We start from the raw sequence: 56,172 nt of genomic DNA on the forward strand, positions 1-56,172 counted from the left end.
GCTCGGGACCGAGCCGTAATCTTCGCCTTCCGGCGAAGCGGGGGCGCGGCAGCCGCGCGCCCCACCCCTGCCTGGCCAGCTTCACTCCGCACCGCTCCACGACAATTGACGACGGGGCTCGACGAAGAGGTCGGCCCCGTGGACGCCCGCACAGGTGCCGGATCGGCGCCGGTGATCGGCTTGACAGCCGATGCGCGAGGGAGGGACGCTTCCGGGGATGTTGAGCAGGATCCGGACGAGCGCTGGGTGGACGACCGGAGTGTTCGCAGCGATCGGGTTGTGCGGAGGTTGCGCGCAGATCCTCGGTGCGGACTGGGACGAGTATGCGCAGGGCGGAGCGGGCGGGGGCGGACCGAGCAGCGGGTTGACGGGCGGAGGGGGGCCGGGCAGCGGTGGCTCGGGCGGAGACGGCGGCGCCGGGCCGGGCAGCGGTGGCTCGGGCGGAGACGGCGGCGCCGGGCCGGGCAGCGGTGGCTCGGGCGGAGACGGCGGCGCCGGGCCGGGCAGCGGTGGCTCGGGCGGAGACGGCGGCGCCGGGCCGGGCGGCGGCGCAACGAGCTCCGCCGCCACGAGCTCCGGGACAGCCGGAGGAGGCGGCTCGGGCCCGGGTTCGTTGCCGCCGAGCTGCGGGGGCACAAGTGGATCCGGGACGGGGCCCCTGTGCGGGCTCGAGGATCCCACGAGCTGCTGCGATAGCCGGAAAGTGGACGGTGGCACGTTCGCTCGCACCTATGATGACGAGAGCGGCGGACCCGACGATGCGACGGTCAGCGACTTTTACCTGGACAGGTATGAAGTCACCGTGGAGCGGTTTCGAGCGTTCGTGAACGCGGGGCGAGGGACACAGGCGACCGCACCACCGGAAGGCGCGGGAGCACGTCCAGGCATCACGGGGAGCGGGTGGCGGACGGCGTGGAGCACGTTTCTTCCGGCCAGCACCGAAGCGCTGAGAGCAGCGCTCAAATGCAAGACTCCGGATGACGACCAATGGACATGGACGGACACCCCCGAGACGAACGAGAAACGGCCGATCAGCTGCCTGACATGGTACGAGGCCTTCGCGTTCTGCGTCTGGGATGGGGGGCGCCTGCCGACAGAGGCGGAGTGGGCCTACGCAGCAGCCGGGGGAGCCGAGCAGCGGCAGTACCCGTGGGGCTCGGGGATCGGCGATGCTCGCGCGTTGTACAGCTGCCGCGGAGACGGGGACCTCGGCGCTGCGTGCACGAGGAACGATTTGCTGGAGGTTGGATCGAAATCTACGGATGGAGACGGGCTATGGGGTCAATCGGATCTGGCGGGGAGCTTGCGGGAATGGGTGCTGGACTCGTACGATCCTGCTGATTCCGAACGTTCTTCCTACATAAACCCGTGCCCGGACTGCGCCCAGCTGGCTGATTCCAGCTACCGGGTCAACCGCGGCGGGAGCTACAAGGCCTCCGCCTTGAGTGCACGGTCGGTCAGACGCAATCATGCCCCCGCGAACCTCGCGGACACCTATCACGGCGTCCGCTGCGCGCGGGATCGCTGAAGCAGCGCAGGGAGGGAGGGGCGGCTCCCGCCCGGCCTTCTCGCCGCGGGCCGTGCGCCTCTTGTACTCCGCGCCACCTACCCGCTACGCTCTCCGCTCACCATGCCGCACCCGCCCGCCGTTCCTTCCGGCGTCCCCGTGCCCGGCGACGTCCTCGCGGGCAAGTACCGCATCGAGCGCGTCCTCGGCGCCGGCGGCATGGGCGTGGTCCTCGCGGCGTGGCACCTCGTCCTGGAGCGCCGCGTCGCCGTCAAGTTCCTCCTCCCCGAGGCCGCCACGCTCCCCGACGCCGGCGCCCGCTTCCTCCGCGAGGCCCGCGCCGCCGCCGCCCTCGACGGGCAGCACATCGCGCGCGTCCTCGACGTCGGCGCGCTGGACTCGGGCGCGGCCTACATGGTGCTGGAGCACCTGACCGGCGACGATCTCGGCCAGGTGCTCCAGACCCGCGGCACCCTCCCGCTCGTCGAGGCCACCGACTACCTCCTCCAGGCCTGCGAGGCGATCGCCGAGGCCCACGCGCGCGGCATCATCCACCGCGACCTCAAGCCGAAGAACCTCTTCCTCACCCGCCGCCCCGACGGGACTCCCCTCCTCAAGGTGCTCGACTTCGGCCTGTCGAAGTTCATCGCCACCGGCGATTCCGTCAAGGAGGCGAGCCTGACCGCGACCGGCCTCATCATGGGCTCCATCCATTACATGTCGCCCGAGCAGATTCGCAGCCTGAAATACGCCGATGTGCGCACGGACATCTGGGCCCTGGGCGTGATCCTGTATCGCATGATCACGGGGCGGCACCCGTTCGAGGGCGACAGCATCACCGCGGTCACGGCGGCCATCATCATGGACACGCCCACCTCGGTCATGGCGCTGCGGCCGGACGTGCCCCCGGCCGTCGCGGCGCTCGTGAGCCGGTGTCTCGTGAAGGACCCGAACGCCCGTGTCCAGAGCGTGGCCGAGATCGCCCGCGTGCTCGCGCCTTTCGGGACGTATCGCGCGAGGCTCTCCTTCGAGAGCATCGATCGGCTCCTGCCGGAGCCCGCCCCCCGCGCCGGCTCCTCGCCGGCCGAGGCCGCGCCCACCGTGGCGCCCCGTGCGGTCGGCACGTCGTCGCCCTCGTGGGTCGGAGCGCCCGAGGCCGCGACGACGGCCCTCATGCCGGCTCCCCTGGGCACGCCGTCGTCGCCCGGCAGCGAGGCGGCGGGGACGGCGCATGCGACGCTGCCCCACGCCTCCTGGGGCAACACCACGCGGACCCGCAAGCCACGCAACCACGTGGCGCTGCTCGCCGGCGCTGCCGGCGTGTGCCTGCTGGCCGGGCTCGTCCTTGCGTGGCGGCAGACGGCGAGCGGGCCCGTGGACGGCAACGCCAGTGCGCCCGTGACCTCGATCCCGGCGCCTGAGCCCCCGTCGGCGTCCTCCGTCGCGGCCGGCGCGGCGACGACGGCGCCCGCCGCAGGCCCCACCGAGACCGCGACCGTGACGCCAGCGCCCGACCCGCCGCCCGCGGCGAGCGCCTCCGCCGAGATCACGGCGAAGCCGGCGGCAGCGCTGTCGACGTCATCGAAGCCGGCGGCAGCGCTGTCGACGTCGTCGAAGCCGGCAGCAGCGCCGTCTTCGTCGTCGAAACCGGCGACGAAGACGGTGACGCCGCCCGGAAGCGCCGCGCCCCACACGCCGCCGAAGCCGCCGCCGGCGACCACCCCACCCAAGGCGCCCAGGAACCATCGGGAGATTTTCGATTGAGGCGAACAAGCGATCTTCCGGCGATACGCGGTGCGCTATCGCTCGCTGTCCTCTGCGCCAGCCACGCGGCGTCAGCGCAGCCCAGGGCCCCGAAGGATGAGGCGGTTGCGCTCTTCCAGCGGGGCCTCGTGCTGGCAGAGGCGCACGACTGCCCGCGTGCGCTCCCGCTGTTCCGCCAGAGCCAGGCGCTGTATGCGTCGCGCGGCAACCTGTACAACCTCGCGCTGTGCGAGCGGGAGATCGGGCAGGTGGCGAGCGCATGGCGCCACTTCAAGGAGCTGTTGCCGCAGCTGGAGCCCAGCGATCCCCGGCTGCCCACCACCCAGCAGCAGCTCACGGATCTCGAGCCGCGCCTGCCCAGGCTGGTCGTCCAGCTCGCGGACGGCGCGCCGGCGCCCTCGGAGGTGCTGCTCGATCGGGCCGCGATGCCGCAGGCCAGCCTGGGCAGCGAGCTCCCGGTCGATCCCGGGGACCACGTGCTCGTCGCGCGATGGGTGGACGGCAGGCAGGCCGAGGCGCGCGTATCGGTCGCCGAGGGGGTGCGCAAGGACGTGCGTCTCGAGCCGCCGCCGGCCGCCGCCGCGCCGCCTCCGGACCGCGTGTCCGACGCGCCGCAGGCCCCCTCTCCTCCCCCGGACGCCCCGCCCCTGCCCGCCTCCAGCGCGCGGCGGACGCTCGCCTTCGTGGTCGGCGGCGTCGGCGTCGCGGCCCTGGGCGGGAGCTTCATCACGGGCGGGCTCGCGATCGGCGCGAAGGGCGATCTCGAGAAGGAGTGCCCGGATCCCTCGCGGTGCAGCGACGAGGGCATGTCGATCAGCTCCCGCGGCCAGACGCTCACCACCACGAGCACCGTGCTCGGCGCGATCGGCCTCGCGGGGATCGGCGCTGGCCTGGTGCTCCTCCTGACGGCGCCAGAGCAGCGCACCTCGATCGCCCTCGCGCCCGCGATCCTGCCGGGCGGCGGCGGCGCGCTGCTGCGCAGCCGCTTCTGAGCTCCCGGCCCGGAGCGGCGGGCGGGTGTTCCGACGGATTTATCAACAATTTCAATAACTTATGGCAACGCAAAAAAAGCTCGCCCGGCGAGTCGATCCCGTGGCCCCCTGTTCGTCGTGACGGTGAAGCCAGGGTTCACCCCCGCCGGAGCCCCTCCAGAAGCCCGGCTTCCACCCGGAAGCAAGGAGACACGACCATGCGATTCATGATCCTGATCAAGGCCACCAAGGACAGCGAAGCGGGCGTCATGCCGAGCGAGCAGCTCCTCACCGAGATGGGGAAGTTCAACGAGGAGCTGGTGAAGGCCGGCGTGATCGTCGCGGGCGACGGGCTCCACCCGAGCGCGAAGGGCGCGCGCGTCCGGTTCTCGGGCGAGAAGAGGACCGTGATCGACGGGCCCTTCGCCGAGACCAAGGAGCTGATCGCCGGCTTCTGGATCTGGAAGGTGAGCTCGAAGGAAGAGGCCATCGAGTGGGTGAAGCGCTGTCCCAACCCCATGTACGAGGAGTCCGAGATCGAGATCCGCCAGGTGTTCGACATCGAGGATTTCGGCCCCCAGCTCACGCCCGAGCTCAGGGAGCAGGACGAGCGCCTGCGGGCGCAGGTCGAGGCGAAGAAGTAGCCGCGGCGCGCTCGGGCTTGCGCCGGCGGAGGAAGGTGCTCTGATCGAGCGCCGTGACGGCTCCCGACGCGCATCGCGCGATCCACGCGGTCTTCCGGATCGAGTCGGCAAGGCTCATCGCCGGCCTCGCGCGGATGGTGCGCGACGTCGGCCTCGCCGAGGAGCTCGCGCAGGACGCGCTCGTCACCGCGCTCGAGCGGTGGCCGGAGTCGGGCGTCCCGGACAACCCGGGCGCGTGGCTCATGGCCACCGCGAAGCGTCGCGCCATCGACGAGCTCCGCCGGAGCAAGCGGCTCGATCGCAAGCACGAGGAGCTCGGCCACGAGCTCGAGGCCCAGCGCGCGATGGCCGCGCCCGACCTGGAGGCCGCGCTCGACGACGATGTCGGCGACGATCTCCTGCGCCTCGTGTTCACCGCCTGCCACCCGGTCCTCTCGACCGAGGCGCAGGTGGCGCTCACGCTCCGCCTGCTCGGAGGCCTGACGACCGAGGAGATCGCGCGCGCGTTCCTCGTCCCCGAGCCGACCGTCGCCCAGCGCATCGTCCGGGCCAAGCGGACCCTCGCCGAGGCGCGCGTCCCCTTCGAGGTCCCCCGCGGGGCCGACCTCGCCCCCCGCCTGTCGTCGGTCCTCCAGGTCGTCTACCTCGTCTTCAACGAGGGCTACTCGGCGACCGCCGGCGACGACTGGATGCGGCCTGCCCTCTGCGAGGACGCGCTCCGCCTCGGCCGCATCCTGGCCGAGCTCGTCCCGAAGGAGCCGGAGGTCCACGGCCTCGTCGCGCTCATGGAGATCCAGGCGTCGCGCACCGGGGCGCGGGTCGGCCCGTCGGGGCAGCCCATCCTGCTCCTGGATCAGAACCGCGCCCGCTGGGATCACCTCCTGATCCGGCGCGGCCTCGCGGCGCTCGCCCGCGCCGAGCAGCTCGGCGGCGCGCACGGGCCCTACGCGCTCCAGGCCGCGATCGCCGCCTGCCACGCGCGGGCGCGCACCGCGGCGGAGACGGACTGGGCGCGCATCGCGGCGCTCTACGCGTCGCTCGCCCAGGTCACGCCGTCGCCCATCGTCGAGCTGAACCGCGCCGTCGCGCTCTCGATGGCGCTCGGCCCGGCGGCGGGCCTCGCCGCCGTCGATGCGCTGGCCTCGGAGCGCGCCCTGGAGGGCTACCACCTCCTGCCGAGCGTGCGCGGCGACCTCCTCGCGAAGCTCGGCCGCCTCGACGAGGCGCGCGCGGAGTTCGAGCGCGCCGCGTCGCTCACGCGCAACGCACGCGAGCGCGAGCTGCTCCTCGGGCGCGCCGCCGCGTGCGCTCGCGGCTCGGCGCCGCCGCCGGCCCCCTCGGGCCGGTGACGGCCGCCGGCGTCACCCTCGGTCCACCGCCGCCGCGAACGCCGCCCCGCTCGCCGCCGTCGCCGCGCTGGTCAGCCATCGCTCCAGCGCCGCCGGGTCCTCGCACGCGAGCACCCGGGCCCGCACCGCCTCGGGCACCGCGAGCCCCCGCGCCGAGAGCACCGCCAGGATCGCGCGCGACTGGGTGCGCGCCTCGACCCACTCGTCGGTGAACCGCGACGCGTCGCGCTCCTCGAACAGCGCCGCGACCGGCACGGCGCCGAGGCCGTGCTTGCCCAGCTCCGGCAGGAGCGGCACCTCGGTGCCCAGCCGGTAGGTGATCGACGCCGTCCCCGGCCGCACGACCTCGAGCTCCCGCCGCTCCGCGTGCGCGATCCACACCCACGGCCACTCGTGCTCCAGGTAGAGCTTCACCTTCTCCTCGAGGTAGCGCTTCGACTGCGTGCCCCGGATCTCCACGGCCAGCACGGGCGTGCCGCGGTAGGCGTCGTTCCGCGGCGACGAGAGGTCGCCCACGACCACCACGTCCGGCGCCCGGAGCGACGGCCCCGCCGGGTCGCTGAGGTCGCAGTACACGTCGCTCATCACCGTGAACCCCTCGCGCGCGTGCGTGCGGAACAGGGCAGCGAGGAGGGCCATCACGATGCCGTGGATATCCTTGCTCCCCATTTGCTCGATCAGCTCCCCGCGGTGCAGCTCCCACGGGCTGCCGTCGTGACAGTCGTCGGGCGTACCCAGCCGGCGGCCGTTCGGCCCGAAGTCCCGCAGCTCGATCGGCCCCGTGTTCCGGGGCGGACGGGTCGGCAAGCCGTTCGTGCGTGCCATCATACGGCGAGCATAGCACGGCAGCCCGATCCCCCGCCGCTGTCGGGCCAGGCTGGCCCGACAGCGGCGGACGATCGCCTGGCCCCCGGAGCGCCTCAGGCCGAGAGCTTCTGGTCGGCGACGTCGAGCGCCGCGTCGAGCGCCGCGATCCCCTCCTCGATCTCCGCCTCGCTGATGATGAGCGGCGGCGCCACGAGCAGGTGGCTCACCCACCCCATGAGCGACACTCCACGCTTCGCCGCCTCGGCGACCACCGCGTCGACCACGAGGGGCCGCCGGGCCGCCTTGTCCTGCGGCACGTTGAACGGCTCCTTCGTCGCGCGGTCCTTCACGAGCTCCACCGCCCAGAACAGGCCGATCCCGCGCACATCGCCGATCGAGGGGTGCTTCTCCTTGAGGGCGCGGAGCTTCTCGCCCACGATCTCTCCCATCTTCGTCGCGCGGTTCAGGAGGTCCAGCCGGCGATACTCGTCGATCGCGGCGACCACCGGGGCCAGCGTGAGCGGGTGGGCCTCGTAGGTGTGGCCGTGAGGGAACATGTTGTCATCGAAGTAGTCCGCGATCGCGCGGGACGTCGCCACGACCCCGAGCGGCGCGGCCGCGTTCGTCACGCCCTTCGCGGTCGTCAGGATGTCTGGCACCACCCCCCAGTGATCGACAGCAAACCACTTTCCGGTCCTGCCCCAGCCGCTCATCACCTCGTCGGCGATCAGGAGCACCCCGCGCTTCCGCGCGACCTCGGCGAGCCGCGGCAGGTACTCGGGCGGCGGGACGAGGACGCCGTTCGTGCCCACGATCGGCTCGACAAGCACCGCCGCCACGTTCTCCTCGTGGTCGATCATGTAAGCCAGGTAGTCGGCGCACGCGACGCCGCACTCGGGGTAGCTCCGGCCGAGCGGGCAGCGATAGCAGTTCACCTCCGGGCCGAACACCACGCCCGGGATCTTGCCCGCCGGCTCGATGAACCAGCGGCGGAAGTCGCCCGTCGCGGCGACCGAGCCCGCCGTCGAGCCGTGGTACGACGTGTAGCGCGCGATGATCTTGTGCTTGCCCGTGTAGAGCCGCGCCATCTTGAACGCCGCCTCGTTCGCCTCCGTGCCCGACGTCGCGAAGAAGAACTTGTCGAGCCCCTTCGGCATCACCTCCAGGAGCTTCTGCGCCGCCCTGACCCGCACCTCGCACGTGTGCGCCGGGCTGATGTAGGCGAGCTGCCTCGCCTGCGCGCAGATCGCCTCGATCACGGCCTCGTTCTGGTGTCCGAGGTTCGAGCAGATGAGCTGCGAGGACAGGTCCAGATAGCGCTTGCCGGACGCATCCCAGAACGCGCAGCCCTCCGCGCGGGTGACGTGGATCGGCTTCCAGCCGCGCTGGGCGCGCCAGGTGCCGTACGTGTGCTTCGTGGTCAGCTCGACGATGTCATCGCTCATGGCAACCTTCGCGGTTCGAGGAGGTGCCCAGCGTAGTGGGTGATCCGACCTCCCCGCACGCGAATTCCCCGGCGCCGCTCGCCCGGTTCCGCGCGGCGCGCCCGCGATTCCGTGCGGCGCGTCGCCGTCGCCCTCGCGATGTTCGGACGGTACGAGCGCGCTCGCGGCGCCTCGCGAGATCGCATGAACAAGGACGGTCGTGATCCGTCCTTGTCGCCTCGCCTGCACGTCGGTCTCCCTCTCGCTCGCGCTCCTCTCTTCCGCGGCCGGCGCCCAGATCGTCCATGTCCGCCCGCTGAGTCGCGCGCTTGCGGCACGCGGCACGCGCGGCGTTGACGGACGCGCCGCGGCTTCAGCCCGCGGCCCCGCCCTCGGCGCGCGCCACGTCCCGCAGGCGCGCGACGCGGTACTCGAGCCGGGAGATGACCTCCTCCTTCGTCGCGCCCTCGCCCACATCCATCAGCACCTTCTGGCACATCGCGCACATCTGCAGGAGGTGGGACCGGAGCTCCTCCGGGGTGCACCGCCCGCTCCTCAGCTCGTCGAGCCGCCGCGCGAGGCCGTCCCTCTCGTGGCCTGCCTCGGCAGGATCCCTGGCGGCTGCCGGATCGTTCCAGCGCGCCGCGCCGGTCTCGCACAGGAAACACGCACCTTCGATGGGTTTTTGCAGCATGGCTCTCCTCGTACAGTGGGTATGGAAGGACAACCTGGAGCCGTTCGACCGGATCACAAGCCGGTCCGGCCTCTCCGGAGCGGGATCTCGGCCGAGGGCGGACGAGCCCGCTGTCCGCACCCTCCATGGCCGGGCCCTCTCCGCGGGGCTCGAGCGGCTCGCGCGCTCCGGTGCCGGCGAGCCCGTGGACGCGCGGCGCATGTGCCACGAGGAGCGCGGGCTGTGGTGGGTGCTCGCGCAGGTCTTTTCGCCGATCCTGCGGCGCGCCGAGCGGAAGTACGCGGACCGGGGATAGCCCGCGCCGGCCGATCTCTGGCCGCTCCGCGAGCTCAGCCTTCTGCGGCGCGCCTCATGCCCCTTGCTGGTCCAGCTGGCGCACCACGCGGCACGGGTTGCCGGCGGCGAACACGCCGCCCGGGATGTCGCGGGTGACGACGCTGCCGGCGCCGATCACCGTGCCGGCGCCGATCCGCACGCCGGGGCAGAGGATCGCGCCGCCACCGACCCACACGTCGGAGCCGATGTCGACCGGGCGGGAGAACTCCACGCCGGTGCGCCGCTCCGCGGCGGACATCGGGTGGTTCACGGTGTAGATCTGCACGGTCGGTCCGAAGAGGACGTTGTCGCCGATGCGCACCGGCCCGACGTCGAGGACAACACAGTTGAAGTTGAAGAACACCCTCTCGCCGAGCGAGATGTTGGTGCCGTAATCGCAGTAGAACGGCGGCTCGATCCAGGCGATGACCGGCGCGCCGAACAGCTCCTGGATCAGGCGGGCGCGCTCGTCCTGCTGCTCGTCGCGGGTGGCGTTCAGCGCCTGGCAGAGATCGCGCGCGCGGCGCCGCTCGGCGCACAGCTGTGGATCGCGAAAGTCGTACGGCTCGCCCGCCAGCATCTTTTCCTTCTCGGTCTTCGGCATCGCGTCTCCTTCCCGGTGAGCAGCGCCGGCAGTAACGCGGGCCGCAGGGGCGGTCCAGGGAGGAGCGGCTGCGCGAGTTGCGCAAGCGCTCGCGCAACTCGCGCGACCGCGCGCGCAACGGGCCCTGCGAGGGCGCCTTTTCGCGCCTTTTCGCCCCATTTCGCGGCCCCGCGGCGCTGGCGCGGGACCTGCTCTGGGGATGCGAGACAACGGACGCGCGCGGCACGCCGCCGCCGCGGTTCCGTGGCCCCGAAGGAGGTCTGCGCACATGGACGGACAGCTCGCTACGACCGGTTTTTCGAGCATGAACCAGGGGATGAGGGCAGGAGACGCGAAGAGGAGCGACGCGCGCGCGTTCCTGGCGCGGGTCGAGGTGGACGAGCGCCTCGCGGAGAAGATGGCCGAGGCGGACGGGGACATGACGCGCATCGTCGCGATCGCCGCCGAGGCGGGCTGCGCGTGCACCGCGCAGGAGCTCACGAGGGCTTACGAGGAGCACGTGCGCGCGGAGCCCGGCGCCTCGGCCTATGACTCCGGGGTTCCGGTGGTCTATCTGAGCCTCCGCGCGCCCTCGGACCTGAGCCACGCAGCGGTGTACCTGAGCCTCCGCGCGCCCTCGGACCTGAGCCACGCAGCGGTGTACCTGAGCCTCCGCGCGCCCTCGGACGCCGGCGCTCTGCTGCCTTCCTGAACACCACGCGCGCGCCCTCGAGCGAGGAGAGCTGGCCATGATCCGATCCCCCGGTCCGAAAGGGCACCCTTTGCACGGCTCCTGGCCGGAGTTCCGTGCGGATCCTCTCGCCTTCCTGCTCGACGGCACGCTGGCGTACGGCGATTTCTTCCGGTTCCGGCTGGGGCTGCAGGCGTGCTTTGCCGTCTCGGATCCGGCCGCGATCCAGAGGGTGTTCTCGGACCGGGAAGGCTTCACGGACAAGACGCCGCCGCACCGGATGCAGGACGCCTATCCAAAGAGCGTCGCCCGCCTCGAGGGGAGCGAGCACCTGGAGCGCCGGCGGGCGCTCGCGCCGGCGTTTCAGCGGGAGGCGGTCCTCGCGCGCGCCGACGGCGCCGAGCGCGTCGTGCGCGAGGGGCTCGGGCGGCTGCGCGCAGGCGAGGCGCGCGCGGTGATGCCGGTGCTCGAGGACGTCGCCCTGCGGAGCGCGTCGATGCTGCTCCTCGGGGATGCGGGAGAGCGGGTCGTGGAGCACATCGCGACCGAGCTGCCCCAGGTGGAAGCATGGCTCGGGCACACCGCGGACGACGAGGCGGCGTATGACCGGGCCAGGGAGGCGCTCGCGGCGTCCATCCTGAAGGCGGCGGAGCATCGCAGGGCCGCAGGGAACCCCGGATCCCTCGATCTGCTGGATCCGCTCGTGCGCGCGGTGGACGCCGGCCAGATGGACGAACAGGCCCTGATCGACGAGATCGTGATGATGCTTGTGACGCACGTGCCGACGGCCGCCGCATCGGCGTGGGCGCTCTGCGAGCTCGCGCAGCGTCCGGAGGTACGGAGTCGCCTCGAGGAGGAGCTCGACGCGATCGGCGCGCGGGGAGCGGAGGAGGAGCGCGCCCCGCTGCTGTCGGCGGTGGTGCTGGAGACGTTGCGGCTGCACCCGCCGGTATGGGTGCTGGCGCGCGAGGCGCGGAGGGAGTTCCGCCACGGGCCGCACGCGGTGAGCGCGGGAAACGAGGTCCTCGTGAGCCCCTATGTCGTGCAGCGGCTCCCTCAGTACTGGAACGATCCAGAAACGTTTCTCCCGGAGCGCTTTCTGCCGGGCTCGGCATGGCACGTGGAGCGCCCGTCGGCGGCGTACCTCCCCTTCGGGCTCGGGATGCGCAAGTGTATCGGCGAGCGGACCGCGGTTCTGCAGATGAAGCTCATGCTTGCGGCGCTGGTGCGGGATTTCCGGTTCGAGCTGCCGGCCGGGTACGAGGCGGGCGCCGGCGGCCGGCGGGCGCTCGTGCCGCGGGACGGATTACCGCTCCTCGTGGAGCGGCGCCGCAGCGCGGGTCGGCGCGACCGGGAGCAGGAGATCGTTCGATGAGCGTCGCGGCCCGCCCCCGGCCGGCGACGCGGGAGGGAGACCGGCGAGCGGCGCTCAGGAGAAGCCCATGGGGCACCGCGCTCCAAACTGCGACGCGGCGCCCTGGAGCACCGCGTCCGCCTGGCTGCCCTGAACCGAGGCAGTACGGCCGTCCGCCCTGGGCCTCTCCCGCTCGCCCTCCAGGATCATCTCCAACCGCCCGCTCGGCCCCATCGTGAGCCCGCGGCGCACGTGCCGGATCGGCGCCTGGCTCTCGAGCCGGAGCCGGTATCTCCCGAGGATCGCGCCGAGGGCGATCTTCATCTCGTACATCGCGAACGCCGCGCCCAGGCACCGGCGGGCGCCGCCGCCGAAGGCGATGAACTCGAACGGAGAGAACTTCCGATCGAGGAAGCGGGAAGGGCGGAATCGCTCGGGCGACGGGTAGAGCTCCTCGCGGGCGTGCAGGAGCAGCGGTGAGGCGGCGACCGCCTCGCCGGCCGGGAGGGTATAGACCCCGAGCTGGAACGGCCGCTTCGCGACGCGGCCGACGTCCGCCACCGGCGGGTGGATGCGGAGCGCCTCCAGACACACCGCCTCCAGGTACGGCAGCGACGCGAGCGCGTCCGGCCCGGGCGACGGGCCGAGCGCGTCGATCTCGGCGACGAGGCGCGCGAGCACGGCCGGCTCGCGGTGCAACCAGTACATCGCCCACCCGAGCGACATGGCCGTCGTCTCGTGGCCCGCGAACAGGATCGCGCGGAGCTGATCCGCGATCTCGACGTCGCTCATGCCCCCGCCGTCGTCGTGGCGGGCGCTCATCATCAGGCCCAGGATGTCCTGCGAGGCGTCCCCCGCCGCGCGCCTCCGCTGGATCTCCTCGATCAACAGCGCGTCGAGCGCCCTGGCCGCGCGCCGGTTGCGCGCATAGGGGCCGAAGCCGCCGAACTCGCGCCGGAGCGCGGGGACGACGAAGAGGCTCGGGCTGAGCGAGTCGATGAGCCCGAGCACGGCCTCGCGCGTCCTGCCGACGCGCTCCTCGCCCTTCACGCCGAAGACCACGCGGACGATCACGTCGAGCGCGATCGCCTGGGTCGCCGCGAGCATCGAGAAGGAGCGGCCCGGCCGCCACCGCGACGCCACGTCCAGGCTGATGTCCGCGATCGCGTTGCCATAACCTCGCATCGCGCCGGCGCTGAATGGCGGCCCGAGCAGCTTCCGATCGCGCCGGTGCCGGGCGCCCGTCGTCACGACCACCGAGGTCGTCCCGAAGACCGGCTCCGTCAGCTCGGCGCCCCAGACATCGAACGTGTCGGGGTCGGCCGTGTAGACCGCGCGGATGACCTCCGGGTCGCCCGTGAGGGTCAGCATCCCGTTCGGCGATTTCACGCGGAACGTGGGGCCATGCTCGGCGGCGTAGCGCTTGAAGATGGGCTCGGAGGAGATGAATCCAGAGCGGATGTAGTCCACGAGGTTGAACGACTTCGGCCCGGGCGGCAGAGATCCCATGTGGCTCCGTGGGTGGGACGAGGGTTGTCGTACGGGTCCCCGGGCCGGGGTCCAACGGGCGCCGGGGATCCGTACGACACGCGCGCCGGCGATCGGTTCCGGGAGATCGCCGGCGCGCGCTCAGGCCTGCGGCTCACACCGCCGCACGACCTCGACGACCGCCTCGTCGAGCGGGAGCTCGCGCTGCTGTCCGCCCTCGCGCTCCCGGAGCGCCACGGAGCGGCGCTCGGCCTCGCGCTTGCCTACCACCGCCACGAGGGGGATCGAGGCCGCGTGCGCGAGGGCGATCTTCCGCGACAGCGTATCGTCGCCCGCGTCGAGGATCGCGCGCACTCCCTTCTGCTGGAGGCGCTGGAGGACCTCCTCGGCGTAAGCCCGCTGCGCGCCTGTCACCGGCGCGACGACGACCTGCTCGGGCGATAGCCAGAGCGGCAGCGCGCCCCGGTAATGTTCGAGCAGGATGCCGAGGAAGCGCTCCACGCTGCCGAACAACGCGCGGTGGAGGATGGCGGGTCGCCGGCGCGCGCCCGACGCATCGACATAGGTGATATCGAAGCGCTCCGGCAGCACCAGATCGAGCTGGATCGTCCCGCATTGCCAGCTCCGCCCGAGCCGGTCGCGCAGCACGAACTCGAGCTTGGGCCCGTAGAAGGCCCCTTCCCCGGGCTGCAACCGGTACTCGAGCCCCGCGCTCCTCGCCGCGGCGGACAGCGCCGCCTCCGCCCGGTCCCACACGGCGTCGCTCCCGTGGCGCTCGGCGGGGCGCGTCGAGAAGCCGACCGCCATGTCCTGGAAGCCGAAGCCGGCATAGAAGTCGCGGAGCGCGCTCGCGAAACGCACGACCTCGGCCTCGATCTGCTCCTCGACACAGAAGATGTGGCCGTCGTCCTGGGTGAACTGCCGCAGGCGGAAGAGGCCGTGCAGCGTGCCGCTCGGCTCGTCCCTGTGCACCATGCCGAGCTCGCCGATCCGCAGCGGCAGATCCCGGTACGACGGCGCCATGCGCGCCACGATCTGCATGTGACCCGGGCAGTTCACGGGCTTGATGGCGGCGGCGTGATCCTCCTCGGACAGCCGGAACATGTTGGAAGAGAAGTTGTCCCAGTGGCCGCTGGTCTTCCAGATCGCCTGCCGCAGGATCAGCGGGGTGCGGACCTCTCGATAGCTGTCACGCATCATCTGGCGCCGGACCGCCTCCTCCAGGAGGCGATAGAGCGTGAAGCCGCGCGCGTGCCAGAACACCATGCCGGGCGCCTCCTCCTGCAGGTGGAACAGGTCGAGGCGCTGGCCTAGATAACGATGATCGTCTTCGTCGAGCATGTCAGTCTCCGTCGGCGGTGGCCGGCCAGACGGAGCGCTGCAAAGCGACGTGCCCCGTCCGGATCCCGGCGGGGCTTGGTTTCTCGTGTGATTGTCAGCTCACCGCATGCACACGAGACCCAGCCCGCCGGTGCGGGTCGTGGTCGTCGTGGTCGCGGTGAGATGGTGGCTCACGAGGAGAGTCGTATCGCGGCGCGCTGAGCTCGTCAAGCGGAACGCCCGCGCGCCCCTCAGCGCGAGGGCGCCGGCGCATCCCGCGCGGCCTCGGGGCCGGCCGGCCGGCCGGCGAGGGCGCGGGACAGGAGCACCGCCCCGGTGAAGAGGTAACCCGAGCAGGACCGGAAGACATCGTAGGAGCGGCCGATCAGCGGGGCGTTCCGGAGGATGTCCCCGATGCGCCAGCTCTCCTCGTGGCGCGTGACCTTGAAGCTCTCGCCTCCGTCGATCATGTCGAACTCGTAGGTCAGGAGCATCCGCACGGCGTACGCGCAGCGCGGGAACAGCCTCAGGTAGAGGGTGCTGTCCACGAGGGCGCGGCCCGCGTCGCGCCGCTCGCAGAGCCGGACGCTCAGCTGGGCGATGTCGAGGTCGAAACGGGCGCCGCCTCGAGCTCCGGAGAGGTCGACCTGGTACGTCTCGACGCCGCGGACGCGCCGCCACGGATTGACGAACTCGATACCAGGGGCGAGGTAGGGATAGACCTCCTTCTCCAGCGTCGCGAGCGGAACGCTCGTGTCGTACATCAGGAGCGAAAGGCGCCTGAAGCGGTCCTCGAGGTCGGCGAGCCCGAGGCGCGGCATCGTGGGAATCGTGAACGGGATGCAGTTCCCTTTTGTCGCCATGTCGTGACTCTCCATCTCGGTGCGTTCCCCGCCGGGTGTGAAGCGACGGCTCGGACGGGGAAGATGAAGGCCAAGACGCAATGGGCGGGCCGAGGCGGTGCGCGCTCCCGGCGTGGGCTCGGCGGCGCCTCGCTCCGCCTCACGCGCCGCGTGTGGTCCGCCCCGCAGGGCGCTCGAAAGGCCCTGTTCTCCGCGCGGTTCAGGGCGAGAATCGGCGCGCTCGCCGCGGATTGGCCTGGTCCCTGCGGCGCACGCCGCTATCTTCCCGCGCCGTTCGGCTCGCCGATGCGCGCGGCGCTTCGCGTCGTCTGCTGCCATCGGCTCACGAGGGAGAGGGAGTGTCACGGGTGCTGAAGCGCGCAGCGAAGGCCGCCGGGAGTTTCACGGAACCGCGCAGGGGGGCGGCGCGGCGGCTCGCCGCCGTCGCGGCGCTCGCCCTCGCATCGGCGGCGTGCGCCGCGCAGGGAGCTCCGGCGCGCGCCGGCGGAGGCGCCGCCCCAGGCGCGGGCGCGCGCGCAGCCCCCGGCCCAGACGCGGCCCCCGGCGCGAGCGCGGCGGCGGAGCCGCTCTTCCGCGAAGCGGAATCGCTGGCGAGCCGCCGCCGCGTGATCGGCGTGCAGCTCTTCGTGCTCGATGAAGCCGCGGAGGCCGGCGCCGCGGGCGAGCGCGCCGAGACGCGGCGGGCGGCGCTCGAGGCAGAGGCGGCGCGGGTGCTGGCGAGGACCGCGGCGGCCTACGCCGCGCTCGTCGACGCGCCGGCGCTGCGCGAGGCGAAGCAGCGGCCCCCGGCGCTCCTCGGGCTCGCGCTGGCGCTCCAGGACAGCGGGGACCTGCGCGGCGCCGAGGCGCGGCTGCGCCAGCTCGCCCTCGAGCACCCGGCGTCGCGCGAGGCGCCCGAGGCCCACCTCGCGCTGGCCAACCTGGCGTTCGCGGCGGGGCGCCTCGACGAGGCCGTGAGCGCCTGCGACGGCGCGCTCGGCGGCGCCGCAGGCGCGGCGCTGCGAAAGCGCGCGCTCTACGTGAAGTCGTGGAGCCTGCGGGGGCTCGGCGGCAGAGACGCCGTCGAGGAGGCCCTGGAGGCGCTGCGCGCGATCGTGCGGCTCGGCCCCGCGCCCGCGGGCTCGCTCGAGGCGACGATCGACGAGGCCGCGGAGCGAGAGCTCGTCGAGCTCTACGCGGCGCACGGCGACCTCGCCCGCGCCCGCGCGTTCTTCGCCGGCGCGGGCGAGCGCGCGGGCCCGCGCCTGCTCGGCGAGGTGGAGGCCCGCGCCGCGCAGCGGAGGCGCCCCGAGCCGCTCGACCGGCCGGCGCTGTGAGCGGCCGCCGGGAGCGTCACCCGCCGCCGGTGTCGACCCGGAAACGCGGCGCCTCGATGCGCTCCCCCCGGCACGCCGGGCAGCGGCTCGGCTTCGCGAGCGAGCGCCGCTCGTCGAACGCGTAGCCGCACCGCAGGCAGTGCGCCGGCGTCACCGAGAGCCGCTCGCCGCGCGCGCGCAGCGAGCGCGCGAGGTGCTCGAGGTGCGGCGTCACGTCGCGCTCGCGCAGCCCGAGTCGGGTGGAGAGCTCCCATGCGGTCGCGGCGCCCCTGCGGAGCTCCTCCAGGAGTGTGTGCCGCACCGTCTCCGACCGGGGCGCTGGGCTCGGCGGTGCCTTCGGCTCGCTCATAGAATTCCGGATCGTGACACCCCGGCCGCACCAGTCCACAGCCGACCCTCCCTCACGTGCGCTCCGCCAGCGCGCTCCTGCGCCGGTCGGCGCCGCGCGTTGACACGGCGCGGCCGGGACAGACGGGCTCCGTCGCGCGACGGCGGCGGGGCAGCGCGACGCGGCAGAGCCCGCGCGGCCATTGCGCAGACCACGGCGTGCATGGAGAATGCCGCTCCGGAGAACCGCAGCAGATGAGCCCGTGCCCGTCCGAAGACGCCCTGGCCGCCTGGCTCGAGGGCAACCTCCCGCACGAGGCCGCGGAGGAGGTCCGCGGGCACGTGGACGGCTGCGCCGACTGCCGCGCCCTGATCTCGGTGCCCCCGAGCGAGAGCGACGTCGGCGCGCCGCTCCTCCTCCCCACCACGCAGCGGTGCTCCGACGAGGAAGCGCCGCCGCCGTCGTCCTCGGAGCCGTGGGCGCCGCCCTCCGCCTTCGGCGACTACCGCGTGATCAGGCCGCTCGGCCGCGGGGGCATGGGGCAGGTGTACCTCGCCCACGACGACGTCCTCGACCGGCCCGTCGCGCTCAAGTTCGTCGCCGCGGACAACCCCGATCCGAAGACCATCGAGCGGCTGCGCGTCGAGGCCCGCGCGATCGCGCGCCTCCAGCACCCCAACGTCGTCGCCGTCTTCCGGATCGGCGAGGTGCGCGGGCGGCCGTACATCGCCTACGAGTTCGTCGAGGGCGAGCCGCTCGAGCTGCTCTCGAAGCCGGTCCCGTGGCCGGCCGCGCTGCGCATCGCGCTCGGCCTCGCGCGCGGGCTCGCCGCGGCGCACCGGCGGGGCGTCCTGCACCGCGACATCAAGCCGGCGAACGTGATGCTCGACGCGAGCGGCGAGGTGAAGCTGCTCGACTTCGGGCTCGCCAAGCTCGTCGACCAGCCCGCCGAAGGCGGCCTCGACGCGGGCCGGCACCCCGGGCCGAAGGTCCCCGCCGCGCCCGCGCGCTGGGCGCCCGCGGACGCATCGGCGGTGACGACCGCCATCCCCGTGGAGGCCCGCGCGTTCGGCTCGCTGGAGACCGCCGGCCTGACCGACGGCGGCATGATGATGGGCACGCCGCTCTACCTCGCGCCGGAGCTCTGGACCGGGACCGCCGGCACGCTCCACTCCGACGTCTACGCGCTCGGGCTGGTCCTCTACGAGCTGTGCGTGGGCCGGCTGCCCCACGCGGGGCTCGACGTGCACGCCATCGCCAGCTGGGTGACCGCGCGGGCGCTCCCGCCGCTGCGCTCGCTCTGCCCCGAGATCCCGGAGATGCTCGCGGCGATCATCGATCGCTGCGTCCTGCGCGATCCCGATGCGCGCTTCGCGTCGGCCGAGGAGGTGCAGGCCGCGCTCGAGGAGACCGAGGCGCTCTGCCGGGCGTTCCACATCGTGCGCTCCGGGCCTGCGAGCGCGGGGGCGCGGGAGACGGACGCGGACGTCGTGAGCGCCTCCTTCGCGCGCCTCGCGCCGCGCGCCGAGGAGCTCGTGACGCGCTTCTACGAGCGGCTCTTCGCCCGCGAGCCGGCGCTCCGGGCGCTGTTCCCGCCGGACATGCGCGAGCAGCGGCTCAAGCTCGCCGCGGCGCTGCAGCTCGTGATCGACAACCTGCGCGCGCCGGACAAGCTGGTCGAGATGCTCGAGGCGCTCGGCCGCCGCCACGCGTCCTACGCCGCGCTGCCCGAGCACTTCGACGCCGTGGGCCGGGCGCTGCTCGAGGCGCTCGAGGAGCTGGAGGGCGACGCGTGGGCGCCCGCCACCGCGCGGGCGTGGGCGGGCGCGTACGCGCAGCTCGCCGAGGCGATGCGGCGCGGGCTCGAGGCTGCGCGGGGGGCGGCCGTCTCCTCGACGCGGGCGCCGGCGCAGCTGCGCGCGGCGGAGACCCGGTTCGCCACGAGCGCGGACGCGAGCCTGGCCTACAGGGCCGTGGGCGACGGGCCGCTCGATCTGGTGCTCGTCCAGGGGTGGGTGACGCACGTGGAGGCCGCGTGGGAGGACGCGCGCATGTCCCGGTTCTTCGTCGAGCTCGGCGCGGGGGCGCGGCTCATCGTGCTCGATCAGCGCGGCACCGGCATGAGCGAGCGCGAGGGCGCCGGCGCGCCTGCCGAGCAGCAGGCGGAGGATCTGCTCGCCGTGCTGGACGCGGCGGGCGTGGAGCGGGCGGCGCTCCTCGGCGTCGGCGGCGGCTTCGCGCCGTGCGCGCTGCTCGCGGCGGCGCACCCGGCGCGGGCGCGCGCGCTTGTCGCGCTCGGGAGCGCGGCGCAGATGGCGGCCTGGCCCGGGTGCCTCTTCGGCCTCGCCGGCGACGGCGTCGAGGAGGCCGAGCGCGCGCTGCGGAGCGGCTGGGGCGAGCCGCTCTTCCTCGATCGACTCGCCCCCTCGGCCGCGCAGGACGGCGCGTTCCGGCGCTCCTGGGCCGCGTACCTGCGCCACGGCGCGAGCCCGAGCGGGGCGGCGCGCATGCTCCGGGCCCACGCGGCGGCCGACATCCGGTCCGCGCTGGGCCAGGTGAGCGCCCCGTCGCTGGTGCTGCACCGGGCCGGCGATCGGGCCGTCCCCGCGGCGGCCGGGCGCGATCTCGCCGGCCGCCTCCGCGGCGCGCGCTATGTCGAGCTGCCGGGCGACGATCACCTGCCCTTCGTGGGCGCGTCGCGGCCGCTGCTCGCCGAGCTGCGGGCCTTCCTCGGCGCGGAGGCCGCCGGGGGGAGCCCCGTCTCGAGCCTCGTGCCCGCCGCGGCGCTCGACACGGCCGACGCGGCCTCCGGCGGTTGACGCGCTGTCCCGAGCACGTCGTGAGTCGCTGGACGGCCGCCGGCGCCGCGCCGGCGCTCGCGCGCGCGCCGCGGAGCTCGTGTGGGGGATACACCGCTCGCGCGACGCGCCACCGGGCCGGCGCTCGCGCTCGCTCAACGCGTGTTCGAGCGCATTGAGCGCCTCGCGGAGCGCTCGTGTTCAGCGCGCGGCGCCGCTCTCTCCGGTTTTGCCCGACACCACTTGAGAGATCTCCTTAGTTAACTATCTTGTTTTTCAAAGAGGGTATCCGCCTTGCCGCTGCAGGTATCGCCCGCTAGCTTGAATAGATGATCCTGTGGACACGCGCGTTGACCTGTGGCTGCGCCGTGATCGGCGCGCTCGCGAGCGCTTGCTCCGGGACGGAGCCGAGCGCCGCCGCCGCAGCGTCGGGCGCGGCGGGCGACGGTGGTGAAGGCGGCGACGGCGGCGGCGCCGAGAGCGCGGGCGGCGGCGGCACCGAGAGCGCGGGCGCGGGCGGCGCCGAGAGCGCGGGCGACGGCGACGGCGGCACCGAGAACGCGGGCGACGGCGACGGCGGCGCCGAGAGCGCGGGTGACGGCGACGGCGGCGCCGAGAGCGTGGGCGACGGCGGCGGCGGCGCCGAGAGCGCGGGCGGCGCTGGCGGGGAGGCGGGCGGCGCTGGCTGCCCTGCCGGCGAGGAAGGCTGCCCGTGCGGATCCCTTGACCGGTGCGACGGCGAGCTCCGCTGCGTGGACGGCGTGTGTATCGCGGGCTGTGCCTGCACCGATGGATACGCGATCGTCGACGGCGAGTGCGTCTGGCAGGGCGGCCCGCTGGATCCCTCGTTCCAGAGCGCGGACACCTGGAGCACCACGGGCGCCGCGCTCGTCCACCCCGAGGCCGAGGGCAACGGCAACCCGGGGGCCGGGGTCATCGGGAGAGACGCGGTGTGCCAGATGGCGGGCTTCACTCAGCAGCTCACGATGCCGGACCTCGCGTGCGCCGAGCCGCTGCTCCTCACGTTCGCCGCGCGCATCGGGTGCGACGCCGCGATGGACTGCCTCGGCCCCCCGGGCGTCGGGGTCCGCATCAACGGGGGTTTCAGCAACCTCGATCTCATGCCCTCTTCGTCCTTCGCCCCGCAGCGCGTGTGCCTGGGGGAGCGCGCCTATGGCGGGCCAGCCGAGCTGCTCCTCGGGCCGTCCCGGAGGTCTCCCCTGTGCGATGAGGCGGCCGGGCAGGGCTATACGCTGGCCTTCGATGACGTCGCGATTCGGCCGGATGAGATGAGCGAATGCCCCCTGCCGGGCCAGGTGCTGAACGGCGACTTCGAGGGAGGCGCCGCCGGCTGGACGGCGACGCCGGAGAACGGTGTCTCCGGGATCGTGAGCGGCCTGGGCCAGGGCGGCGGCAAGGGCGGGCATATCGGCACCACGCTGTTCTGCCAGTATCCCTCGCTCGATGGCGCGGTCTCGGCGCCGTTGCCCTCCGCCGCGTTGCCGAACCCGGCGCTCCGCATCTGGAACCAGGGCAGCCCGGGCGCGGTCGTCAACGTGACGCTGAGCACGCACCAGCTGACGGCCCTGACGGGCACGGGCGAGGCGCAGGTCGCGCATGTCTGCTTGCCCCGGTGGGCGCTCGGCATGGCGCACCGGCTCGCCTTCACCTATCGGAACCGGAACAGCCAGCCGTGCACGGCCGAGAACAAGCGCGATTTCACGGTGGATGACCTCGCCTTCGTCTCTGACGATCGTTGCCCCGGCGACACGCCGCTCTTCGACCCCGGCTTCGAGAACGCCGGCGCCGGCGCGAGCCTCTCGCCGACATGGGTCCTGACCGCGGACGATCCCGCGCGTGGCAGCGCCAAGCTCGCCGTCGACGCGGCGACCGCCCACTCCGGCGATGTCTCGCTCTCGCTGTCCGTGAAGAAGCCGTGCCTGGAGCCCTCGGCCTCCACCGTCTTCACGGTGCCCGAGCCCGAGGCGACGGCCGGCCCGGCGCTGAAGTTCTGGTACCGCACGAGCCACCTCCACGCGGCGACCGCCTCCTCGACCCCGGGCGCCACCCTGCCTTCCAGCGAGAGCTGGACGCAACAGACGATCTGCCTGGATCCGCGCACGGCGGGCAGACCCCAGCACCTCTCCTTCAAGATAGGAGCCAGCGGCGTCTGCGACGAGCCGCTCGGCCACGAGACCTTGCATGTCGACGACGTCGAGGCGACGACCGACGCTTCCTGCCCGGCCGCGCCGCTCCCCTGAGCTGCGGAGCCCCCGCGTCACGAGCGCCACGGGCAGCCGCGCGCCTGGCGGCTGAGGCGCCGCTCGGCGCCGCGCTCCCCCGGCGGCGCGCGCTCTCCTGCGGCGCGCGCCGCGCGATCCCGGGCTACTGCGTGATCGCCTTGAGGTCGAGCATCTCCTCGACGCTCGGGACCACGATGAGATCGCACCGGCGGTTCTTGCGCCGCCCCTCGTCCGTGTCGTTCGTCGCGACCGGGTCGGTCTCCGCGAAGCCCGCGGCGCTCCATTTCGCGACCGGGAGCGCGCCGCCGCCGCCCTTCACGTCGGGCGGGCTGACGAGGAACAGCAGCACCTCGCGGGCGCGCATCAGCGACAGGCCCCAGTTGTCGCGGAACTGGCCGCCCGCCAGCGGCTTGTTGTCCGTGTGGCCGGCGACCTGGTAGTCGCGCTGGAGCAGCGACTTGTCGTTCGTGATGACCGTCGCCACCTTGAGGAGGATCTCCTTACCCTCCTTCTTCAGCGACTCGCGCCCGGAGTCGAAGAGGACGTCCCCCGGCAGCGAGATGACCATCCGGTTGTTCCGGATGTTCACCGCCAGGCCGAGCTTCGTGAGCTCGTCCAGCTTCTTCCTGAGCGTCTCGAACCGCGCCTTGATCTGCTCCAGCTGGCGGGCGCGCGCCTTGAACTCGGCGAGCGCCTTCTCGCGCTCCTCGAGCGTCGAGCTCAGCTGCGACACCTGCGTGCTCGTCGCCTGGAGGTTCTCGTTCAGCTTGCCGATGTCGACGCCGGCCGCCTCGAGCTGCCTCGTCAGCTCCGCGATCTTCGCCTGGGCGGCCTCGAGCTCCTGCTGCGTCTGGGCGAGGCGGCCTTCCGTGGTCTGGTGCTGGCCCTGAAGGCGGCTGTACTTGTCGAGCTGGGCCTTCCACTCCTCCTCGGAGTAGCCGCACCCCAGCGAGGACGACGCGATCACGACAGGCAGGAAGGCCGCGAAAGCGGTTCGGCGACCTTTCAAGACACGAGGGTGCATGAGCACGCTCCTTCAATCTAGTTGGTGAACATGAGCGCGAGCCGGTGGCCCGGCCCGCGCCCGGTTCCAGGTGACAGCGGCCCGTCAGGCCGTGCGGGGGCGTACCCTAGCGAGGTCGCGCGCGGTTGTAAAAGGGCGCATCGCACCACGTTGCCCTCCCGCGCGCTTCCCCGGCGCCGCGCCTCCACCGGCGCGCGGCGCGCGCCCTCGCGCTCGAGCTCGCTTGCCCATTGTTCCGGCCCGCACACCTGCTATGGGGACGGCCCATGGCCTATCGCATCACGTTGATCCCCGGCGACGGCATCGGTCCGGAGGTCGTGAGCGCGACTCAGGATGTGATCTCCGCCGCCGGCGTCACCGTCGACTGGGAGATCCACCACGCGGGCATCGAGGTCGCGAAGCTGACGGGCTCGCCGCTCCCCCTCCCCGTCCTCGACGCCGTGCGGAAGAACCGGATCGCCCTGAAGGGCCCGGTGACGACGCCGATCGGGGGCGGGTTCCGGTCGGTCAACGTGACGCTCCGGCAGACGCTCGACCTCTACGCCAACGTGCGGCCCATCCGCAGCCTGCCGGGCGTCGAGCCGCGGTTCGACGTCGACATGGTCATCGTGCGCGAGAACACCGAGGGGCTCTACGCCGGGCTCGAGCTCATGATCCTGCCCGGCGTGGCCCAGAGCATCAAGCTCACGACCGAGCGCAGCTCGACCCGCATCGCCGAGTTCGCGTTCCAGTACGCGAAGCAGCACGGCCGGAGCAAGGTGACGATCGTCCACAAGGCGAACATCATGAAGCTCTCCGACGGCCTCGCGCTCGACTGCGCGCGGCGCGTCGCCGTCAAGCACCCCGAGGTCCACCTCGGCGAGATGATCGTCGACGCGGCGGCCATGACGATGGTCCGCGATCCGAACAAGCTCGGGGTGCTCGTGACGGAGAACCTGTACGGCGATATCCTCTCGGATCTCGGCGCCGGACTTGTCGGCGGGCTCGGGATCGTGCCCGGCGCGAACATCGGCGACGAGGCGGCGGTCTTCGAGGCGGTGCACGGGTCGGCGCCGGACATCGCGGGCAAGGGCTACGCGAATCCGACGGCGCTCGTGCAGAGCGCCGTGATGATGCTGCGGCACCTCGGCGAGCACGAGGCGGGCGACCGGATCGAGCGGGCGCTCACGTCGGTCTACCGGGCAGGCCAGGTGCGCACACGCGACCTCGGCGGCGCCGCGAGCACCGACGACTTCACCCGGGCGCTCTGCGCCGAGATCGAAAGGCCTCGCGCGGAAGCGTAGCGCCAGGCATCCTGATCCAGCGGACGTGGGATCTGCCTGGACGTGGCTGCTCGAGCGGTGCGCCGAGGTCGTCGGCGCGACGGACGGTGCTGCCCGCTCGGCGGGCGGCGTCGCGAGGCGTCGGCGCCGGCTGGTGCTCGTTCTGCTGCTCTCGCTCCTCGTCGCGGCGAGCTGCCTCCTCGGCGAGCTCTGGGGCGCGAAGGGCCTGCTCCCCGCGGTCGCGCTCTTCCTGCTCGCGGTGCAGGCCTCGCGCGCCGTCCTCGACGCGCGCGCGTCGCTGTGGCGCGCCGCCGCCCTCGATCTCGACGACCCCGCGCAGCGGCCGAGCGGGTGCGCGGATCCGTGGTTCTCGCCGCCGACGGCGAGGGTCCTGCGCGCGCTGGCCGCCGTGGTCGACGCCGCGCGCCGCGAGCGGTACGCGCTCGCGCTGGAGCGGCTGCCGTCTGTGGATCGGGCCGCGCTCCGGCCCGACGAGGCGCGGCTGCTCGAGGCGGCGCGGGCGCTGCTCTCGCTCGGCCTCGGCGATCCGGCGCGCGCGGCGCAGCAGGCGATCGTCGCGCTGCCCACGGGGATCGACGCCATCGACGCGCGGCTCGGCCGCGTGGTGCTCGCCGACGCCTGGAAGAGCCCCGCGCGGCTCGAGGCGATCGATCGCGCGTGGCGGAGGGAGCTCCAGAGCGGCGTGACGTCCGAGGCGCTGGAGCGCCTCCTGTCCCTGTCGCGGCTGCGCTTCGTGCCGCACGCGGTGGAGGCGCTCAAGCCCGCCGAGGCGCGCGAGCTGTCGGCCGAAGCGTGGTCGATCGGCGAGGAGGAGCTCGCCGCGGCGCTCGAGTCCCGCGCCCGCGGGGGCGTCTACCGCTGAGCCTGGGGTTCAGGGCGGCGGCTCGCGCGGCACGGCGGGCGCGAGCTCGCGCACGAGGCGGAGGCCGCCGAGCGAGATCTCGACCACGGCGGCGAGCCGCTCGGCGACGAGCCGCTCGGCGGAGGGGCCCGCGGCGCGCGTCTCGGCGATGAAGGCGAAGCAGCGCCGGCCGGAGCCGCCGAAGGCGACCGCAAAGCCGTCGATCGGCGCGCCGGGCGGGGCGTCGGCGACGCCGATCGCCACGACGGTGTCGAAGCCCTCGGGCACGTCGATCCGGCGCTCCACGGCGGTGAGGCGAAGGTCGGGGCGCGGCAGGTCGCGCCAGAGCCGCGCGCGCGCCTCGCACGCGGCGCGGCTCGCGCGGCCGTCCGCGCGCCAGGTGCGCACGAGCAGCGACGTCGACGACGCGGCGTGGGTCGCGACGAGCCAGGGGCCTCCGCCGTCCTCGACGCGGAAGCCGCGCGCGTCGGGCAGCGGAAGCCGGAGATCGAAGCGCTCGGAGCGGTACTCGCCGAGCTCGCCGTCGCCGAGCGTCGACGGCGGCGGGGACGGCGCGGGCCTCGGCGGCGGCGACGGCGCCGCGGCCGGCGCCGGCGCGCACGCGGGCAGCAGGGCGAGCAGCGCGGCGGCGGGCAGGAGACCGCGGCGCATCGCGCGCGCGGCCGGCACGAGGCCGCGGCAGACCGCGCGCACGGCGGGCAGCAGGGTGCAGCGCGGCGCGTGCCGCGGCGCCTCGGTGGGCTCGGCGCGCGCCTTCGGCATCATCGCGCGAGCAGCACGAGCACGGCGCCGGCGCCGCCCTCGACGTCCGGGGCCGTCGTGAACGCGGCGACGTGGCGGGCGACGCGGCCGTTGCTGAGCCAGGCGGCGATCTCGCCGCGGAGCACGGCGTGCCCGCCGGGCGAGTGGTTGCCCTTGCCGTGCACGATGGCGACGACGCGGTCGCCGTCGCGCTGGCGCTTGCAGACGAAGGCCTCGACGGCCTCGCGCGCCGCCTCGAGCCTCAGGCCGTGCAGATCGAGGGTGCCGTCGACGGCGTAGCGGGCGCGGCGGAGCCGCCTGAGCTCGCGCGGATCGACGTCGAGGCGCCTGCCTTCGATGCGCTCGCTGTCGTCCGTGGTCTCGAACTTGATGCCCTCGATGACGAGCGAGCGCATGCGCGAGCGCGCCTCCTCGTCCGGATCGGCGACGATCGTCGGGGGCGCGGCGCGCTCGACGCGGCTCGCGGTGATCGGGATCCGGTTCGCGCGGTCCTCGAGCACGCGGACGCCTGCCATGTAGATGGCGAAGGTCTCGGGGTCGACGGGTCGCGGCGCCGGCTCGGCGCCTGTCCGTGCCGCCGCGCCGGCGCCCGGCACCGCGGCCGCCTTCGCCCTGGCCTTCGCTTCCGGTGTCGCGGCCGGCTTAGCCTTCGCTTCGGGCGCCGCGGCCGGCTTAGCCTTCGCTTCGGGCGCCGCGGCCGGCTTGGGCTTCGTCAGCTGCCGGAGCGTGGAGAACGGCTGGTAGAACGCCTCACTCGCCTTGCGTGCCGCCGCCTTCGCGGCTCGCGCCGGGCTGGCCGCCGATTTCGGATCTCTCTCGCGCTTCGCGCCCTTCGCCATCCCCCAGAACATCGCTCGCGAGACCGCGGAGCGCAAACCGTACGGCCTCGATGCCGGCGAGCTGCCCGTCCTCGAAGTGCCAGTCGGGGTCGTCGAGGCCGGGAAAGTCGTGCGGGTTGCGGATGTCCTCGGCCGTGAGGGTGGGGATGAGGCGCCGCGCGAGATCGATGACCTTGACCCGCTGCGCCTCCTCCATGGCGGCGAGGAGCTCGAAAACGCGATGGAAGAGCTCGGCGGGCGAGTGGACGGCCTGCGGGGCGCCGGAGCCGGCTGCGTCGGGAGAGCGCATCGGGCGCAGGATACCTCATCCGACCGGAGCCGCCGCGCGCTCGGGCGCCGGCGAGCCGGCGGCGCGGGAGAGCCCCGCCGCGCCGGCGACGCCGCTCGGCCCGCTCACGGCGCGCCGCCCTTCTCCTGCGGGGCGGCCGGGGGCCTGTGCTGCCGGACGAGCTTCGCCTCGTAGATCAGGTTCCACGCTGGCCGCTCGCCGTCGCGGTATTCCTGCATCGAGGGGAGGTCACAGATCTCCACCCGGGCGACCACGCTCGCGGCGCCGGTGTACCTCGCGAGCACCTTGCCTGCCCACGAGGCCGCGAGCGAGCGCCGCATCGACGCGTCCTCTTCTGTCACGAAGAGCGCGACGAGGCTCCTGATCCGGAGCTGCGCCTCGGGGTTCGCGCCGGACTCGAGGACGTCGTCGATCCCCCTCCCTCGCGCGTCCGTCACCTGGAATCTCGCCCGGGGCAGCGCGCCGACCGAGGGCGCAAAGAAGTTGTAGCTGCTGTCGGCCCCGGAGAGCGCGCCGTAATAAGCGACCCCCCTGCCGAGCCGCCCTGCCCTCTGCAGGTCGACGTGGAGCGCGCCGAGGAGGACGCAGCCGAGGTGCGCCGCGGCGGCGGCCAGGGCCATGAGGGCGAGGCCCCGACGTCGCTGTCTTCCACCCATGCGGCCCCCTTCCGATGGCCCCCGCCCTGGAGGACCGGCCCATCCCGCGCGGCGGGTGGTGGCCTAATTTGCCCCGGAGTGATTCACATGAAGGCGGGAAGGCAGGAAGATCCTTGATCTCTTCTTCCCGCCTTCCCGCCTTCCGCCTTCATGTTCAAATCCGGCCACCACCGCCGCTCCTGCCGTGAGGTCAGCGACGCTCTTGGAAGTTCACGGCCGGCGTGGGGAGGTCCCCTGCCGGCGTTGCCTCGGACCGCCCGTGGTCATGCCCGTACGGATGGAAGGGACCGTGGGGCCCGAACGGCCTGTGCGGCCGGAAGTGCCCATACGGCCGGAAGGGCCTGTACGGCATGAATGGCCTGTACGGCCGGAAGTCCCCATAGGGCCGGAAGGGCCGGTGATACGGGAGGTCGTCCGGGGGGATCCTGGCGTCGGCGAGCGCCGGGCTCGTCGTCTCCTCGACGATCACGAGATCCTGGATGGGTATCGTGTCCTCCGCTGCAGCGAGCTGCGCGGCGCCGAGCGCGAGCCCGGACAGCGCCAGCGCACCGAGCGCTTTCACCAGCTTCATCGCGGACTCCTTTCACGATGGGAGCGGCTTGCCGGGTGTCATCCCATGCAGGCTGCGTCCAGAGTGATGCAAGCGCGAGGCCCGTTCGCGGCGGACCGCCGGCGCCGCGCCGCGCCGCGGATTCCCGATAACCTCGGCTCTGCGGCTGCGCGCCCGTCGGGCGGGGCAACGCGTGTGCGAGCGGTGGACAGCGGACAGCGCCCGTTCCCGGCGCGGGCGCGCGTTCGTACCGGGGCGCGGCGCCCCGCTCGGCTCAGGGGGTCGCGAGGACGCGCGACAGGTCGTCGACGACCCTGCCGACGTCAGCTCCCTCGAGGTTGACGAGCACGGTGATAGAAGCATCGCTGTCGATCGCGTAATAGGACGACGACGTGAATCCCCAGATACCGCCGTCGTGTCCGTGCTGGACGCCGAGCGGGGATTCGCGGCGGGACAGCCCGAGGCCGTACCCGTTGACCTCGCCGGGTGGCGTGTCGACCCAGGTCGTCATCTCCGCGAGCTCGTCGGGGCCGAGCAGCGTGCCGTCGAGCAGCTTGCGGTAGAAGCGCGCGAGATCGCTCGAGGTCGAGACCAGCGCGCCCGCCGCGCCGGCCGCGGACGCGTGGAGCGCGGAGGTCATCTCGACGAGCTCCCCTCGGCTTCGCCCGTAGCCGTGCACGAGGCCGGGGAGGGCCGCCTCGGCGCCGTCGAGGTAGGTATGCGCGAGCCCCGCCCGCTCGAGGACGCGGGTGCGGAGCAGCTCGCCGATGGGCTCTCCCGAGGCCGCTTCGACGAGCAGGCCGGCGATGATGTAGTTCGTGTTGGAGTAGGCGAAGCCCTGCCCCGGCTCGAAATACGGCGGCTTCGACGCGGCGAGCTCGATGAGCTCCGCGGGCGTCCACGCGTGCGTCGGATCCTCGATCGCCGCGGTCCAGAACTCGTCCATCCCGGTGTAGTTGAAGATACCGCTCGTGTGGTTCAGGATCTGTCGCACGGAGATCTGCTCGCCGCGGGGAATGCCGTCCACGTACGTGGAGACCGAGTCCTCGAGCGACAGCAGGCCTTCCGCGCGGAGCATCAGCGCCAGCGTGGCGACGAAGGACTTCGTGATGCTCCCTGCGCGGAAGAGATCTCCGGGCTGGACGGCCACGTCGGCCTCCGCGTCCGCCACCCCCGCGGCGCCGAGCCAGCTGCACCCGCCGATGGCTACGGCGGCGGCCGCGCCGGGGAGCCTCTGGGCCTCCACGGCCGCGTCGAGCGCTCCCTGGAGCTCGGCCGAGAGGGTGTCGCACGCCGCGTCCGGCGCGCCGCCTGCGCCCCCGAGCTCAGCGCCGCCTGCGCCCCCGGGCTCAGCGCCGCCTGCGCCGGCGCTCCCGATTCCGTCGCTCCCGCCGCCTCCGTCGTCGTGTGATTCGGTCACCCCGTCGAGCGGTGCGGGCGAGGAGCTGCTGCACCCCGTGAACAGGACGACGCCGGCGCAAGCAAAGAGTGCTGTTCGCCGAAGAACACGGCTCATCGATAGATCTCCAGGTTCCCCCCCACGAGGACCACTGCTGCGCTCCGCCGCGTTGCTCCCGAGAGGCTCTCAGGGCTGCCCCGCGAAGGGCGCGCATCAAGACGCGAGAGATCCGATCGTGTCAACCAGCGCGCACGGCGGGAGTGCTCTCGCCTACACGATTGCCAGTCAAATCAGCCGTGTTCGGCGCTGGCGAAGTAGGCCGTGCTACTTCGGTATGCGACCCAAGGAGGCCAAGTTGGGTCCTCCGCTCAGCGCCGGGGCGCCCATTGGCACGGAGAGGCAGACGCTCGTCGGCAAGCTCATCGTGAAGCTGCAGCTCATCACGACGGACGCCGTCCGGCTCTGGATCGACCCCTCGAAGTCCGGGACAAGGTCGCGCAACGTCGAGCCCAACCGTGAATCACCTCACACAGGCCTCGCGCCCGCCGCGTGGCCTTCGAAGCCGCCTTCTTCAAGAACCTCGAGCAACAGCCCCTCGGGCCGGCGGTCATCGTGTCGGTTCGCACGTTCCTCTCCCGCCTCGACGGCGCCTCTCCCAGAGCAGCGATGCCGACGCGAAGGAGGTCCGCAAGACGCTCGTGAAGCGTGGCCTGACCGACGAGAAGCTGAAGGAGGTCCACGCCATGCTCGGCAGGCTCGAGGTCGGCGGAGGCCCGCTGCCCGAGCGCAAGGTCTCCGCCGCCGAGCTCGCGAAGGCCCACAAGGCACAGCGCGAAGGCCTCGACGATCTCCGCGATTGGTTCAACGACTGGGCCACGACCTTCCGGCAGGTGTTCGGCGCCAAGGCCCAGCTCAAGCTCGGCCTCACCACGGCCAAACGCGCGTCGACCGGAGCGGTTCCCACCGTCGCCGAACGGCACCGGCTGACCGCCTTGCAGGCGCCGCGGTCAGCGCGGGGCCGAGGTCGCGACGGCGAGCGCGCGCAGCAGGGTGACCACGGCGATCACATGGCTGATCCGGCCATCCTGCATCGCTGCCGTCACCTCGTCAGCGCTCATCACGACCGCCTCGGTGCTCTCGTGCTCGTCGCCCAAGGGCTCGCCGACCCGCCGCGCGCCGCGCGCCAGGTAAAGGAAGCAGCGATTCGCCTGGAGCGCCGGATTCGGGTGCACCCATCCGAGCGCCTCGAGCGACCCCGCGGCATATCCCGTCTCTTCCAGGAGCTCGCGCGGCGCCGCGGCCGCCGGCTCCTCCCCGGGATCGACGATGCCGCCGGCGGTCTCGATGGTCACCGCGTCGAGCCCGTGCCGGTGCTGCCGCACCAGGACGAACTCCCCAGCATCGGTGATCGCGGCCACCGAGATCCAGTCGGCGAGCTCCAGCGTGAAGACGGGGTATGGCGCGCCCGCGGCCACGACCTCATGGCGATGCACCGCCAGCGGACCGAACATACCGGCGACCGCCGAGGCGTGCCGGCGGGGGATCGTGATGCCCATTGCGCCTCCCTACTACAGCGCGCCGCCCGCCGCCTTCTCCGCCGCGCCGCCCGCCGCCTTCTCCGGCACAGCGCTCGCCGCCTTCTCCGGCACAGCGCTCGCCGCCTTCTCCGGCACAGCGCTCGCCGCCTTCTCCGGCACAGCGCTCGCCGCCTTCTCCGCCGCGCCGCCCGCCGCTTTCCCCGGGACAGCGCCCGCCGCCTTCTCCGCCGCGCCGCTCGCCGCCTTCCCCGGCACAGCGCTCGCCGCCCTCTCCAGCACGGCGCTCTCGACCGCCGCCGGCGCCGCGCTCGCCGCCTTCTCTGGCGCGGCCGCGGGCTTCTCGCGGCGCTCCCGCCGGAGCACCTCCTCCGCATCCTCGCCGGACACCCCTTCCGTGGCCGCCCGCACATCGTCCTGCGGCGGCGGCCACGCGGCGACGTAGCGGGGCACCTCGCCGGGCCCGGACGCGTCGATCCACGACACGCTCCCCGTCCCGGGAGCGCGCACGTCGACGTGCACGAACGAGCTGTTCGGATAGTACCCGCAGCCCGTGTCCACGAGCCCCCGGCAGGCCGCCGCGAGCTCGTCGTTGCGCACCCCGGCGATGCGCAGATCGAGCGCCCGCCCGGTCTGGTGCAGGCTGCCCTGGCTCTGCGGCCGGTACCCGCTCACGAGCGACACGAGCCGGCCCGGATACCGCCGCGCGAGCGCGTCGATGCGCGAGAGCAGCCCGGGGTCGAGCATCCGCACGCCGGGCGCGATCTCCCCCTCCTGCACCCCGCTTGCCTTGCTCGCCTTGCCCCCAGCGGCCCCCGGCTTCTTGCCGCCCGCCGACTGCCGCTTGCGGCTGGACGCCTCCGGCTTCCGCGCAGGCGCGCGCTCGCCTTCCAGGATCGGCCGCGGCGTGCCCCACGGGCGCGCGAGCAAGGAGAGGGCGCGCCGGGCCTCCTCACGCGGCTTCCCCTTGCAGTCGACGAGCTCGAGGCGCTCCGGCTCGATCCCGCTCCGATCCATCGAGAGCACCGGCCCATGGCACGGCTTCGAAGGAGCCTCCCTGTCCAACCCCTTCTTCGCCCCGCGACGCTTGCTCTCGGCCGTCCGCGCCGCCCGCTTCTTCCTCTCCTTCTTCTTCTTGACCGCCTTCGCCGCGCCCCCCTCCTTCGCAGCCGCGCTCTCGGCCGCCTGCGGCGCCTGCGCGCGGCCGCGGACCTTCCGGCTCCCCGCTCCGCTCGTCTTCTCGTCACCGGTCGCCACGGAGGCGGTCTTCCCCCGGCTGCGGAGCGGCCTCTCCCGCGTCTCCGCCCGCTGCGCGCGCTCCGCGCCCGGCGGTGAGGCGGGAGAAGCCGGCGCACGATCGCGACGGTCCCGCTTGCCCGTCTTCTCCTCGGTCTTCTCGGCGGCATGCGCCCTGGGCAGCGGCTCCGCGCACAGCCGCCCCGCCGGGACGGCCGGCACCGCCATGCTCACCAGCACCGCCAGCGCGGCAGCGCGAGCACGCCTCAGACGCGCTCGCGGCTCCGCGCTGCGCACAGCCCCGCCTGCGTCCCGCGGCGCCGGGCCTGCACTGCTCACGGATCGAAGGCTCATCATGGAAAGCTCCAGTCGGGTCGGGTGCGAGTGGCATCCACCACGGATCGGATCTCCCGGGCACGGCGTCGCCGCCCGTCTGCAGGATGTGGGGTTGGGAAAGGCAGTCGGCGGTCCGCTTCTTGAATCAACCTGGGTCGAGGTCAGCGGCCTCGACATAGCGTCTCCGAGACGCCCCTCGCGGAAGCTCAGAAGGGAAGCTCGAAAGGGTCGAGGAGCCCTGAGGACACGAATGTCATGAAGTGCGGAGGGCAGCCCAATTTTCTGCGGCGCTGACCAAAGGCTGTGGTAGGAACCAGCTGCCTCGCGACTGCGGTCGGGTCGTGAGCGCGGTTCCGGGGTGCATGGGGGCACAGCCCCTCGTCACCAGGTCCGCGGCCGGGTATCGCCCGGCGCGCTACGCACTGCGACGGGACCCTGCCTTCACGATCAGCGCGACCAGCGTGATCAGCGCGGAGACAGGTGTCGCGCCCCTTGCGCAACACGTCCGGGCCGTCGCGAATCGCGGGGGAAGCCCGGCCAACCACGCACCAGCCTCATTCACCACACCATCAATGCAAGCGGGGCGCCACACGCGGGACGCGGAAGCCGAACCCGGTGGCGCGTCCATGATCGCTCCGAGGTCAGCAGGGGCACGACATGCGCCGAATTCGTAGAGACGCAACCAAGGTCTGGCACAATCCCGAGCTCCACACCGCCTATGGCCCTGGCCAGCCCAACAGCGCAGGGCTACCTCGCCCAACGCAGAGCGGCGAGGACCGGCGGGCAGCGAAGCAACACCGCGCCGCGCTCGAGGCGCTCTTCACGCCGCGCAAGGAGCCGGAGGTCGACGACGGCAAGGGCGGGCGGGTCAAGTCCGGGCGCGACGGCGCGTCCAAGGCGCCCGGGCGCATCGTCCTCGCGCCGCCTCCGCAGAGCGACCCGAAGGCCATCGAGCGCCAGCGGCTCCTGTCGAAGCTGCTCTGCGCGTCGGGCCGACCCAACATCTCCAAGGCCGCGAACGATTTCCTCCGCGCCGGCCACACCTTCCCCGCCGAGCAGGACGTGTACCTGCAGCTGCTCGAGCACAGCGACGAGCAGCGCATCCAGCACGCGATCGACGAGCTCTCGGGCATCCTCGTCGGCGAGCTGCCGAAGCGGCGCGCCGTGCTCGAGTCGCGGCTCCGGCGCATCGAGGAGTTCGCCGAGGAGCCCGCGACGCGCGAGGCCGCCGAGCGCCTGCGCCGCCAGGTGAGCGGCAGGCCCGAGGCCCCGGCCGCGGGCTCCGCCGAGCCGAGCTCCCAGGCGCGGCCGTCGAGCCCCCAGGCCGCCCCGCCCTGCGCGACGGACGGCGCGGCCCAGCGCGGCGAGGACGGCGCCCTCTCCGAGGCGAGCGTCGAGGCGGAATGACGCGCGCGGAATTCGAGGCCGAGCTCCGCAAGCTGATCCAGGCGTTCGAGACGGGCACGGACAACGAGCGGTGCGTCGCGTGCGTCGCGTGCGAGCGCTGCGTCGACTGCACGTTCTGCCGCAACGCGAAGGCGCTGCAGAGGTGCCACTACTGCGTCGACTCCCAGCGCTGCTCGGACAGCACGCACTGCCGCGGCTGCCGCGATCTCATCGCGTGCAGCCACTGCGTCGCGTCCGAGCGGTGCACGCAGTCGTCGTACCTCGTGCGCTCGGTCGACTGCACCGGCTGCACCTACTGCTTCGGCTGCGTGGGGCTCGTGCGCAAGGACTTCCACATCCTCAACCAGCCGTACGATCGCGGCACGTACTTCAAGCTCACGGCGAAGCTGATGCGCGAGCTCGGGCTCAGCGCGGGCGGCGGGGCGGAGCCCGCTCCCGCGCCGCGCGCGGCGCAGCGCTAGCGATGCGCGCGGTCGTGCAGCGCGCGCTCGCCGCGCGGGTCGAGGTCGAAGGCCAGGTGGTCGGCGCGATCGAGCGCGGCCTCGTGGCCTTCGTCGGCGCCGCGAAGGACGACGACGAGGCCGACGCCGACCACATCGCCAACAAGATCGCGGGCCTCCGGGTGTTCAGCGACGAGGCCGGCAAGATGTCGCGGGCGCTCGCGGACGTGCGCGGCGGCGTGCTCGCGATCAGCCAGTTCACGCTCTTCGGCGACGTCCGGCGCGGCCTCCGGCCGAGCTTCGACGGCGCCATGGAGCCCGCGCGCGCCGAGGCGCTGTACGAGCGCTTCGTCGCCGCCCTGCGGGCGCGCGGCCTCGAGGTGGCCACGGGCCGCTTCCGCGCCGACATGCGCGTGTTCGTCGAGAACGACGGGCCGGTCACCGTCCTCATCGACTCGAAGCGGACGTTCTGACGCGGTCTGCCGCGCCCGGCAGCGACCGCCGCCCCCCTTCCCTCCCGGTGTCCCGCAGGCTACGTGGGACGCCATGCGGATCAGCATCGTGGGTGCGGGCGCGCTCGGGCGGGTCTACGGCGTGCGCCTCGCCGCGCAGGGAGACGACGTCACGTTCGTGGTCCGGCCCGAGCGCGTCGCGGACGTGCGGCCGTTCGTCATCGAGCAGGTCAACAGCGCCGATCGACGCGACACGCTAGAGCGCCCGCGCCTCGCGGCCGACATCCCGGCCGACGCGGAGGTCGTCCTGATCACCGTGCGCTTCGATCAGCTCGCCCCCGGCCCCGGTGTCGGCGGCGGCGCGGGGGGCAGGACGGTCGCAGACCTCCTCCGCGGCGGACCGGCCGCCCCCGTCGTCGTGCTCACGCCGCTCCTGCCCCTGCAGCGCGCGGGCCTGGAGGAGGCCGCCCTGCGCCGCATCACCCCCGCGATGCCGAGCGTCTCGGGCTACGTCGACGAGCGCGGCGTGGTCCGCTACTGGCTCGTCGGGTTCGCGTCGACGCTCATCGACGAAGAGGGAGGCGCCCCCGCCGAGCGACCGCTGCTCGAGGAGCTCGCGCGCCGCCTCACGAGCGCCGATCTCACGGCGCGGCTCGAGCCGGACGTGGGCGCGCAGAACGCCGCCACGACGACCGCGTTCTTCCCGCTGATCGCCGCCATCGACGCGGGCGGCGGCGCGAGCGCTCTCCTCGAGAACGAGGGCGTGCTCGGCACCGCGCTCGAGGCCACCAGGGAGTGCGTGGTGCTCGCGGACCGCGTGGGCAGAGTGGCCCCCTGGACGAAGCTCCTCACCCGGGCGCTCGGACCGTTCACGCTGAAACCGGGTGTCGCGCTCGCGCGCCTGGTGGCCCCCGAGGCGCTGCGGTTCCTCGACGCCCACTTCGGCCCGAAGCTCCATGCGCAGCACCTCGCGATGGGCGCCACCGTGCTCGCGATGGGCCGCGAGCACGGCGTGAGCCTGCCGGCGCTCGAGCGGCTGATGACCCTGATCGGGGGCCGCGCCGGAGCGCGCTGATCCGCGCCCGGGAACGCCGGCGCGTCAGCGCGCCGACGCGAGCTGCGCCGCGAGCGCGATCGCCTCGCGCATGCCACGCGGGTCGGCGCGCCCTGTGCCCGCGAGATCGTACGCCGTGCCGTGGTCGACGCTCGTGCGCACGATCGGCAGGCCGAGCGTGACGTTCACCGCCTCGCCGAAGCCGAGGAGCTTGCTCGGGATCGTGGCCTGGTCGTGGTACATCGCGACGACCCCGTCGAGCGCGCCCCGCGCCGCGAGCCGGAACGCCGTCTCCGCGCCGAGGGGCCCGCTCAGCTCCGCCGCCTGACCCGAGCGCGCGAGCCGCCGCGCCGCGAGCCGGATGCCCGGCGCGATCCGCAGCTTCTCCTCGTCGCCGAGGAGCCCGCCCTCGCCGGCGTGCGGGTTCAGCGCGGCGACGGCCACGCGCGGCTTCTCGCGGCCGAGGTCGGCGAGCAGCCGCGCGAGCCACACCGAGGCGCGCGCCACCTCGCGCGGGCTCACCGCCTCGGGCACGTCGCGCAGCGGCATGTGGGTCGTCACGAGGGCGGTCACGAGCTTGCCCGAGGCGAAGGCCATCGTGACCTCGCGCGCGCGGAGCCGCCGGCCGAGATGCTCGGTGTGTCCGAGGAAATCCGCGGACCCCGGCGCGCCGCTCGTGGCGATCGCGTGCTTCGACGCGGGCCCCGTGACCAGCGCCGCCGCGACCCCCTCGCGGACCAGATCCGTCGCCGTGTCGATCCACGCGAGCTGCGCCGCGCCGTCCTCGGCCTCGGGTCGACCGAAAGCGCTCGGCCGCGAGAGCCGCACGCTGCCCGCCCAGAGCCCGATCGCGCCGGGCGCGAGTTGCTCGACGGCGGCGCGCCCATCGACCACGACGAGCCGGCGGGCCGCGACCCGGACGAGCCGCGCGGCGCGCCGGAGGACCGCCTCGTCGCCGACGAGCACGCAGCGCACGCCCTCGACGGACGCCGCGCCGGCCACGGCGACCTCGGGGCCCACGCCGCTGGGGCACCCGACGCTGATCGCGACGATCGGCGGCGCGGCGCTGCGCGAACGACCGCCGCTGCGCCCCGCGCCGCCGCGCCCCGCGGGGGCGGCCGTTCGCGCAGCGCCGCGGCGGTCCGGCGACGTCATCGGGTGATGCGCCGCTCGCGCCCGGGGGTCGCGGCGTCGTGCGCCGACGGTCCCGACCGCCGCTCTCCTTGCGCGGGCTCCTCGGCCTCGCCTTCGCCCTCGTCCTCGTCGCCCTCGTCCTCGTCGCCCTGGTCGTCGCCGTCCTCGTCGTCGTCGCCCTCGTCCTCGTCGCGCGGCTCCTCGCCGTGGGCCTCCGCGCCGGCGCCGCCTCGCTGCTGCGCCCGGCTCGCGTCGCTGCCCTCGGGACCCCCGGAGCCGGGGAGCGGCGATTCGAGCCGGTACCCGGCCCCGCGCAGCGTGACGAGCGGCAGCGCCGAGCCGAGCTTCGCCCGGAGGCGCCTCACGTGGATGTCGACGGTCCGCGCGCCGCCCTCGTACTGGCTGCCCCAGACGCGACGGAGCAACTCTGTCCGCGACACAACCTTCCCGCGGCGCTCGCACACGTACGAGAGCAGCGCGAACTCCTTCGCGGTGAGCGGCACGTGCATGCCGCCGACCGACACGTCGTGGGCCGCGCGGTCGATGACGATCGCGCCCACCTTCACCCGCTCCTCGGTCGCGAACTCGCTGCGGCGCCACTCGACGAGGCGCACGCGCGCGTAGAGCTCGGCCGGCACGTACGGCACGAGCAGGAAGTCGTCGAAGCCGCTGGACGGCTCGATCCGCGCGATCTGCGCGACGCTCACCGCGACCAGCGCGCCGACCTCCTCGAGGCGGGGCTCGCGGCGCAGCGCGCGCAGCGCTGCGGCGGCCAGGTCCGGCCGATCGAGCGCCTCGACGACGATCGCCCGCGCCTTGCTCTCATCGTCGTGGAAGAGCCGCGGTGGATCGTCCCAGAGGTCCAGGGTCCGAACGTCAGCGCCCAGCGAGCGTAAGACCGATGCAGCGCCCTCCTCTCGTTCCAGGTCAGGTCCGTGTCCGACGATGGCTATGAACGAACGACGCGCCATGTACGCCCCGTATACGGGTGTCACGACGGGCCCGCAAGACGCACCGCGCTAAACCCACCAACACCGGCGCGGGGCTCACCGTCCCCCCGGCGTTCCAGCCTTGAAAATCAGCCGATCCGCGTTCCGCCGACCGTGATGAGATCGATCTTGATTGTGGGGCAGCCAACACCCACCGGAACGCTCTGTCCGTCCTTGCCGCACGTCCAGATGCCGTCGGAGGTGGCGACGTCGTGGCCGAGCATGGTGACGCGCCGGAGCACCTCGGGGCCGTTCCCGATGAGGTTCACGCCCTTCAGCGGCGCGGTCAGCTTTCCGTCCTCGATGAGGTAGCTCTCGGTCAGCGAGAAGACGAAATCGCCGTTCGAGATGTCGACCTGGCCGCCGCCGAACTTCTTCGCGAAGACGCCGCGCTTCACCGACTTCACGATCTCCTCGGGATCATGGGGGCCGGCGAGCAGGATGGTGTTGGTCATGCGGGGCATCGGAGCGGAGGCGAAGCTCTCGCGCCGCCCGTTGCCGGTCGGCGTGAGCCCGTAGTGCCGTGCCGAGAGCCGGTCGTGCATGTACCCGACGAGCTTGCCGTTCTCGATGAGCGTGCTGCGCTCGGGCTCGTGGCCCTCGTCGTCCACGTTGATCGTGCCGCGCGACTGGAGGAGGGTCGCGTCGTCCACCACCGTGCAGAGCGGGCTCGCGACGTCCTTGCCGACCTGTCCTGCGTAGTTGCTGGTCCCCTTGCGGTTGAAGTCGGCCTCGAGCCCGTGCCCGACGGCCTCGTGCAGCAGGATGCCGCTGTCGCCCGGGGCGAGCACGACGTTCATCTCGCCGGCGGGCGCCTCGCGCGCGTCGAGCATCGCGACCGCCTGCCGCGCCGCCTCCTTGGCGTGCCACTCCGGCGACCTGTCCTCGAAGTAGGCCGTCGTCATGCGCCCGCCGCCGCCGCTCGAGCCTTCCTGGCGCTTGCCGCTGCGCTCGGCGATCGCCCGCACGCCGAAGCGGATGAGCGGCTGGACGTCGTGCGACATCCGCCCGTCGCTCGTGGCCACGAGGACCTCGCGCACCTCCTCGACGAAGCTGGCCTCCGCCTTGATGATGCTGGGATCGTAGGCGAGCGCCGCGGCGCTCGCGCGCTCGAGCAGGGCGCGCTTCGCGAGCCCGGGGGCGTCGAGCGAGATGCTGGGCAGCTCGTAGCGGCTCGGCAGCTCGCGGCGCCGGAGCTCGATCTTCTCCGTCCCGCCGGAGCCCGTCGCGATCTGCGCCGCCGTCTCGGCCGCGCGCCGCATCGCGTCCCACGTGAGGTCCTCGGTATAGGCGTACCCGGTCGCGTCTCCCCGCTGGACGCGGACGCCCACCCCCATCGATACCCCGCGCGACGCCGCCTTGAGGATGCCCTCGTCGAAGGTGAACCCGCCCGCCGCCCGGTACTCGAAGAAGAGGTCGGCGTAATCGCCCCCCTTGGACAGGGCGACCGAGAGGAGCCGCTCGCAAAGCGCGGCGTCGACTGCATTTTCCTCTCCGGGAGCGAACGGGGCACGGTAGGCCTGGCTGCGCGACATGGTGCCCAACTCTAGGTCCATTCGCCGGGGCGGTCGAGAAGCGGCAGCGCTTCGGGGCGCCATCCCGCCGCCCGCTCGGCCCGGCGCGGGCGGCGGGATGGCGCGCGGCGAGCGGCGACCGCCGGCGCGGCTGCGGAGATGTATGCAGAAATGTGCAAGAACGCCGCTCGACTGCTATGCTTCCAGTCGTCCTCGCGTCGATGGCGGCGGTCGCCGCCTTCTCCGCGATCTTCGCGAATCCCCGGCTGATCAGCGCGCTTCTACGTTGTAGGGCGCGCTCTTCAACGCGCCTCGACCGGACCGCCCAGCGTCCGACCGGGGCGGGGGCTCGCGGTGACCGCCCCCGCGGTCGCCGCGTCCCCGGGCGAGCCCGCGGGGAGCGCACGCTGCAAACAAGCACCTTGGCGGTAGCTTCGGAACTTCCGATGCCGCGCGCTTGTACGTGGTGGCGGGATTGGCTAGGTGTTTTTAGATGGTGAGGCGAGGGATGCCGACGGGCGCCCGAGCCACGCCTCGCTGTCCTCAGTAGGAGATTCCCATCGCCGTGGCGGTCGATCGCGACAAGGTGCTCCAGACCGCGCAGAAGCTTGTCGAGCGGAAGCGCTTCGACAGGGCGATCGTCGAGTACCAGAAGCTGGTCGCGGAGGATCCGAAGGACGTCCGGACGCTGCTCAAGATCGGCGACCTCTACCTGAAGACGGAGGAGTACGTCGAGGCGATCACCACCTACGAGCGCGTCGGCCAGTTCTACTCCCTTCAGGGCTTCGCGCTCAAAGCGATCGCCGTTTACAAGCAGATCCGCGAGATCATCCACAAGCACGTCCCGCAGTACGAGGACCGCTTCGGCCACATCGTCCCGCGCCTCGCCGAGATCTACACGCACCTCGGGCTCACGAGCGACGCGCTCGCCGCCTACGACGAGGTGGCGACGCGCCTCCTCCGCGCGGGGCGCGACCGCGACGCGATCGACATCTTCAAGCGGGTCGTCGACCTCGACCCGAACAACCCGCTTGCCTATCTCCGCCTCGCGGAGGCGCTGATCCGGGTCCGCGACTACGACGGCGCGATCCAGCGCTTCGGGACGGCGGCCGAGCTCCTGCTCAAGCTCGGCCGGTACGACGACGCGCTGAAGGTCGTCGAGCGCCTGCTCCAGCACCGCCCGGATGCCCGCTTCGCCCGCATGGCCGCCGAGATCTACCTCGACCGCGGCGACCCGAGCGACGGGATGTCGGCCCTGACCAAGCTGCAGATCGCGTTCAAGGAGAACCCGCGGGACCTGGAGACGCTCGCGCTCCTCGCCCGCGCCTTCGACCGGCTCGGGCAGCCGGCCAAGGCGATCGAGGTGCAGAAGGAGTCGGCGCGCATCGCCAAGGAGGCCGGGCGGGTCGACCACTTCACCGCCCTCATCTCCGCCCTGGTGGCGCGCGCCCCGAACGACGAGGGCGTGCGCCAGCTCGCCGCCCAGCTCGTGCCCTCCTCGAGGAGCACGCGCGCGTCGATCGACGTCGAGATCGACGAGGATGACGAGAACGACGAGGCGGAGGAGCTCGAGGTCGAGGACGCCGAGCCCTCGTCCGCGGCGCCGATCCCGCTGCGCGCGTCGCAGCCGTCGACGACCCCGGTCGCGAGCCCGCGGCAGCTCGTGGCGCACGCCGAGAGCCTCCGGCGCGACCGCCAGTACGACAAGGCGGTCACCCTCCTCAAGGGCGGCATCGCCCGGCTGCCGTCCGCGCGCGAGCTGCGCGAGAAGCTCTGTGACGTCCTCATCGAGGCGGGCGACCAGGACGGCGCCATCGAGCAGATGCTCGCGTTCGCGCAGCAGCTGTCCGGCGAGGGCGCCGTCGACGACGCCGCGCGGCTCCTCGACGAGGTGCTGCTCCTCGATCCCGGCCACGCCCAGGCCACGGAGATGCTCAACCTCCTCGGCTACGCCGTGCCGCAGGAGGACGAGCTCGCCGACGAGGAGCACACCGGGCCGGAGGTCTCGCCGATGTCCGGCGAGAACGACGCGTACGCGTCCGAAGTGCCGAGCCAGGATCTCTACGATCCCGACGCGCCGCTGCCCGCGTACACCCTCGACGAGGACGGCGTCGTCGAGGCGCTCCCCCGGCGGCCGCAGCTCGTCACGCACCTCGACGATCCGTTCGCGAACGAGCCGCCGCTGCCGAGCTTCCCGATCGACGACGTCGAGGAGGTCGAGGACGTCGAGGACGTCGACGACGTCGAGGACGCCGAGCCGCTCGATGAGCTGGACGACGTCGACGACGAGGAGGAGACGGCGTCGGTCAGCCCGAGCCGTTCGCCCGGGCACCCCCTGGCGGTCGCCGCCTCGCAGGCGCCGCCGCCGCCCTCCTCGATGCCGCCGCCCCCCGTGCTCGCCGCGCCGCCGGCCCTGTACAGCCCGGCGTCGGCCCGGCCGGGGTCGGTCCGACCGGCGTCGGGGCGCTCCGTGCCGCCGGGGTCCCTGCGGCGCGCCGACGCGCTCGACGAGGACGCCCTCGAGGAGGTCGAGTTCTTCGCGCAGCACGGGATGTTCGATGAGGCGCGGAACATCCTCGAGGAGCAGCTCGCGCGGCTGCCGAACCACCCGCTGCTGATGGAGCGGCTGCGCGAGGTCACCGAGCTTTCGTCGGATGCGCGCGTGGCGCGCGCGGCCACCGACAACGAGAGCGGCACGCGGGTCGTCCCGCGCGGCAGCGAGCGGCCGGACGAGGACCGCGCGTTCGACATCGCCGAGTCGCTCAAGCTGATCGACGAGCTCGAGGTCGCGCCGGGCTCGGTGACGGGCGTCCAGGACGATCCTCGGCAGGTCAGCGTCGAGAGCGTCTTCGAGCAGTTCAAGGCCGGCGTCGCGGCGCAGATCTCCGAGTCCGACGCGTCGACGCACTACGATCTCGGGGTCGCGTACAAGGAGATGGGCCTCTACGCGGACGCCATCGCCGAGTTCGAGCTCGCCGCCCGCGACCCCGGGCGCGAGTGCGTCTGCCAGTCGATGATCGGCGTCACCTACCTGCAGATGGGCAACATCGAGGGGGGCGTCGACGCGCTCATCCGGGGGCTGCACGCCTCGCACAAGACGGTCGAACAGGAGCTCGCGCTGACGTACGAGATCGCGAACGCCTACGAGGTGCGCGGCATCCCCGAGCAGGCGCACTACTACTTCCAGCGCGTCGCCCGGATGAGCCCCAGCTACAGCGACCCGCGCGGCAGCGTCGCGGAGCGGCTGCGCCGCATCGACGTCCCGAAGCCGGCCGCGCGCGCGGTCGGCGCCGAGATGATCGCGGACGAGTTCGACGCCGCCTTCGACGATCTCCTCCCGAGCGGCAAGCTGCCCTGAGCACAGCCGGCGCGCCGCCTCGCACGAGGCCCGGCGCGTCCATGGAAATGCCAGAAATTGGGCCGTGGCCAGCGCCCTCCTGTACCGGAGGTGCATGAACCGACCGCTGCTCTTCGCCGTCCTCACCTCGGTCCTGGCCGCCGGCTGCGGCGCCGGGATCGGAACGAACGCTCGAGCTGACCGTCCTCAGGGCGCCTCCGCCAAGGCAGCGGCCCAGGCGCAGCGCGAGGTCCCGCAGCGCGCGAAGGGCTCGACCGAGGCGAGCGGCCCGGTCGCGGATGAGGCGGCCCCCGCGCGTGCGCCCGGCGATTACGTGGCCTACCGGTTCTCGGGCAGCTTCAGGAAGACGCCGCTGCTCCTCACGCAGCGGGTCGTCGCGCGCGAGGGGGACGTCCTCGTGGTCGACGTGACCCTCGAGGACGGCAAGGAGACCGAGGCGCTGCGCGTCCGCATGAGCGACGCGCCCAGCCGGCGCGGCGAGATCCTCAGCGCGGCGTGGGTCGACGACGGCGCCGAGCGGCCCGCGACCCTCTCGGTCTACGACGCGATGATGGCCAAGACCGCGCTCGCCGCCGACGAGAACGAGGAAGTGCTCGGCAGCGAGGCGGTGAACGTCGAGGTCGGCGGCGCCTCCATCGCGTGCCAGAAGACCAGCTTCCGCGTGCGCATCGGCAGGACGAAGGCGACGATGCGCACGCTCCAGAGCGACGACTTCGCCTGGGGCGACGTGGGCGGCGAGATCACCTCCGAGGACGGGCGCGTGCTCTACCGCGCCGAGCTGATCGACCGGGGGCACGCGGATACGTATCAGCCCGCGCCCGCCGCGGCCGCCGGCGCGGCGCCCGGCCTCGCGCCGCGGCCGGCGACGGTGGCGCGGTCCGCCGACGAGAGCGACGGCGAGTACGACGACTACGAAGACTGAGCCGGCAAGGGCGCGTCGCCCTGGTTCCCCTTGCGGTCGAGGATCTCGCCCGAGCGCACGGCCGCCGCCTTGACCAGGTGACCCATCTTCGGGTGCTCGGGCTCGAAGTCGGGCTCGATCCCCTCGGCGCGCAGCGCCTCCGTGCAGACCGGCCCGATCGACGCCACCACGCCCCGCGCGAGCCCGGCGCGCAGCCGCTCGACGAGCCCCTCCTCGGCCGCCACGAGGAGCGCGTGCTCGACCTGCGCGCGGCTCGTGAAGAGCGTGATCGCCGCGCCGCCGTCGGCCAGGAGACGGAGCGCCTGCCGGAGCGGCGCGGTGTCCTCCGGGAGCGCCCAGCGGTACACGGGCACCGGCGTGACCCGGGCGCCGGCCGCCTCGAGCCCGGCGTAGAGCTCGTGGCTCGGCGCGCCGTGCTCCTGGACAGCGATGCGCTTTCCGCTGAGGTCGCCGAGCCCGCGGACGACCTCGAGGATCTCTCGCCAGGTGTTCGGCTCCGGGACGGTGATGAAGCGGCTCACGCCCAGCTCGCGCAGCGCCGCGGCCGGCTTGGGGCCGCGCACGACGAGCTGCACGGAAGAGAGCGCCGCCGTCATGAGAGATACGCCCTGGGCGCCTGCGTCCCCGTCGCCGGGCGCTGCGCCGCCTCCCTGGCCCGGTTCCAGCGCGGGCGCCGCCTCGGCCACGAGCGCCCGGGTCCCGGCGCCGGTCATCAGGACCACGAGGTCGAACTCGGCGGCCGCGAGGCGCCGCGCGAAGTCGAGCGCGCGCTCGTTCCGCTCGATGGGCACCTCGCGGAGCGTCGGCGCCGTGACCGGGACACCGCCATTCCGCTGGATCAACGAGGCCATCTCGGCGGCGCGGCGGCTCTCGAAGGTGATGACGCGGCGCCCGGCGAAATCAGGCGACACGGGACGGGGAGGACGGTCGTTCAGGGGGTGCGTGGGCGTGCTCACCCGGGCAGCATAGCCCGGGTACGGCGCTGGCGGGTTTCGGCCCGTTGACCAGTTTGCTAAGCTCCCCCTGTGAGCCATCCGATGAGCAACGAGGCTGGCGGGGTCCGGGGGAGCGGGCTCTCGCGTGCGACTTCGGAGAACAACGCCGGCCCCGATCCCGTCATCGGCGCGGGCATCGCGCTGCTCGGCATCTTCCTGATGGGGGTGGGCGGCGCGCAGGGCGCGCACTACCTCTTCAACTTCGGCGTGCTCGTGGCGGTGCTCGGGGCCGTCCTGTTCGTCCTCTTCGTGACGCTCACGGCGCTGAAGCAGCGCCGGGCGAGCCGCGCATCGAGCCCTGAGGCCGACGCAGAGCAGCGCGACGCGCGCGACTGATCAGCCGAGCGGCGCCGCTGCTCTGCTCACGCCGGGGTCTCGCCGCCGGGCTCGCCGCGATCGTCCGCTGGGGCCGGGGAGCCGGCGTGATCGCCGGTCTCGCCGGCGAGGTCCGGCTCGATGTCGGCGAGCGAGACGCCGAGCTCCTCGGCGATGCGCTCGATCTCGGCCCGCTCGGCCGGCGTGGGCGCGCCGTCCGCCGCCGCGAGCCGGATCAGGAGGCGCACGACCTCCACCCGTTCGCTCGCGTTGCAGAGCGCCTTGAGCTCGCGATAGCAGCGGTCGACCTCGCCCTCCTGCAGCGCGGGCAGCTTGCCCTGGAGGGCGTTGAACACCGCCTCGACCCCGCTCGGCGCGAGCCCGTCGATGTGCGTGAGCAGCTCGCGGAGCAGCTCGTCTTCCTTGTCGGAGAACCGGCCGTCGACGCAGGCGACCTTGCCGAGCAGGACGATGACGGTCGCGATGTAGCGAAGGACCACCGCTTCGTCGTCCGGGAGCGCCGTGCGGAGCTCCTGCAGGAGGGCGTCGAGGTTCGGAAACGAACCCCCCTGCTTAAGGCCCAGCCAGGCGAGGAGTCCCACGTGAAGAGGCTACCAGATCCTCGCCGGGCAGGGCAGCCCGGCGGAGCACCGCCCTCGACGACCGTCATCCATCCCCTTCATATCGGGCGCCTTAGTCCTCGCCCCCGCGCTCCGCAATCCAGTCGTCCACCGGATTGTCGGACTTCGGGGTCTTCAGGATCGAGCCGTCAGGCCCGTCCTTGCGCACCACGAGCGTGCGCCGCGTGGTGGTGTCGGGCGTCTCGCGGGCGACCACGGTGATGACGTTCACCCCCGGCCGGAGCGGCGCCTCGAACGAGAACTCGGTCCTCTTCGGGTCCGCGCCGTCGCGGTTCGACTTGTAGTAGAGCTTCCGCGACCCGACGAAGATGAAGGCGTCGAGGAGCCGCTCGCTGTCCGACGCCGTCCCCGTGATCTTCACGGTGCCAGCGGTCGTCGCCAGCGCCGCCGCGGCGATGTCGAGCGTCGGCGGCGCGTGCGAGTAGACGTCCTCGAACGCGATCGCCACGGGCGCCGGCCCGCCGCCCGCGCCCACCTCCCGCGCCGCGACGAACGCGAAGCGGCCCGCGCCGAGATCGACCTTGATGAACCCGCCGGGCGCCTCGCCGAGCACCTTGACCAGGGCGCCCGCCTGGAGCCGGCCGAAGCCGCGCGCGCTCGCCTCCGGCGACGGGAGCAGCGTCGCCCCCTGCGCGCCGACCTTCACGGTGGAGCCGCCGCCCGTCAGCTGGACGCGCGGAGAGATCGGGATCTTCACCTTCTCGCTGGCGAACTCGCGGAGATCGCGATCGCCGACCGAGAGCGTGAGGGTCGCCTCGGGCTCCGACAGCCGCGGCTCGACGTCGAAGCTGAAGACCACCTTGCGCACGTCGCCCGGCTTGATGTTCGAGACGTCGAAGCGCCCGGCGTGCAGCAGGAGCCCGTCGCCGGAGAGGTTCGCGATGTTCGCCTGCGTCTCGTACGACGGCCCCTTGCCGACGTTCTTGACGGTCAGGTACATGCTGACCCGCTCGCCCTTCTGGATGAGCCCATCGCCGTTGCCCTCGCGGTCGTCGGCGATCTGGTAGGCATACTGGAAGAGCGGCCGGTCGAGCGCGCGCACCGTGGGCCGGATCTCGACGGCGGACGGCTCCGGCGCGCCGGAGATCTCGAACTTCACCTTGAGCCCGTCGCTCCGCGAGAGGGCGTCCATCGGGATCTTGCAGGCGCGCTTCTCGTTCGCCTTCCTCGGCTTCGTCGAGCCGACCTTCCGCCCCTCGACCTCGCACCAGCCGAGCGGCGTCTTCGCGGTCTTCGTCTGGCCAGGGCCGATCTTGCCGAAGATGAGCTCCTTGCTGTCGAAGTACAGGTTGTCGCTCTCCGTCGTCCCGCGCAGGCGATAGACCGGCTGCTTGCCGTTGTTCTTGACCGTGACCCGGAGCTCCATCGGCTGGCCCGCGGTCACCTCGGCGTTCGGGCGATCGGTCTCGACCTTCACGTCGAGCTCGGACTTGGCCGCCGGGGTGGCGGTGGCGCCCTCGGGCGCGTCGGACCAGTCGACGCCGAGCCTCGCCAGCTCGGACGCGACCTTGCCGAGCTCCTCCTTGCCGACCTGCTCGATGTAGTCGTGCACCGCCCGGAGCTGCTGGATCCTCGGGGTGGTGGGCGGCATCCGCGCGGCGAGCTCCCGCGCGAAGCGGATCGGGAAGTCGAGGGCGAAGTCCTCGTCGATGTCGCCCCCGCGATCGCGCATCGCCTCGCGCTCGGCGCTCGTGAGCTGGTAGCGGACGACCTCGGACGGCTTGCCCGCCGCCGCCGCGCGCGCGTTCGAGAGGTGCGCCGAGAGGTCGCGCTCCCGGAGCCCGTCTTTCTGCACGGTGAGATCCATCTCGAGGTCGTCGACCGTCATCGGATCGAGCTCGATGTCCGGCGTGACGCCGACGCCCTGGATCGAGATGTCGCCCGGCGTCAGGTACTGCGCGATCGTCAGCTTGAGGGCCGCCTTCTCCGCCGTGACGTCGGGGAAGACGAGCTGCACGCTGCCCTTGCCGAACGTCTGCGAGCCCACGATGACGGCGCGGTCGTTGTTCTTCAGCGCGCCCGCCACGATCTCGCTCGCGCTCGCGCTGTTGCCGCTCACGAGCACCACCATCGGGTACGGCGGCTCCGTGCCGGGGCCCTTGGCGCGCTTCTCCTCGCGCCCCTCGGAGGCGCCGACCGTCGAGACGATGACGCCGTCGGCGAGGAACTTGTCGGCGATGCGCGCGGCCTGATCGAGCAGGCCGCCCGGGTTGCCGCGCAGGTCGAGCACGAGCCCCTTCAGCTGGCCCTTGGCGCGCAGCCCGTCGAGCGCCGCGTCGAGCTCCGCGGTCGAGGTCGCCTGGAACGTCTTGAGCCGGACGTAGGCGACGCCGCCGTCCAGCGCGCGCGACTCGACGGACCGGACCTTGATCACCTCGCGGGTCAGCTCGAACGCCTTCGAGCCCTGCCACCCGCCTTCGCCCTCGCGGGTCACCCACACGGTGACCGCGGTGCCGGGGTCGCCGCGGAGCCTCCGCACGGCGTCGTCGAGCGGCATGTTGAGCGTCGACTCGTTGTTGATCTTCACGATCCGATCGAGCCGCTTGAGGCCCGCCCTGCCCGCGGGCGTGTCGGGCATCGGGTTCAGGACGGTGAGCATCTGGTCGCGGATCGAGATCACGACGCCGAGCCCGCCGAACGCGCCCGACGTGGAGAGGTTCATCTCCTTGTACGCCTCGGGGCTCAGGAACGACGAGTGCGGGTCGAGCGTGTGCAGCATGCCGTTGCACGCGGCGTACTCGACGTCGCGGAGATCGACCTCCGTACCCTTGAGGTTCTTCTGCAGGAAGCTGAAGACCTCGCGGAGGCGCGCGGAGACGTCCCAGGGGCCCTGGATGTTGTCGATCCGGAACTTCTTCTCGCTGGTCTCGACGCGGACGGTGACCTCGTTCGGATCCTCGTTGAGGACGATCACCTGCGCGACGTCGCGCTGCACGGCGTTCAGCGCCGACAGCAGCATCTCCTTCGGCTTGACGCGATCCGGCTCGACGTACTTGTCCCGGATCATCTTGAGCGTCTCGTTCACGGCCTCGAGGCGGGTGAGGTCGTACGGCGCCTTGGCCACCTGCCCGGTGACCGCGAGCGCCGGCTCGAACCCACGCCAGAGCCCTCCGGGGCCGAACTGAAGAACGAAGTACGCTGCCAGCGGGAACGCGGCGGAGACAACGAGCGCCTTGATGATGCGCTCCAGGAGTCGGTGAGGCATACGGCGATCGAGTATAGACGCGCGCCGGCGAGCGTCGACACCCGACATCGACCCGTGCTGGCCTCGAGCACCGCGATCCGGTGCGGGCGCTACACGGGCTTCTGAGTGTCCTCTTCCTTCGTTTCGGGCTTGGCCGGGAGCTGCTTGGGCTCCTCGTCGTCGTCGTCGCGGATCCCCTTCTTGAAGTTCCGGATGCCCTCGCCGATCCCCTTGCCGATGTCAGCGATCCGGCCCGCGCCGAAGAGGAGCAAGGCAACCCCGATGAGGAGGGCGATTTCCAGCGGTCCGATGCGGCCCATAGCGGTCTTCCTTCGAAGGATGCCGCGCGCGCGGCGGCAGGCGGCGGGCTACGGCCCGACACCGGTGGACCCATACCACCCATCCTCCGCACGGGCAATGCAGCGGTTCGGAGCCTTGAAACCCGTGCTAGGCTCGCCCAACCGGCTTCGCTGGAGGAGAGAGGACGTGCGTGCGCACCCGCTCGCTCCGCCAGCGGTTCACAAATCGAGAACGGCTCGACGGCCCAGGCGGGGCCGCCGGCCGGACCGGACGCCTGCACGACGCGCGGCCGGCGGCGGTCCAGAGCGGACGCCCTCGCGGGCTCCGCGACCATCGACACGGGGAAAACACGATGCCGATCAACCGCATGAATCGAAAGGCAGCGCATTGTCTGGCAGGAGCGTCGGTGGCGGCGGCGGTGCTCGCCGGCGCTCCCGGGCGCGCGAGCGCCCAGGAGACGAGCGACAGGGTGAGCGTCGACGGCAAGGGGATCGTCGGCGGCGCGCTGCTCGGCGGCGAGGTCGTGATGCTGACCATGGGGGCCATCGGGGTCGAGCGCGCCTGGCCGTACCTCGTCTTCGGCGGGCTCGGCGCGGTGGGGGGCGGCGTCGCCGGCTACTTCATCGAGGCCTCGGAGCCGCCCGCGGAGGTGCCGCTCTACATGCTCGCCGGCGGCATGGCGCTGGTCATCCCGACCCTCGTCGTCACCCTGAACGCCACCGCGTACAAGCCCCCGGAGACCGACCAGAGCGAGCCGATCCGCAACGAGCCGTCCGCCGAGCCTCCCCAGCCGGGCGTCAACGTCCAGATCACGACGGACGCAGCTCCGGTCCTGCGGGGCATCCGCCGGGAAGAGCCCCGGCTCGGCCTCGTGGACATCACGCCGCACCGGGTCGCGCTCGGCATGCCGGCGCTCTCGCTGAAGCCGCTGTACTCGCAGGACGAAATGTTCAAATTCGGCGTGGCGCAGGGGCACGAGCTCCGCGTTCCCGTCCTCCGGGCGTCCTTCTGACCGGGGCGGCGTTGGCCTGGACGTCGGCGCCGGGCTTCCGCTCCCCTGCCCGGCGCGCCGGTCTCTGTGCCGATCGCGACGCCCGGCGTTAGGCTCTCGCCGTGGCCGATCTCCACGATCCCCCGCTCTCCTGGTCCACGCGGCTCTGGTTCGCCTTCGCATGCTTCTTCCGCGTGCTGTTCGATCCTCGGTTCGCCGCGCGGGCCTGGCAGGCGCGCGAGGCGGCCGCCGCCCTGCCGCCAGCTGAGCGAGCCGAGCCGCAGAAGCTCGAGCGAGCTCGAGAAGGCGGCGCGGCGCCCGCGCCCGAAGCCGCGGAGAGCGAGCCGGCGCCCAAGCCCGCCCTCGCCCCCGCGGCAGCGCCCGGCGTGAGCTCGGCGCTCCAGCTGCTCTCGCTGCTCCAGCGCGAAGGGCGGCTTGTCGACTTCCTCGAGCAGGACATCGCCTCCTTCGGCGACGCGGACGTCGGGGTGGCGGCGAGGATGGTCCATGAGGGCTGCCGCAAGGCGCTGCGCGGCCATGCGAAGCTCACGCCCGTGCGGCGCGAGGAGGAGGGGGCGAAGGTGACGCTGGAGTCCGGCTACAACCCGTCCGAGATCAAGCTCATCGGCAACGTGTCCGGGAGCGCGCCGTACAGAGGGGTGCTGCGCCACCGGGGCTGGCGCGCCGACGAGCTGTCGCTGCCGACGCCTGTCGCCGGCCACGACGCCAGTATCCTCGCCCCCGCGGAGGTCGAGCTGTGAGCGCGCGTTACATCATCGGCATCGACCTCGGCACCACCCACTGCGCGCTCTCCTACGCGCGCCTCCCCGAGGACGGAGCCGACCCGCGGCTCGCGCCGTCGCCCGAGGTGATGGCCGTGCCGCAGCTCGTGGCGCAGGGCACGCTCGAGCCGCGGCCGCTCCTGCCCTCCTTCATGTACATCCCCCACGAGAGCGAGGGCTTCCAGGCGCTGCCGTGGGACGCCGAGCGGCGCTTCGCGGTCGGCGAGCACGCCCGCGCCCGCGGGGTCGACGCGCCGGCGCGCCTCATCTCCAGCGCGAAGAGCTGGCTGTGCCACCCGGGCATCGACCGGCGCGGGCCGACGCTGCCGATCGGCGCGCCCGAGGACATCGAGAAGATCTCGCCGGTCGAGGCGTCGTGGCGGTACCTCGAGCACCTCACCGAGGCGTGGGACCACCAGCTCGCGAAGGACGATCCCGAGCTCGCCCTCGCGAAGCAGGAGCTCGTGATCACCGTGCCCGCGTCGTTCGACGCCGCCGCGCGCGAGCTCACCGTCGAGGCGGCGAGCGCCGCGGGGTTCGAGGACCTCACGCTGCTCGAGGAGCCGCAGGCGGCCGTGTACGCCTGGATCGACGCGGCCGGCGAGGCGTGGCGCAAGCACCTCGAGCCGGGCGACGTGCTGCTCGTCGTCGACGTCGGCGGCGGGACCACCGACTTCTCGGCGATCGCCGCGGTCCCGCGCGAGGGCTCGCTCGAGCTCGTCCGCGTCGCGGTCGGCGACCACATCCTGCTCGGCGGCGACAACATGGACCTCGCGCTCGCGCACGTCGTGAAGGCCAAGCTCGCGGCCGAGGGCAAGGAGCTCGACCGCTGGCAGATGGCGTCGCTCACCCACGCGGCGCGCGTCGCGAAGGAGCGGCTGCTCGGCGATCCGTCGATGACCGAGGCGCCGATCGTGATCGCCGGCCGCGGCTCGAAGCTGCTCGGGGCGTCGATCCGGACGGAGCTCACGCGCGACGAGATCACGCGGACGCTCGTGGACGGGTTCTTCCCCGAGGTCCCGTCCTCCGCGCGCCCCGCGACCCGGGCGCGCGCCGGCCTGACGCAGCTCGGCCTGCCGTACGCGCAGGACCCGGCGATCACCCGCCACCTCGCCGCGTTCCTGGGGCGGCAGGCCGGCGCGACATCGAAGCTGGAGGGCTTCGTCCCGAGGGGAGCGGAGGGCGCCGAGGCCGGCCGCGCGCCGCTCCTCCTGCACCCGACGGCGGTGCTCTTCAACGGGGGCGTCATGAAGAGCGCGGCCCTGCGAGAGCGGCTGATCGCGACGCTCGGCGCCTGGCTCGAGGAGGACGGCGCGCCCCGGCCGCGGGTGCTCCCGACCGAGGACCTGGATCTCGCGGTCGCGCGCGGCGCGGCCGCCTACGGCCTGGCCCGGCGCGGCCGGGGGCTCAGGATCCGCGGCGGGACGGCGCGGGCCTACTACGTGGGCATCGAGGGGGCCGTGCCCGCGGTGCCCGGCCTGGAGCCGCCGATCACGGCGCTCTGCCTCGCGCCGTTCGGCATGGAGGAGGGCACCGAGGCGACGCTGCCGCCGCAGGAGTTCGGCGTGGTGGTCGGCGAGCCGGTGCGCTTCCGCTTCTTCAGCTCGTCGGTGCGCCGGGACGACCAGGCCGGGGCCGAGCTCGAGGCCTGGAAGCCCGGCGAGCTCGAGGAGCTCTCCCCGATCGAGGTCACCCTGCCCACCGAGGGCCGCCGCGAGGGCGACATGGTGCCGGTGCAGCTGCGCGCCTCGGTCACCGAGGTGGGGACGCTGCTCCTGGAGGCGATCCCCCGCGAGGCGCAGAAGCCGAACGAGCGCTGGCGGGTCGAGCTGTCGGTGCGCACCGAGACGTGACGGGCGGCGCGCCGGCGCCGGGAGCGACCCGGAGCCGGCCGAGCCGCATCCGCCCGGCCGCTGGGCGCGCCCTACCCGCCCGGCGCACGCGCGCCCGGCGCGCGAACGGGCGAGGACCCGGGCGCCCGGGTCGAGGAGAGCCCACCGAGGACACGACATGACCCGGACGACTCGCAAGCTCCGCGTCGTCCACACGACGAAATATACCTATGATCGCCCGGTCGAGCGCAGCGTGCACAAGCTGCATCTCTGCCCGATGTACGACTGGGATCAACGCGTGCTCTCGCGCACGCTCACGATCGACCCCCAGGCGCCCACGGTGAAGCGCGAGGACGTCTTCGGCAACTGGGTCACACGCTTCGAGATCACCGCCCCGTAGACCGCGCTCAGCGACGCGACAACGCGGCGCAGGGGAGGCAGGCGTCCAGCCTTCCCCTGCGGCCGCGGCGCGAATCGCCGGAGGTCGGCCGGGCCGAACCCCGGGACCTCAGCGCGTCGAGATCACTCGCCCCTGTCCGCGAGACACGCGGCGCCCTCTGCCTCGCACGCGCCGCCAACGGCGGCCGCCGTTTGCCCGCACGTGGTGCACGCCGTGTCCGGCACCTCCTCCGTGGTGCACGAGGCATAGCAGGCATCCCCCTCGGCTGCGCCACACGCCTCGCAGAGACACGCCGTGACGGCCTCGTACTTCTCCATCGAGGAAGCGCACAAATTCGCCGGGTCGGCCCCGAGGAGCAGGGGCGCCGAGCAGGTCACGCACTCCGCGCCGCTGCCGCCCTCGCCGGCGCCGCCCTCGCCGGCTCCACCCTCGCCGGCGCCACCCTCGCCGGCTCCACCCTCGCCGGCTCCACCCTCGCCGGCTCCACCCTCGCCGCCGTCACCGCCCGTGCCGGTCGTCCCGGACGTGCTGGTCGTGCTGCTTGCGGTGGTCCCGCCGCCCGTCCCCGCGTCGCCGTCGTCCCCACACCCCGCGGAGAACGCGGTCGCGCCCAGGATGAGAGCCACCGAGCCAACGCTAACAAGATTAATTTTACGCATGATGTCCTCCAGCGCGCTTGAATAAGCGCAAGTCTTCGAGAATCGCTTCGTCAGCCGGTCCCAACGGGACCTGCCGGTCGCGGCATATCCCGCGCGCCAGCGGTGGCACACTACTCCACCCCGGCTGTGACGCTCAACTATCTTCGATGCGGCGCACAGAACCGACTGCCCGCGCTCCGTCCGGTCCAGGCGAGCAAGACACCATGGCATGAGCTCCTCGGACGAGCCCGGCAGCGCCGGAACGGCTCAGGAATCGCCTGACTCCGGCGCCGCGCCGTACAGCGCCGTAGTCGCCGTCGCGCGCCGAGCGCGCGTGAGCCGCAGCCACGGTGCTCGCGGCTCACGCGCGCGGCGCCCCGCGACCGCACCCGGGCGTCGCGCCGAATCCAGCAAGTCGCGAGTTCCGAGCCACCTTGTGCTCCACGGAACGCCGCGCGACGGAGCCCGGACAGGCCATCGGCGCGCACGGCGGTGGCCGCGGGGTCGGCGCGTCTCGATGCATCGAACGAATCTGGAGATGGCGGCGGACATCGCCGGGAGCGCGCCTTCGACTTGAAGGTGGAAGTTGGAAAGCGCTCGTGATAGCGGCCCTGCGGCCCGGACATGCTATGATCAGAGGTGCGACGCCAGAGGCACGCACGATCGCGGAATCGGGCTTCGCCCTGCGTTCGCGCGCGCTGGGCGAGAGTGACACGGCCCCACGCGGGTCGCGGGGCTCCGGCGACGCGCGCGGCTCGTCGCGCGTCCGGGGACACGGGGAGGGCACGATGAGCTATCGGTTGCGCGTGTGTCTATTGGCGGCGCTCGCGGGCCTGTGCGCCTGCGCGAGCACGCCCGTGCAGTGGCCCTCGCCGGAAGGGCAGCCGAAGCCCCTGCCCGCGCGGGAGATCAATCCGCTCGCGCGGCCGGACGCCGCGCATTCCGTGGCGATCGTCGGGGCGACGCTCGTGGATGGCCGTGGAGGGCCGCCCGTGCGGGACGCCGTCGTCGTGGTCCGCGGCGACCGCATCGTGGCCGCGGGCGCGCGCGGCGCCACGGACGTCCCGGCCGGCGCGGAGATCGTCCGCGACGCGGGGCTCTGGGTCCTGCCCGGCCTCATCGACGCGCATTTCCACATCGGCGGCGACGACGGGCTGCCTGGCCTCGTCCTCCAGCGCGGCGTCACCTCGCTGCGCGATCCGGGGAACTCGATCGAGGCGTACGACGCCGCGCGCCGGCTCGGCCCGGTGCCGCGGCTCTTCCTGACGGGGCCGATGCTCGACGGGCCAGACGCCGCGCGCCGCGCAGGCGTGCGGGGGGTCGTCGGCTCCCACGGCACGGTGCCGGGCGCCGAGCGAGGATGGGCCTACCAGCGCGAGATGGAGCTGCTCGTCGAGAGCGGCCTCTCGCCCATGGCGGTCCTCGTCGCCGGCACGCTGGAGAACGCCAGGTTCTTCCGCGCCGACGACCGGCTCGGCAGCGTCGAGCCGGGCAAGCTCGCCGACCTCGTCCTTGTCGAGGGCGACCCGCTGGCGGACATCCGCGCGATGCGCCGCGTGAAGCGGGTCATGTTGAACGGGAGGTGGGTCGCCCT

The 56,172-nt window shown here is 73.1% G+C and carries 52 protein-coding genes (2 of these 52 only partly in view); 26 read left to right on the forward strand and 26 right to left on the reverse strand.

From position 1 onward, the window contains the following. The 6 genes from WMF36_RS33840 to WMF36_RS33865 all read left to right on the forward strand — a co-directional run. Positions 1-19: the end of a VTT domain-containing protein gene (locus WMF36_RS33840; RefSeq protein ID WP_437574919.1), read on the forward strand. 656 nt of this gene lie to the left of the window's left edge; 19 of the gene's 675 nt are visible here — the last part of the coding sequence; the start codon falls outside the window, past its left edge; its stop codon occupies positions 17-19. Between the two features lie 198 nt (positions 20-217). After that, positions 218-1,528 (forward strand): formylglycine-generating enzyme family protein, encoded by a 1,311-nt coding sequence (locus WMF36_RS33845; protein WP_437574920.1) that lies wholly within the window; start codon positions 218-220, stop codon positions 1,526-1,528. Positions 1,529-1,630: 102 nt separating this feature from the next. Next, positions 1,631-3,271 carry a protein kinase domain-containing protein gene (locus tag WMF36_RS33850; RefSeq protein WP_437574921.1) on the forward strand — a complete coding sequence of 547 codons (1,641 nt, stop codon included), beginning with the start codon at positions 1,631-1,633 and terminating at the stop codon, positions 3,269-3,271. Positions 3,272-3,399: 128 nt separating this feature from the next. Then, the gene (locus WMF36_RS33855) at positions 3,400-4,263 is read left to right on the forward strand and encodes a tetratricopeptide repeat protein (protein ID WP_437574922.1); all 864 of its coding nucleotides are present in this window, start codon (positions 3,400-3,402) and stop codon (positions 4,261-4,263) included. Positions 4,264-4,460: 197 nt separating this feature from the next. Next, complete coding sequence (locus WMF36_RS33860) at positions 4,461-4,886, forward strand: YciI family protein (RefSeq protein WP_437574923.1); 426 nt, start codon at positions 4,461-4,463, stop codon at positions 4,884-4,886. A 53-nt stretch (positions 4,887-4,939) separates the two neighbouring features. Then, a complete protein-coding gene (locus WMF36_RS33865) occupies positions 4,940-6,235 on the forward strand; it encodes an RNA polymerase sigma factor (RefSeq protein ID WP_437574924.1) in 1,296 nt (431 codons plus the stop codon). A 12-nt stretch (positions 6,236-6,247) separates the two neighbouring features. Here the strand turns inward: WMF36_RS33865 and WMF36_RS33870 are convergent, their stop codons facing one another. The 3 genes from WMF36_RS33870 to WMF36_RS33880 form a co-directional block, all read right to left on the reverse strand. Next, the gene (locus WMF36_RS33870) at positions 6,248-7,063 is read right to left on the reverse strand and encodes a Uma2 family endonuclease (RefSeq protein ID WP_437574926.1); all 816 of its coding nucleotides are present in this window, start codon (positions 7,061-7,063) and stop codon (positions 6,248-6,250) included. 92 nt (positions 7,064-7,155) lie between these two features. Continuing rightward, positions 7,156-8,487, reverse strand: coding sequence for an aminotransferase family protein (locus WMF36_RS33875; protein ID WP_437574927.1), 1,332 nt, complete (start codon positions 8,485-8,487; stop codon positions 7,156-7,158). Positions 8,488-8,839: 352 nt separating this feature from the next. Next, positions 8,840-9,160: a hypothetical protein gene (locus tag WMF36_RS33880; RefSeq protein ID WP_437574928.1), complete on the reverse strand. Its 321-nt coding sequence runs from the start codon at positions 9,158-9,160 to the stop codon at positions 8,840-8,842. Here WMF36_RS33880 and WMF36_RS33885 point away from each other — a divergent pair. Beyond that, on the forward strand, positions 9,159-9,455 hold the full coding sequence (locus WMF36_RS33885; RefSeq protein WP_437574930.1) for a hypothetical protein: 297 nt from the start codon (positions 9,159-9,161) through the stop codon (positions 9,453-9,455). The genes WMF36_RS33880 and WMF36_RS33885 overlap by 2 nt on opposite strands. 54 nt (positions 9,456-9,509) lie before the next feature. On the opposite strand, the gene WMF36_RS33890 is transcribed toward WMF36_RS33885, so the two are convergent. Further along, positions 9,510-10,079, reverse strand: coding sequence for a sugar O-acetyltransferase (locus WMF36_RS33890; protein WP_437574931.1), 570 nt, complete (start codon positions 10,077-10,079; stop codon positions 9,510-9,512). Between the two features lie 268 nt (positions 10,080-10,347). Here WMF36_RS33890 and WMF36_RS33895 point away from each other — a divergent pair, with 268 nt between their 5' ends. Together WMF36_RS33895 and WMF36_RS33900 are read left to right on the forward strand one after the other, a co-directional pair. Then, positions 10,348-10,770 (forward strand): Nif11-like leader peptide family RiPP precursor, encoded by a 423-nt coding sequence (locus WMF36_RS33895; protein WP_437574932.1) that lies wholly within the window; start codon positions 10,348-10,350, stop codon positions 10,768-10,770. Between the two features lie 37 nt (positions 10,771-10,807). Continuing rightward, on the forward strand, positions 10,808-12,124 hold the full coding sequence (locus WMF36_RS33900) for a cytochrome P450 (RefSeq protein WP_437574933.1): 1,317 nt from the start codon (positions 10,808-10,810) through the stop codon (positions 12,122-12,124). Positions 12,125-12,178: 54 nt separating this feature from the next. Here the strand turns inward: WMF36_RS33900 and WMF36_RS33905 are convergent, their stop codons facing one another. The 3 genes from WMF36_RS33905 to WMF36_RS33915 all read right to left on the reverse strand — a co-directional run bounded on the left by WMF36_RS33905 (position 12,179) and on the right by WMF36_RS33915 (position 15,774). Continuing rightward, positions 12,179-13,612, reverse strand: a complete 1,434-nt coding sequence (locus WMF36_RS33905) for a cytochrome P450 (RefSeq protein WP_437574934.1) — start codon at positions 13,610-13,612, stop codon at positions 12,179-12,181. A gap of 120 nt (positions 13,613-13,732) precedes the next feature. Then, positions 13,733-14,932 (reverse strand): threonine--tRNA ligase, encoded by a 1,200-nt coding sequence (thrS, locus tag WMF36_RS33910; protein ID WP_437479485.1) that lies wholly within the window; start codon positions 14,930-14,932, stop codon positions 13,733-13,735. A gap of 230 nt (positions 14,933-15,162) precedes the next feature. Continuing rightward, complete coding sequence (locus WMF36_RS33915; RefSeq protein ID WP_437574935.1) at positions 15,163-15,774, reverse strand: hypothetical protein; 612 nt, start codon at positions 15,772-15,774, stop codon at positions 15,163-15,165. A gap of 347 nt (positions 15,775-16,121) precedes the next feature. Here WMF36_RS33915 and WMF36_RS33920 point away from each other — a divergent pair, with 347 nt between their 5' ends. Continuing rightward, the gene (locus WMF36_RS33920; RefSeq protein WP_437574936.1) at positions 16,122-17,090 is read left to right on the forward strand and encodes a hypothetical protein; all 969 of its coding nucleotides are present in this window, start codon (positions 16,122-16,124) and stop codon (positions 17,088-17,090) included. 16 nt (positions 17,091-17,106) lie between these two features. On the opposite strand, the gene WMF36_RS33925 is transcribed toward WMF36_RS33920, so the two are convergent. Beyond that, positions 17,107-17,439: a transcriptional regulator gene (locus WMF36_RS33925; protein ID WP_437574937.1), complete on the reverse strand. Its 333-nt coding sequence runs from the start codon at positions 17,437-17,439 to the stop codon at positions 17,107-17,109. Positions 17,440-17,672: 233 nt separating this feature from the next. On the opposite strand from WMF36_RS33925, the gene WMF36_RS33930 reads away from it, so the two are divergent. Both WMF36_RS33930 and WMF36_RS33935 read left to right on the forward strand, forming a co-directional pair. After that, the gene (locus WMF36_RS33930) at positions 17,673-20,237 is read left to right on the forward strand and encodes an alpha/beta fold hydrolase (RefSeq protein WP_437574939.1); all 2,565 of its coding nucleotides are present in this window, start codon (positions 17,673-17,675) and stop codon (positions 20,235-20,237) included. 308 nt (positions 20,238-20,545) lie between these two features. Further along, on the forward strand, positions 20,546-22,477 hold the full coding sequence (locus WMF36_RS33935; RefSeq protein WP_437574940.1) for a hypothetical protein: 1,932 nt from the start codon (positions 20,546-20,548) through the stop codon (positions 22,475-22,477). Positions 22,478-22,601: 124 nt separating this feature from the next. Here WMF36_RS33935 and WMF36_RS33940 read toward each other — a convergent pair whose 3' ends face one another. Then, the gene (locus WMF36_RS33940; protein ID WP_437479494.1) at positions 22,602-23,426 is read right to left on the reverse strand and encodes an OmpA family protein; all 825 of its coding nucleotides are present in this window, start codon (positions 23,424-23,426) and stop codon (positions 22,602-22,604) included. A 323-nt stretch (positions 23,427-23,749) separates the two neighbouring features. On the opposite strand from WMF36_RS33940, the gene WMF36_RS33945 reads away from it, so the two are divergent. Together WMF36_RS33945 and WMF36_RS33950 are read left to right on the forward strand one after the other, a co-directional pair. Further along, the gene (locus tag WMF36_RS33945) at positions 23,750-24,766 is read left to right on the forward strand and encodes an isocitrate/isopropylmalate dehydrogenase family protein (protein WP_437574941.1); all 1,017 of its coding nucleotides are present in this window, start codon (positions 23,750-23,752) and stop codon (positions 24,764-24,766) included. A gap of 25 nt (positions 24,767-24,791) precedes the next feature. After that, the gene (locus WMF36_RS33950) at positions 24,792-25,628 is read left to right on the forward strand and encodes a hypothetical protein (protein WP_437574942.1); all 837 of its coding nucleotides are present in this window, start codon (positions 24,792-24,794) and stop codon (positions 25,626-25,628) included. 9 nt (positions 25,629-25,637) lie between these two features. Here WMF36_RS33950 and WMF36_RS33955 read toward each other — a convergent pair whose 3' ends face one another. The 9 genes from WMF36_RS33955 to WMF36_RS33995 form a co-directional block, all read right to left on the reverse strand. Next, complete coding sequence (locus tag WMF36_RS33955) at positions 25,638-26,393, reverse strand: hypothetical protein (protein WP_437574943.1); 756 nt, start codon at positions 26,391-26,393, stop codon at positions 25,638-25,640. Continuing rightward, positions 26,390-27,229 (reverse strand): Smr/MutS family protein, encoded by an 840-nt coding sequence (locus WMF36_RS33960; protein WP_437574944.1) that lies wholly within the window; start codon positions 27,227-27,229, stop codon positions 26,390-26,392. Before WMF36_RS33960 ends, WMF36_RS33955 begins: the two co-directional genes overlap by 4 nt. Then, positions 27,141-27,518 carry a hypothetical protein gene (locus WMF36_RS33965; protein ID WP_437574945.1) on the reverse strand — a complete coding sequence of 126 codons (378 nt, stop codon included), beginning with the start codon at positions 27,516-27,518 and terminating at the stop codon, positions 27,141-27,143. Before WMF36_RS33965 ends, WMF36_RS33960 begins: the two co-directional genes overlap by 89 nt. Positions 27,519-27,622: 104 nt before the next feature. Next, positions 27,623-28,174, reverse strand: coding sequence for a hypothetical protein (locus WMF36_RS33970; RefSeq protein WP_437574946.1), 552 nt, complete (start codon positions 28,172-28,174; stop codon positions 27,623-27,625). Between the two features lie 190 nt (positions 28,175-28,364). After that, positions 28,365-28,745, reverse strand: coding sequence for a hypothetical protein (locus WMF36_RS33975; RefSeq protein WP_437574947.1), 381 nt, complete (start codon positions 28,743-28,745; stop codon positions 28,365-28,367). A gap of 253 nt (positions 28,746-28,998) precedes the next feature. Further along, entirely contained in the window at positions 28,999-30,240 is a 1,242-nt protein-coding gene (locus WMF36_RS33980; RefSeq protein WP_437574948.1) for a serine hydrolase domain-containing protein, read from the reverse strand. Between the two features lie 323 nt (positions 30,241-30,563). Next, positions 30,564-31,103, reverse strand: coding sequence for a hypothetical protein (locus WMF36_RS33985; RefSeq protein WP_437574949.1), 540 nt, complete (start codon positions 31,101-31,103; stop codon positions 30,564-30,566). A 27-nt stretch (positions 31,104-31,130) separates the two neighbouring features. Continuing rightward, entirely contained in the window at positions 31,131-31,679 is a 549-nt protein-coding gene (locus WMF36_RS33990; protein WP_437574950.1) for an NUDIX hydrolase, read from the reverse strand. Positions 31,680-31,691: 12 nt separating this feature from the next. Then, on the reverse strand, positions 31,692-33,122 hold the full coding sequence (locus WMF36_RS33995; protein WP_437574951.1) for a YcbK family protein: 1,431 nt from the start codon (positions 33,120-33,122) through the stop codon (positions 31,692-31,694). 765 nt (positions 33,123-33,887) lie between these two features. On the opposite strand from WMF36_RS33995, the gene WMF36_RS34000 reads away from it, so the two are divergent. The 4 genes from WMF36_RS34000 (at position 33,888) to WMF36_RS34015 (ending at position 36,604) form a co-directional block, all read left to right on the forward strand. Beyond that, positions 33,888-34,637, forward strand: coding sequence for a hypothetical protein (locus WMF36_RS34000; protein WP_437574952.1), 750 nt, complete (start codon positions 33,888-33,890; stop codon positions 34,635-34,637). Further along, positions 34,634-35,098 carry a hypothetical protein gene (locus WMF36_RS34005; protein ID WP_437574954.1) on the forward strand — a complete coding sequence of 155 codons (465 nt, stop codon included), beginning with the start codon at positions 34,634-34,636 and terminating at the stop codon, positions 35,096-35,098. Before WMF36_RS34000 ends, WMF36_RS34005 begins: the two co-directional genes overlap by 4 nt. 2 nt (positions 35,099-35,100) lie before the next feature. Next, on the forward strand, positions 35,101-35,550 hold the full coding sequence (gene dtd, locus WMF36_RS34010; protein WP_437574955.1) for a D-aminoacyl-tRNA deacylase: 450 nt from the start codon (positions 35,101-35,103) through the stop codon (positions 35,548-35,550). A gap of 73 nt (positions 35,551-35,623) precedes the next feature. Beyond that, entirely contained in the window at positions 35,624-36,604 is a 981-nt protein-coding gene (locus WMF36_RS34015; protein WP_437574956.1) for a ketopantoate reductase family protein, read from the forward strand. 24 nt (positions 36,605-36,628) lie between these two features. On the opposite strand, the gene pdxA is transcribed toward WMF36_RS34015, so the two are convergent. The 3 genes from pdxA to WMF36_RS34030 form a co-directional block, all read right to left on the reverse strand. Then, entirely contained in the window at positions 36,629-37,738 is a 1,110-nt protein-coding gene (gene pdxA / locus WMF36_RS34020; protein WP_437574957.1) for a 4-hydroxythreonine-4-phosphate dehydrogenase PdxA, read from the reverse strand. Further along, entirely contained in the window at positions 37,735-38,688 is a 954-nt protein-coding gene (locus WMF36_RS34025) for a winged helix-turn-helix domain-containing protein (RefSeq protein ID WP_437574958.1), read from the reverse strand. Before WMF36_RS34025 ends, pdxA begins: the two co-directional genes overlap by 4 nt. A 107-nt stretch (positions 38,689-38,795) precedes the next feature. Then, entirely contained in the window at positions 38,796-40,241 is a 1,446-nt protein-coding gene (locus tag WMF36_RS34030; RefSeq protein WP_437574959.1) for a TldD/PmbA family protein, read from the reverse strand. A 544-nt stretch (positions 40,242-40,785) separates the two neighbouring features. On the opposite strand from WMF36_RS34030, the gene WMF36_RS34035 reads away from it, so the two are divergent. Both WMF36_RS34035 and WMF36_RS34040 read left to right on the forward strand, forming a co-directional pair. Further along, positions 40,786-43,578 (forward strand): tetratricopeptide repeat protein, encoded by a 2,793-nt coding sequence (locus WMF36_RS34035; protein ID WP_437574960.1) that lies wholly within the window; start codon positions 40,786-40,788, stop codon positions 43,576-43,578. A 94-nt stretch (positions 43,579-43,672) separates the two neighbouring features. After that, complete coding sequence (locus WMF36_RS34040; protein WP_437574961.1) at positions 43,673-44,500, forward strand: hypothetical protein; 828 nt, start codon at positions 43,673-43,675, stop codon at positions 44,498-44,500. Here WMF36_RS34040 and WMF36_RS34045 read toward each other — a convergent pair. Continuing rightward, positions 44,488-45,456 carry a uroporphyrinogen-III synthase gene (locus WMF36_RS34045; protein WP_437574962.1) on the reverse strand — a complete coding sequence of 323 codons (969 nt, stop codon included), beginning with the start codon at positions 45,454-45,456 and terminating at the stop codon, positions 44,488-44,490. The two genes, WMF36_RS34040 and WMF36_RS34045, sit on opposite strands and share 13 nt — an antisense overlap. A 69-nt stretch (positions 45,457-45,525) precedes the next feature. Here WMF36_RS34045 and WMF36_RS34050 point away from each other — a divergent pair, with 69 nt between their 5' ends. Further along, positions 45,526-45,831 carry a hypothetical protein gene (locus WMF36_RS34050; protein ID WP_437574963.1) on the forward strand — a complete coding sequence of 102 codons (306 nt, stop codon included), beginning with the start codon at positions 45,526-45,528 and terminating at the stop codon, positions 45,829-45,831. 26 nt (positions 45,832-45,857) lie between these two features. Here the strand turns inward: WMF36_RS34050 and WMF36_RS34055 are convergent, their stop codons facing one another. The 3 genes from WMF36_RS34055 to WMF36_RS34065 all read right to left on the reverse strand — a co-directional run bounded on the left by WMF36_RS34055 (position 45,858) and on the right by WMF36_RS34065 (position 49,955). Further along, positions 45,858-46,412, reverse strand: a complete 555-nt coding sequence (locus WMF36_RS34055) for a TerB family tellurite resistance protein (protein ID WP_437574964.1) — start codon at positions 46,410-46,412, stop codon at positions 45,858-45,860. 91 nt (positions 46,413-46,503) lie between these two features. Beyond that, a complete protein-coding gene (locus WMF36_RS34060) occupies positions 46,504-49,656 on the reverse strand; it encodes an MXAN_5808 family serine peptidase (protein WP_437574965.1) in 3,153 nt (1,050 codons plus the stop codon). A gap of 89 nt (positions 49,657-49,745) precedes the next feature. Beyond that, positions 49,746-49,955, reverse strand: a complete 210-nt coding sequence (locus tag WMF36_RS34065) for a Sec-independent protein translocase subunit TatA/TatB (RefSeq protein ID WP_437479552.1) — start codon at positions 49,953-49,955, stop codon at positions 49,746-49,748. Positions 49,956-50,302: 347 nt separating this feature from the next. On the opposite strand from WMF36_RS34065, the gene WMF36_RS34070 reads away from it, so the two are divergent. From WMF36_RS34070 to WMF36_RS34085, 4 genes are all read left to right on the forward strand, one after another. After that, a complete protein-coding gene (locus WMF36_RS34070) occupies positions 50,303-50,947 on the forward strand; it encodes a hypothetical protein (RefSeq protein WP_437574966.1) in 645 nt (214 codons plus the stop codon). A gap of 101 nt (positions 50,948-51,048) precedes the next feature. Next, positions 51,049-51,687 (forward strand): DUF2760 domain-containing protein, encoded by a 639-nt coding sequence (locus WMF36_RS34075; RefSeq protein ID WP_437574967.1) that lies wholly within the window; start codon positions 51,049-51,051, stop codon positions 51,685-51,687. Beyond that, the gene (locus WMF36_RS34080) at positions 51,684-53,561 is read left to right on the forward strand and encodes an Hsp70 family protein (RefSeq protein ID WP_437574968.1); all 1,878 of its coding nucleotides are present in this window, start codon (positions 51,684-51,686) and stop codon (positions 53,559-53,561) included. The genes WMF36_RS34075 and WMF36_RS34080 overlap by 4 nt, the downstream gene beginning before the upstream one ends. A gap of 157 nt (positions 53,562-53,718) precedes the next feature. After that, the gene (locus WMF36_RS34085) at positions 53,719-53,940 is read left to right on the forward strand and encodes a transglutaminase N-terminal domain-containing protein (RefSeq protein ID WP_437574969.1); all 222 of its coding nucleotides are present in this window, start codon (positions 53,719-53,721) and stop codon (positions 53,938-53,940) included. Positions 53,941-54,062: 122 nt separating this feature from the next. Here the strand turns inward: WMF36_RS34085 and WMF36_RS34090 are convergent, their stop codons facing one another. Then, the gene (locus WMF36_RS34090) at positions 54,063-54,566 is read right to left on the reverse strand and encodes a hypothetical protein (RefSeq protein ID WP_437574970.1); all 504 of its coding nucleotides are present in this window, start codon (positions 54,564-54,566) and stop codon (positions 54,063-54,065) included. A gap of 800 nt (positions 54,567-55,366) precedes the next feature. Between WMF36_RS34090 and WMF36_RS34095 the strand changes: the two genes are divergently transcribed. After that, positions 55,367-56,172: the 5' portion of an amidohydrolase family protein gene (locus WMF36_RS34095; RefSeq protein ID WP_437574971.1), read on the forward strand. Its footprint extends 103 nt past the window's final position; the window shows 806 of its 909 coding nt (coding positions 1-806); it begins with the start codon at positions 55,367-55,369; the stop codon falls past the right edge of the window.

This window comes from Sorangium sp. So ce887 (genome assembly GCF_051521455.1).
Classification (GTDB): Bacteria; Myxococcota_A; Polyangia; order Polyangiales; family Polyangiaceae; genus Sorangium.

Coding starts and splice junctions, on each gene's coding strand:
- thrS (WP_437479485.1), bottom strand. CDS start 14,932: ATGCTCGACGAAGACGATCATCGTTATCTAGGCCAGCGCCTCGACCTG.
- WMF36_RS33845 (WP_437574920.1), top strand. CDS start 218: ATGTTGAGCAGGATCCGGACGAGCGCTGGGTGGACGACCGGAGTGTTC.
- WMF36_RS34005 (WP_437574954.1), top strand. CDS start 34,634: ATGACGCGCGCGGAATTCGAGGCCGAGCTCCGCAAGCTGATCCAGGCG.
- WMF36_RS34085 (WP_437574969.1), top strand. CDS start 53,719: ATGACCCGGACGACTCGCAAGCTCCGCGTCGTCCACACGACGAAATAT.
- WMF36_RS34070 (WP_437574966.1), top strand. CDS start 50,303: ATGAATCGAAAGGCAGCGCATTGTCTGGCAGGAGCGTCGGTGGCGGCG.
- WMF36_RS33890 (WP_437574931.1), bottom strand. CDS start 10,079: ATGCCGAAGACCGAGAAGGAAAAGATGCTGGCGGGCGAGCCGTACGAC.
- WMF36_RS34040 (WP_437574961.1), top strand. CDS start 43,673: ATGAACCGACCGCTGCTCTTCGCCGTCCTCACCTCGGTCCTGGCCGCC.
- WMF36_RS33860 (WP_437574923.1), top strand. CDS start 4,461: ATGCGATTCATGATCCTGATCAAGGCCACCAAGGACAGCGAAGCGGGC.
- WMF36_RS33980 (WP_437574948.1), bottom strand. CDS start 30,240: ATGAGCCGTGTTCTTCGGCGAACAGCACTCTTTGCTTGCGCCGGCGTC.
- WMF36_RS33930 (WP_437574939.1), top strand. CDS start 17,673: ATGAGCCCGTGCCCGTCCGAAGACGCCCTGGCCGCCTGGCTCGAGGGC.
- dtd (WP_437574955.1), top strand. CDS start 35,101: ATGCGCGCGGTCGTGCAGCGCGCGCTCGCCGCGCGGGTCGAGGTCGAA.
- WMF36_RS33995 (WP_437574951.1), bottom strand. CDS start 33,122: ATGGCGGTGCCGGCCGTCCCGGCGGGGCGGCTGTGCGCGGAGCCGCTG.
- WMF36_RS33935 (WP_437574940.1), top strand. CDS start 20,546: ATGATCCTGTGGACACGCGCGTTGACCTGTGGCTGCGCCGTGATCGGC.
- WMF36_RS33875 (WP_437574927.1), bottom strand. CDS start 8,487: ATGAGCGATGACATCGTCGAGCTGACCACGAAGCACACGTACGGCACC.
- WMF36_RS33880 (WP_437574928.1), bottom strand. CDS start 9,160: ATGCTGCAAAAACCCATCGAAGGTGCGTGTTTCCTGTGCGAGACCGGC.
- pdxA (WP_437574957.1), bottom strand. CDS start 37,738: ATGACGTCGCCGGACCGCCGCGGCGCTGCGCGAACGGCCGCCCCCGCG.
- WMF36_RS34015 (WP_437574956.1), top strand. CDS start 35,624: ATGCGGATCAGCATCGTGGGTGCGGGCGCGCTCGGGCGGGTCTACGGC.
- WMF36_RS34065 (WP_437479552.1), bottom strand. CDS start 49,955: ATGGGCCGCATCGGACCGCTGGAAATCGCCCTCCTCATCGGGGTTGCC.
- WMF36_RS33955 (WP_437574943.1), bottom strand. CDS start 26,393: ATGATGCCGAAGGCGCGCGCCGAGCCCACCGAGGCGCCGCGGCACGCG.
- WMF36_RS33885 (WP_437574930.1), top strand. CDS start 9,159: ATGGCTCTCCTCGTACAGTGGGTATGGAAGGACAACCTGGAGCCGTTC.
- WMF36_RS33895 (WP_437574932.1), top strand. CDS start 10,348: ATGGACGGACAGCTCGCTACGACCGGTTTTTCGAGCATGAACCAGGGG.
- WMF36_RS33975 (WP_437574947.1), bottom strand. CDS start 28,745: ATGAAGCTGGTGAAAGCGCTCGGTGCGCTGGCGCTGTCCGGGCTCGCG.
- WMF36_RS33915 (WP_437574935.1), bottom strand. CDS start 15,774: ATGGCGACAAAAGGGAACTGCATCCCGTTCACGATTCCCACGATGCCG.
- WMF36_RS33990 (WP_437574950.1), bottom strand. CDS start 31,679: ATGGGCATCACGATCCCCCGCCGGCACGCCTCGGCGGTCGCCGGTATG.
- WMF36_RS34060 (WP_437574965.1), bottom strand. CDS start 49,656: ATGCCTCACCGACTCCTGGAGCGCATCATCAAGGCGCTCGTTGTCTCC.
- WMF36_RS33905 (WP_437574934.1), bottom strand. CDS start 13,612: ATGGGATCTCTGCCGCCCGGGCCGAAGTCGTTCAACCTCGTGGACTAC.
- WMF36_RS33925 (WP_437574937.1), bottom strand. CDS start 17,439: ATGAGCGAGCCGAAGGCACCGCCGAGCCCAGCGCCCCGGTCGGAGACG.
- WMF36_RS33900 (WP_437574933.1), top strand. CDS start 10,808: ATGATCCGATCCCCCGGTCCGAAAGGGCACCCTTTGCACGGCTCCTGG.
- WMF36_RS33965 (WP_437574945.1), bottom strand. CDS start 27,518: ATGCGCTCTCCCGACGCAGCCGGCTCCGGCGCCCCGCAGGCCGTCCAC.
- WMF36_RS33870 (WP_437574926.1), bottom strand. CDS start 7,063: ATGATGGCACGCACGAACGGCTTGCCGACCCGTCCGCCCCGGAACACG.
- WMF36_RS33945 (WP_437574941.1), top strand. CDS start 23,750: ATGGCCTATCGCATCACGTTGATCCCCGGCGACGGCATCGGTCCGGAG.
- WMF36_RS33970 (WP_437574946.1), bottom strand. CDS start 28,174: ATGGGTGGAAGACAGCGACGTCGGGGCCTCGCCCTCATGGCCCTGGCC.
- WMF36_RS34025 (WP_437574958.1), bottom strand. CDS start 38,688: ATGGCGCGTCGTTCGTTCATAGCCATCGTCGGACACGGACCTGACCTG.
- WMF36_RS33960 (WP_437574944.1), bottom strand. CDS start 27,229: ATGGCGAAGGGCGCGAAGCGCGAGAGAGATCCGAAATCGGCGGCCAGC.
- WMF36_RS34000 (WP_437574952.1), top strand. CDS start 33,888: ATGCGCCGAATTCGTAGAGACGCAACCAAGGTCTGGCACAATCCCGAG.
- WMF36_RS33850 (WP_437574921.1), top strand. CDS start 1,631: ATGCCGCACCCGCCCGCCGTTCCTTCCGGCGTCCCCGTGCCCGGCGAC.
- WMF36_RS34030 (WP_437574959.1), bottom strand. CDS start 40,241: ATGTCGCGCAGCCAGGCCTACCGTGCCCCGTTCGCTCCCGGAGAGGAA.